46 protein-coding genes and 1 pseudogene (2 of these 47 only partly in view) are annotated in these 57,671 nt (G+C 73.0%); 32 read left to right on the forward strand and 15 right to left on the reverse strand.

Translation table 11 applies throughout. From position 1 onward, the window contains the following. Window positions 1-717: the 5' portion of a molybdopterin oxidoreductase family protein gene (locus tag SA2016_RS07540; RefSeq protein ID WP_084249391.1), read on the reverse strand. The gene continues 1,635 nt to the left of window position 1, outside the view; only the first 717 of its 2,352 coding nucleotides appear in the window; its start codon is at window positions 715-717; its stop codon lies off the left edge, out of view. Beyond that, window positions 714-2,171, reverse strand: coding sequence for an MFS transporter (locus SA2016_RS07545; protein WP_066497049.1), 1,458 nt, complete (start codon window positions 2,169-2,171; stop codon window positions 714-716). Before SA2016_RS07545 ends, SA2016_RS07540 begins: the two co-directional genes overlap by 4 nt. A gap of 290 nt (window positions 2,172-2,461) precedes the next feature. Between SA2016_RS07545 and SA2016_RS07550 the strand changes: the two genes are divergently transcribed. Beyond that, window positions 2,462-3,868, forward strand: a complete 1,407-nt coding sequence (locus SA2016_RS07550; protein WP_066497052.1) for an MFS transporter — start codon at window positions 2,462-2,464, stop codon at window positions 3,866-3,868. A gap of 122 nt (window positions 3,869-3,990) precedes the next feature. On the opposite strand, the gene SA2016_RS07555 is transcribed toward SA2016_RS07550, so the two are convergent. From SA2016_RS07555 to SA2016_RS07590, 8 genes are all read right to left on the reverse strand, one after another. Then, window positions 3,991-5,778, reverse strand: coding sequence for an acetyl/propionyl/methylcrotonyl-CoA carboxylase subunit alpha (locus tag SA2016_RS07555; RefSeq protein ID WP_066497054.1), 1,788 nt, complete (start codon window positions 5,776-5,778; stop codon window positions 3,991-3,993). Window positions 5,779-5,889: 111 nt separating this feature from the next. Continuing rightward, window positions 5,890-6,585 (reverse strand): Maf family protein, encoded by a 696-nt coding sequence (locus SA2016_RS07560; RefSeq protein WP_066497056.1) that lies wholly within the window; start codon window positions 6,583-6,585, stop codon window positions 5,890-5,892. Window positions 6,586-6,686: 101 nt separating this feature from the next. Further along, the gene (locus SA2016_RS07565) at window positions 6,687-9,302 is read right to left on the reverse strand and encodes an MMPL family transporter (RefSeq protein WP_066497058.1); all 2,616 of its coding nucleotides are present in this window, start codon (window positions 9,300-9,302) and stop codon (window positions 6,687-6,689) included. A 72-nt stretch (window positions 9,303-9,374) separates the two neighbouring features. Then, a complete protein-coding gene (locus SA2016_RS07570) occupies window positions 9,375-9,989 on the reverse strand; it encodes a TetR/AcrR family transcriptional regulator (RefSeq protein ID WP_066497060.1) in 615 nt (204 codons plus the stop codon). Window positions 9,990-10,150: 161 nt separating this feature from the next. Next, window positions 10,151-11,554, reverse strand: a complete 1,404-nt coding sequence (locus tag SA2016_RS07575; RefSeq protein WP_066497062.1) for a dicarboxylate/amino acid:cation symporter — start codon at window positions 11,552-11,554, stop codon at window positions 10,151-10,153. Between the two features lie 161 nt (window positions 11,555-11,715). Beyond that, a complete protein-coding gene (locus tag SA2016_RS07580; protein ID WP_066497063.1) occupies window positions 11,716-13,437 on the reverse strand; it encodes a DUF885 domain-containing protein in 1,722 nt (573 codons plus the stop codon). Between the two features lie 287 nt (window positions 13,438-13,724). Further along, window positions 13,725-13,979, reverse strand: a complete 255-nt coding sequence (locus tag SA2016_RS07585; RefSeq protein ID WP_066497065.1) for an acyl-CoA carboxylase subunit epsilon — start codon at window positions 13,977-13,979, stop codon at window positions 13,725-13,727. Continuing rightward, a complete protein-coding gene (locus SA2016_RS07590; RefSeq protein ID WP_066497066.1) occupies window positions 13,976-15,559 on the reverse strand; it encodes an acyl-CoA carboxylase subunit beta in 1,584 nt (527 codons plus the stop codon). Before SA2016_RS07590 ends, SA2016_RS07585 begins: the two co-directional genes overlap by 4 nt. A gap of 206 nt (window positions 15,560-15,765) precedes the next feature. Between SA2016_RS07590 and SA2016_RS07595 the strand changes: the two genes are divergently transcribed. The 14 genes and pseudogenes from SA2016_RS07595 to SA2016_RS07655 all read left to right on the forward strand — a co-directional run bounded on the left by SA2016_RS07595 (window position 15,766) and on the right by SA2016_RS07655 (window position 35,713). Next, window positions 15,766-16,626, forward strand: coding sequence for an SDR family oxidoreductase (locus SA2016_RS07595; protein WP_066497067.1), 861 nt, complete (start codon window positions 15,766-15,768; stop codon window positions 16,624-16,626). 39 nt (window positions 16,627-16,665) lie between these two features. After that, window positions 16,666-17,556 (forward strand): biotin--[acetyl-CoA-carboxylase] ligase, encoded by an 891-nt coding sequence (locus tag SA2016_RS07600; RefSeq protein ID WP_066497068.1) that lies wholly within the window; start codon window positions 16,666-16,668, stop codon window positions 17,554-17,556. Further along, the gene (locus SA2016_RS07605; protein ID WP_084249392.1) at window positions 17,540-18,139 is read left to right on the forward strand and encodes a PH domain-containing protein; all 600 of its coding nucleotides are present in this window, start codon (window positions 17,540-17,542) and stop codon (window positions 18,137-18,139) included. Before SA2016_RS07600 ends, SA2016_RS07605 begins: the two co-directional genes overlap by 17 nt. Further along, window positions 18,139-19,419, forward strand: a complete 1,281-nt coding sequence (locus SA2016_RS07610; protein ID WP_084249393.1) for an adenylate/guanylate cyclase domain-containing protein — start codon at window positions 18,139-18,141, stop codon at window positions 19,417-19,419. The genes SA2016_RS07605 and SA2016_RS07610 overlap by 1 nt, the downstream gene beginning before the upstream one ends. Window positions 19,420-19,594: 175 nt before the next feature. Then, window positions 19,595-20,566, forward strand: coding sequence for an AAA family ATPase (locus SA2016_RS07615; RefSeq protein WP_066497071.1), 972 nt, complete (start codon window positions 19,595-19,597; stop codon window positions 20,564-20,566). Between the two features lie 8 nt (window positions 20,567-20,574). After that, a complete protein-coding gene (locus SA2016_RS07620; RefSeq protein ID WP_084249394.1) occupies window positions 20,575-21,939 on the forward strand; it encodes a DUF58 domain-containing protein in 1,365 nt (454 codons plus the stop codon). Further along, a complete protein-coding gene (locus tag SA2016_RS07625) occupies window positions 21,936-24,473 on the forward strand; it encodes a transglutaminase TgpA family protein (RefSeq protein ID WP_229710856.1) in 2,538 nt (845 codons plus the stop codon). Before SA2016_RS07620 ends, SA2016_RS07625 begins: the two co-directional genes overlap by 4 nt. Continuing rightward, a pseudogene (locus tag SA2016_RS22630) lies at window positions 24,470-24,571 on the forward strand (zinc-ribbon domain-containing protein); the annotation flags it as partial. The gene SA2016_RS07625 and the pseudogene SA2016_RS22630, both read left to right, overlap by 4 nt. Window positions 24,572-24,655: 84 nt before the next feature. Next, on the forward strand, window positions 24,656-25,795 hold the full coding sequence (locus SA2016_RS07630) for an RDD family protein (protein ID WP_066497073.1): 1,140 nt from the start codon (window positions 24,656-24,658) through the stop codon (window positions 25,793-25,795). Continuing rightward, window positions 25,792-26,715, forward strand: a complete 924-nt coding sequence (locus SA2016_RS07635) for a PP2C family protein-serine/threonine phosphatase (RefSeq protein WP_066497075.1) — start codon at window positions 25,792-25,794, stop codon at window positions 26,713-26,715. The genes SA2016_RS07630 and SA2016_RS07635 overlap by 4 nt, the downstream gene beginning before the upstream one ends. After that, entirely contained in the window at window positions 26,702-28,576 is a 1,875-nt protein-coding gene (locus SA2016_RS07640) for an FHA domain-containing protein (protein ID WP_141305554.1), read from the forward strand. Before SA2016_RS07635 ends, SA2016_RS07640 begins: the two co-directional genes overlap by 14 nt. Further along, on the forward strand, window positions 28,573-30,327 hold the full coding sequence (locus SA2016_RS07645; RefSeq protein ID WP_066497077.1) for a serine/threonine-protein kinase: 1,755 nt from the start codon (window positions 28,573-28,575) through the stop codon (window positions 30,325-30,327). Before SA2016_RS07640 ends, SA2016_RS07645 begins: the two co-directional genes overlap by 4 nt. An 88-nt stretch (window positions 30,328-30,415) precedes the next feature. After that, window positions 30,416-31,186: a hypothetical protein gene (locus SA2016_RS07650; RefSeq protein ID WP_066497078.1), complete on the forward strand. Its 771-nt coding sequence runs from the start codon at window positions 30,416-30,418 to the stop codon at window positions 31,184-31,186. Next, on the forward strand, window positions 31,187-35,713 hold the full coding sequence (locus tag SA2016_RS07655) for a type VII secretion EssC family protein (protein WP_066497079.1): 4,527 nt from the start codon (window positions 31,187-31,189) through the stop codon (window positions 35,711-35,713). It begins immediately after the preceding gene. A gap of 26 nt (window positions 35,714-35,739) precedes the next feature. On the opposite strand, the gene SA2016_RS07660 is transcribed toward SA2016_RS07655, so the two are convergent. Next, window positions 35,740-37,632: an HNH endonuclease gene (locus tag SA2016_RS07660; protein WP_084249396.1), complete on the reverse strand. Its 1,893-nt coding sequence runs from the start codon at window positions 37,630-37,632 to the stop codon at window positions 35,740-35,742. 250 nt (window positions 37,633-37,882) lie between these two features. Here SA2016_RS07660 and SA2016_RS07665 point away from each other — a divergent pair, with 250 nt between their 5' ends. From SA2016_RS07665 to SA2016_RS07715, 11 genes are all read left to right on the forward strand, one after another. Further along, window positions 37,883-38,167: a WXG100 family type VII secretion target gene (locus SA2016_RS07665; RefSeq protein WP_066497083.1), complete on the forward strand. Its 285-nt coding sequence runs from the start codon at window positions 37,883-37,885 to the stop codon at window positions 38,165-38,167. Between the two features lie 257 nt (window positions 38,168-38,424). Then, window positions 38,425-40,728, forward strand: a complete 2,304-nt coding sequence (gene ligA / locus SA2016_RS07670) for an NAD-dependent DNA ligase LigA (protein WP_066497085.1) — start codon at window positions 38,425-38,427, stop codon at window positions 40,726-40,728. Beyond that, complete coding sequence (locus tag SA2016_RS07675; RefSeq protein WP_066497087.1) at window positions 40,725-41,615, forward strand: inositol monophosphatase family protein; 891 nt, start codon at window positions 40,725-40,727, stop codon at window positions 41,613-41,615. Before ligA ends, SA2016_RS07675 begins: the two co-directional genes overlap by 4 nt. After that, window positions 41,612-42,109 (forward strand): GNAT family N-acetyltransferase, encoded by a 498-nt coding sequence (locus tag SA2016_RS07680; protein WP_066497088.1) that lies wholly within the window; start codon window positions 41,612-41,614, stop codon window positions 42,107-42,109. Before SA2016_RS07675 ends, SA2016_RS07680 begins: the two co-directional genes overlap by 4 nt. Before the next feature lie 54 nt (window positions 42,110-42,163). Then, entirely contained in the window at window positions 42,164-42,460 is a 297-nt protein-coding gene (gatC, locus tag SA2016_RS07685) for an Asp-tRNA(Asn)/Glu-tRNA(Gln) amidotransferase subunit GatC (RefSeq protein WP_066497089.1), read from the forward strand. A gap of 4 nt (window positions 42,461-42,464) precedes the next feature. Then, window positions 42,465-44,054, forward strand: a complete 1,590-nt coding sequence (gene gatA, locus SA2016_RS07690; protein ID WP_066497090.1) for an Asp-tRNA(Asn)/Glu-tRNA(Gln) amidotransferase subunit GatA — start codon at window positions 42,465-42,467, stop codon at window positions 44,052-44,054. Between the two features lie 2 nt (window positions 44,055-44,056). After that, on the forward strand, window positions 44,057-45,568 hold the full coding sequence (gene gatB, locus SA2016_RS07695) for an Asp-tRNA(Asn)/Glu-tRNA(Gln) amidotransferase subunit GatB (RefSeq protein WP_066497092.1): 1,512 nt from the start codon (window positions 44,057-44,059) through the stop codon (window positions 45,566-45,568). Between the two features lie 124 nt (window positions 45,569-45,692). Then, window positions 45,693-46,043: a VOC family protein gene (locus SA2016_RS07700; protein WP_066497094.1), complete on the forward strand. Its 351-nt coding sequence runs from the start codon at window positions 45,693-45,695 to the stop codon at window positions 46,041-46,043. Window positions 46,044-46,052: 9 nt separating this feature from the next. Next, window positions 46,053-46,424 (forward strand): VOC family protein, encoded by a 372-nt coding sequence (locus tag SA2016_RS07705; RefSeq protein ID WP_066497096.1) that lies wholly within the window; start codon window positions 46,053-46,055, stop codon window positions 46,422-46,424. Between the two features lie 113 nt (window positions 46,425-46,537). Then, window positions 46,538-47,182: a DUF5666 domain-containing protein gene (locus tag SA2016_RS07710; protein ID WP_066497099.1), complete on the forward strand. Its 645-nt coding sequence runs from the start codon at window positions 46,538-46,540 to the stop codon at window positions 47,180-47,182. An 88-nt stretch (window positions 47,183-47,270) separates the two neighbouring features. Beyond that, window positions 47,271-47,798: a hypothetical protein gene (locus tag SA2016_RS07715; protein WP_066497101.1), complete on the forward strand. Its 528-nt coding sequence runs from the start codon at window positions 47,271-47,273 to the stop codon at window positions 47,796-47,798. Here the strand turns inward: SA2016_RS07715 and SA2016_RS07720 are convergent. Next, window positions 47,740-48,744 (reverse strand): LysR family transcriptional regulator, encoded by a 1,005-nt coding sequence (locus SA2016_RS07720; RefSeq protein ID WP_066497102.1) that lies wholly within the window; start codon window positions 48,742-48,744, stop codon window positions 47,740-47,742. The genes SA2016_RS07715 and SA2016_RS07720 overlap by 59 nt on opposite strands. Before the next feature lie 71 nt (window positions 48,745-48,815). Between SA2016_RS07720 and tdh the strand changes: the two genes are divergently transcribed. From tdh to SA2016_RS07750, 6 genes are all read left to right on the forward strand, one after another. After that, window positions 48,816-49,862: an L-threonine 3-dehydrogenase gene (tdh, locus tag SA2016_RS07725; RefSeq protein WP_066497104.1), complete on the forward strand. Its 1,047-nt coding sequence runs from the start codon at window positions 48,816-48,818 to the stop codon at window positions 49,860-49,862. A gap of 43 nt (window positions 49,863-49,905) precedes the next feature. Next, complete coding sequence (locus tag SA2016_RS07730) at window positions 49,906-51,126, forward strand: glycine C-acetyltransferase (protein WP_066502172.1); 1,221 nt, start codon at window positions 49,906-49,908, stop codon at window positions 51,124-51,126. Between the two features lie 161 nt (window positions 51,127-51,287). Further along, entirely contained in the window at window positions 51,288-52,274 is a 987-nt protein-coding gene (locus SA2016_RS07735) for an MIP/aquaporin family protein (protein ID WP_066497106.1), read from the forward strand. A gap of 41 nt (window positions 52,275-52,315) precedes the next feature. Further along, complete coding sequence (locus tag SA2016_RS07740) at window positions 52,316-53,443, forward strand: NAD(P)/FAD-dependent oxidoreductase (RefSeq protein WP_066497110.1); 1,128 nt, start codon at window positions 52,316-52,318, stop codon at window positions 53,441-53,443. 10 nt (window positions 53,444-53,453) lie between these two features. Continuing rightward, window positions 53,454-54,695, forward strand: a complete 1,242-nt coding sequence (locus tag SA2016_RS07745) for an amidohydrolase family protein (protein ID WP_066497113.1) — start codon at window positions 53,454-53,456, stop codon at window positions 54,693-54,695. A gap of 31 nt (window positions 54,696-54,726) precedes the next feature. Then, window positions 54,727-55,527, forward strand: coding sequence for a CPBP family intramembrane glutamic endopeptidase (locus SA2016_RS07750; RefSeq protein WP_066497114.1), 801 nt, complete (start codon window positions 54,727-54,729; stop codon window positions 55,525-55,527). Window positions 55,528-55,688: 161 nt separating this feature from the next. Here SA2016_RS07750 and SA2016_RS07755 read toward each other — a convergent pair whose 3' ends face one another. From SA2016_RS07755 to SA2016_RS07765, 3 genes are all read right to left on the reverse strand, one after another. Further along, window positions 55,689-56,327, reverse strand: coding sequence for a VOC family protein (locus SA2016_RS07755; protein WP_066497116.1), 639 nt, complete (start codon window positions 56,325-56,327; stop codon window positions 55,689-55,691). A gap of 89 nt (window positions 56,328-56,416) precedes the next feature. Continuing rightward, the gene (locus tag SA2016_RS07760) at window positions 56,417-57,448 is read right to left on the reverse strand and encodes a sensor histidine kinase (protein WP_066497118.1); all 1,032 of its coding nucleotides are present in this window, start codon (window positions 57,446-57,448) and stop codon (window positions 56,417-56,419) included. After that, on the reverse strand, window positions 57,445-57,671 hold the 3' portion of the coding sequence (locus tag SA2016_RS07765; RefSeq protein ID WP_066497120.1) for a response regulator transcription factor. Its footprint extends 442 nt past the window's final position; only the last 227 of its 669 coding nucleotides appear in the window; its start codon lies beyond the right edge, outside the window; the stop codon is at window positions 57,445-57,447. Before SA2016_RS07765 ends, SA2016_RS07760 begins: the two co-directional genes overlap by 4 nt.

The raw sequence follows: 57,671 nt of genomic DNA on the forward strand, positions 1-57,671 counted from the left end.
CACGTGGGCGAGGCCCAGGAGGAGCACCAGGTCGGTGTGCGGGGCGGGCTGGAGGTGCAGGCCCGCGCCGTCGTCCGTGAGCGCCGCGGTGGCGGAGCGGCGCGGGTCGACGACGATCAGGCCGCCCGCCGCCCGGGCCCCGGCGAGGTGGGCCACGAACGGGGGCATGGTCTCGGCCACGTTCGAGCCGAGCAGGAGCACCGTGTCCGCCCCGGCGAGGTCCGCCACCGGGAAGGGCAGCCCCCGGTCGAGCCCGAAGGCCCGGCTGCCGGCCGCCGCGGCCGAGGACATGCAGAACCGGCCGTTGTAGTCGATCCGTGAGGTTCCGAGGGCGATCCGGGCGAACTTCCCCAGCAGGTAGGCCTTCTCGTTGGTCAGCCCGCCCCCGCCGAAGACGCCCACGGCGTCCTTCCCGTGCCGGGCCTGCGCGCGCCGGACCTCCGCCGCCACCCGCTTGAGGGCGGCGTCCCAGCTGACGGGGCGGAGCCCGCCGTCGTCCGCCCGCATCAGCGGCTCGGTGAGCCGGCCCGGGTGGGCCAGGAGCTCCGCGGAGGTCCACCCCTTCCGACACAGCCCTCCCCGGTTCGTGGGGAAGTCGCGGCCGGCGACCTCCGGGACGGTGGACGCCGTGCCGGGGGTGCTGAGGCTCATCGCGCACTGCAGCGCGCAGTAGGGGCAGTGGGTCGGGACGGCCGGTCCCGCGGTGGCCTGGCTCATGCGCCCGCCTGGGCCACGAGGGACCCGCGGCGGAGGTAGCAGGCCCAGCACACGGCGAGCATGAGCGCGTAGGCCGCAACGAACCCCAGGAAGGCCGGGACGTAGGATCCCGTGGCGGCGCTCGAGGCGCCCAGCAGCTGGGGGATCACGAAGCCGCCGTAGGCGCCGACCGCGGAGATGAGGCCGAGGGCGGCGGAGGCGAGGCGGGCGGTGTGCGACGCCGGCGCGCCGCCTCGGGCGGCCCGGCTCGCCCTGGCGAAGATCACCGGGATCATGCGGTAGGTGGACCCGTTGCCGATGCCGCTCGCAGCGAACAGCACGAGGAACAGGGCGAGGAAGAGCCAGAAGCTCGCCAGCGGGAGCGTCGCGACGAGGGCAATCGTGGCCGCCGCCATCACCGCGAACGAGGCGACGGTGATCCGCGCCCCGCCGAAGCGGTCCGCGAGCCTGCCGCCGTAGGGGCGGGACAGGGAGCCGACGAGGGGGCCCAGGAACGGGAGGGAGAGCGCGGCCGGCACGCCCGCGGCGCTCACGGTGAAGACCGAGTACGCGGGGAAGATGTCGTGGATGAGCTTCGGGAAGACGCCGCTGAAGCCGATGAACGAGCCGAAGGTGCCGATGTAGAGGAGGGCCACGACCCACAGGTGCGGCTCCTTCAGCGCGGCGAGCGAGCCCGCGAGGTCGCCCTTGGCGTTGGCGAGGTTGTCCATCCGCCCCAGCGCCCCGAACGCGGCGACGAGGACGAGCGGAACCCACATGAGCCCCGCGACGGCGAGCGTCGAGCCGGCCTTGCCCGTGGCGGCGGCTCCGCTGGCCACGAAGGCGGCCAGGCTCACCGCCAGCGGGACGGCGAGCTGGGCGATCGCCGCACCGAGGTTGCCGCCGGCCGCATTCAGACCCAGCGCCCAGCCCTTCTCCCGAGCCGGGAAGAAGAAGGTGATGTTCGCCATCGAACTCGCGAAGTTGCCCCCGCCGACCCCGGCCAGCCCCGCCACCGTGAGCATGAGCCAGAAGGGCGTCGCGGGGTTGGACACGCACGCCGCGAGGCCGAGCGTGGGGATGAGGAGCAGGAGCGCGGAGACGACCGTCCAGTTGCGTCCGCCGAAGCGGGACACCGTGAACGTGTAGGGGATGCGGAGCGTGGCGCCGACCAGGCTCGGCATCGAGATGAGCCAGAACGTCTGGGAGGTGTCGAAGCGGAATCCGGCCGCGGGCAGCGAGACCACCACGATGGACCACAGCTGCCAGACGACGAAGCCGAGGAACTCGGCGAGGATGGACCAGCGCAGGTTCCTGCGGGCCACCGCCCGCCCCTCCGACTCCCACTGGGCCGTGTCCTCGGGGTTCCAGTGCTCGATCCAGCGCCCGCGGCGGACGTCGAGCCGGAGGCTCTGGGGTGCCGGGCTCTGGACTCCCGGCGCCGGGGCGGGCGTGGTGGTCGATTCGGTGCTCATGGGTCCTCCTGAGACGGGGGAGTGGGCTTCTCTGGATCGCCTTCCACGCTAGGAACGCGGCGTTTCGGCCAGCATCCAGGGCCGTTAACACGCCGTGACATCTCCCTCTCACCGGTCGCGGCGCCGCCGTGAGTTCGGAAGGGGCCAGGAGGTATCCGGGAACGCGGACTCGGTTCCGTCTCGCGATGCGGACCGCTTGTCCGTTGGGTGGACGGCGCGGGCATAGGATGGCTTGTACTCAATCCCAGGACCGGAAGTCAATCCTCGGTCCAGCATGTGAAAGCGATGCCATGTCCACCACATCTGCGGTGACGGAGCCCTCGGCCGCACAGTCGGCCAACACGAAGGGCCGAGTCATCTTCTCGAGCCTCATCGGCACGACCATCGAGTTCTTCGACTTCTACGCGTACGCGACGGCGTCCGTGCTCGTGTTCCCGAAGCTCTTCTTCCCGAACGCCACCGACATCAACGCCATCCTGTCCTCGTTCGCGATCTTCGGCGTCGCATTCGTCGCGCGCCCGGTCGGCTCGATCGTGTTCGGCCACTTCGGCGACAAGCTCGGGCGCAAGGGCACCCTCGTCGCATCGCTGGTCACGATGGGCCTCGCGACCTTCCTCATCGGCCTCCTCCCGCCGGCGACGACGCCCGGCTGGGTGGTGCTCGCCCCGCTGCTGCTCGTGGTGTTCCGCTTCCTCCAGGGGCTCGCCCTCGGCGGCGAATGGTCCGGGGCGGCGCTCCTGGCCACCGAGAACGCCCCCGCGAACAAGCGCGCCGTGTGGGGAACCTTCCCGCAGCTCGGCGCCCCGATCGGCTTCATCATCGCCAACGTGATGTACGTGGTCATGAACAGCTTCCTCACCGCGAAGCAGTTCGAGGACTTCGGCTGGCGCATCCCCTTCCTGTTCAGCATCATCATGGTCGCGATCGGCCTCTACGTGCGCCTCAAGCTGGTCGAGAGCACCTCGTTCAAGAAGGTTCTCGAGGAGGAGAAGGTCGCCAAGGTTCCGCTCGCGGCGACGTTCCGGCACCACTGGCGCGCGGTCATCGCCGGCACGTTCATCATGCTGGCGACGTACGTGCTCTTCTACCTGACCACGAGCTTCACGCTCACCTACGGCACGGCGACGGACAAGGTCGAGGTGGCCCGCGCCGCCGCCCAGAAGGCCGGCAAGCCGTTCGACGCGTCCGCGTTCGTCCCCGGCCTCGGGATCGACCGCGGCCTGTTCCTGTGGATGCTCATCATCGGCGTCGTGTTCTTCGGCATCTTCACCGTGGTCTCCGGGCCGCTCGCGGAGAAGTACGGCCGCCGCCGGTTCCTGCTCTGGGTCACCGGCCTCATCTTCGCCTTTGGCCTGGCCTGGGGCCTCATGTTCGGGCCCGGCACCGGCGCCGCGATGGTCGGCCTGATCGTGGGCTTCACCCTCATGGGCGCGACGTTCGGGCCGATGGCCGCGATCCTGCCCGAGCTCTTCCCCGCCAACGTCCGCTACACGGGCTCCGCGATCGCGTACAACCTCTCCTCGGTCCTCGGTGCGGCGCCGGCCTCGTTCGTCGCGATCGCCCTGTGGCAGTTCGGCAAGGGCAGCACGGTGTGGGTCGGCGTGTACCTGGCACTCGCCGCCGTCCTGACGTTCGTGGCGCTCCTGCTGACCAAGGAGACCCGCGACGCCGAGTTCGAGGACAACGTCTCGGCCTAGAGACCTGACCCCGGGTCCCACAAGACGTGACCCCGCGTCCAAGAAAAGGTGACCCCGCGTTGGAATTCCAGCGCGGGGTCACCTTTTTGGCGACGCGGGGTCAGGTCTCTCGCGACGCGGGGTCAGTCCTCGATCGTGGCGATGACCGCGCCCGCGCCGACCGTCTGCCCCGGCTCCGCGGTGAGCCCGCGGACGGTGCCGGCCTTGTGCGCGGTGAGCGGCTGCTCCATCTTCATGGCCTCGAGCACGACGACGAGATCGCCTTCCGCGACCACGTCGCCGTCCGCGACGGCCACCTTGACGATCGTGCCCTGCATCGGGGCGGTGAGCGCGTCGCCGCCGGCCGCGGTGGCCGCGGAGCCGCGCGCGGTGCGGGGCTTCTTCTTGGGCTTGGCCGCCCGCCCGGTGCCGAGGGACAGCGAGCCCGGGATCGTCACCTCGAGCCGCTTGCCGCCCACCTCGACGACGACGCTCTGCCGCGCCCCGTCGTCGTCCGCGCCGTCAGCGGCGGCCGGACCACCGGCATACGGCGGGATCGTGTTGTCGAACTCCGTCTCGATCCAGCGGGTGTGGATGGAGAACGGGCCCTCCTCGGGCGCGAACGCGGGATCGCGCACCACGGCGGCGTGGAACGGCACGACCGTGGGCATGCCGGTGATGACCAGCTCGTCGAGGGCCCGGCGCGCCCGCTGGAGCGCCTGGGCGCGGCTGGAGCCGGAGACGATGAGCTTGGCGAGCATGGAGTCGAAGTTGCCGGAGATGACCTCGCCGGCCTCGATGCCCGAGTCGACGCGCACGCCGGGGCCCGTCGGGTAGCGCAGCGTCTCGACGGTCCCGGGGGCCGGCATGAAGCCGCGGCCCGGGTCCTCGCCGTTGATGCGGAACTCGAACGAGTGGCCGCGGACCTCGGGGTCGTCGTAGCCGAGTTCCTCGCCGCGGGCGAGCCGGAACTGCTCGCGCACGAGGTCCAGGCCCGTGACCTCCTCGGACACGCAGTGCTCGACCTGGAGGCGGGTGTTGACCTCGAGGAAGCTGATGGTCCCGTCCTGGCCCACGAGGAACTCGCACGTCCCCGCGCCGAGGTAGCCGGCCTCCTTGAGGATGGCCTTCGAGGACTCGTACAGGCGCTTGGTCTGCTCCTCGCTCAGGAACGGCGCCGGCGCCTCCTCCACGAGCTTCTGGTTGCGGCGCTGCAGCGAGCAGTCGCGGGTCGAGACGACGACCACGTGACCCGTCGAGTCTGCGAGGCACTGCGTCTCGACGTGGCGCGGGGCGTCCAGGAAGCGCTCGATGAAGCACTCGCCGCGGCCGAACGCCGCGGTCGCCTCGCGCACGGCGGACTCGAACAGCTCGGGGATCTCCTCGAGCGTGCGCGCCACCTTGATGCCGCGGCCGCCGCCGCCGTAGGCGGCCTTGATGGCGACGGGCAGGCCGAACTCCCGGGCGAACGCGAGGACCTCGTCCGCGGATTCGACCGGGTCCGCCGTGCCGGGGACCAGCGGGGCGCCGACCTTCTCGGCGATGTGGCGCGCGCGCACCTTGTCGCCGAGCGCGGCGATGGCGTCGGGGGAGGGACCGATCCACGTCAGGCCCGCGTCGATGACGCGCTGGGCGAAGTGGGCGTTCTCCGACAGGAAGCCGTAGCCGGGGTGGACGGCGTCGGCCCCGGAAGCGCGGGCGGCGTCGAGGATCTTGTCCATCACGAGGTAGGACTCGGCCGCGGTGGTGCCGCCCAGCGCGAAGGCCTCGTCCGCGAGGCGCACGTGCAGGGCGTCCCGGTCGGGGTCGGCGTAGACGGCGACCGAGGCGATGCCCTCGTCGCGGGCCGCGCGGATGACGCGGACGGCGATCTCGCCGCGGTTGGCGACGAGCACCTTCGTGATGGGCTTGGTGGCAGCGCTGAGGGACAAGGCAACTCCGTTCTGTACTGCGGGAAGCCTAGCGCCGACTTGGTGGAATCGCCCATATTGGTGGCGGATTCCGTGCGTAGCGGGCCGATCCTTTGTAGGGGACCTACAAAGTCAGCGGTCGACGGCGGCCGCCCACCAATCCGTGAGGCGCACCCCCGCGCTGGCCAGGAGGGCGCGCAGGGTCGAGACGGACAGGCCCACCACGGCGTGCGGGTCGCCGTCCACCCGGGACAGGAACGCGCCACCGAGACCGTCGATCGTGAACGAGCCCGCGCAGTGGAGCGGCTCGCCCGTCGCCACGTAGGCCTCGATCTCCTCGGGGCGCATCTCGGCAAACTCCACGCCCGCCGAGGCGAGCTCGCCGCGCCCGGGCCACGCGCCGCCGTCGTGCGCCCCGGAGTCGCCGCGGGCGGGCGTGTGCTCGGTGCGGCAGTCGATGAGCCAGTGGCCGGTGTGCAGGACGCCCGCGCGGCCGCTCATGGCCGCGAGCCGCTCGCGGGCCACCTCGGCGGTGTAGGGCTTGCCGAGGGCCTGGCCGTCGAGCTCGAAGACCGAGTCGCAGCCGAGCACGAGGGTGCCCGCGGCCGCGGGCAGGGCGGCGACGGCCTCGGCCTTGGCGCGCGCCAGGAGCAGCGCGGTGTCAGCAGGGGTTGCCTCGGGGTGCCCCGCGGCCACGGCGACCTCGTCCACGTCGGAGACGAGGATCCGGTGCGGGACGCCGGCCTCCTCGAGGAGCTTGGTCCGGGCGGGGGACTTGGACGCGAGGATGAGCGTGGGCGGGGCCGGTGGAGCTGTGTGGACGGTCACGACGCACAGCCTATCCCTGCCGCGCGGGCCGCCCGGGCGTCCGGGAACGCAGGACGGCCCCGGCACGGGACGCGTGCAGGGGCCGCCGCGGCCGGGTGCGGTCAGCGGGCCACGGGTTCGGGCTCGCCCTCGTCGCTGCGCTCCGGTGCCGCCACGCGCTCGAGCTTGGCGCCCTCGATGTCCAGGTCCGGCAGGATCCGCGCGAGCCAGCGCGGCAGCCACCAGGCCGCGGTGCCGAGGAGGCGCATGACGGCGGGCACGAGGGTCATGCGGACCACGAACGCGTCCAGCAGCACGCCGAGCGCGAGCCCGAAGCCGAGCGGCCGGACCATCGTCAGGTGGCTGAAGATGAAGCCCGCGAACACGCTGACCATGATGATTGCGGCGGCGGTGATCACCCGTGCGGCGTGGTGGAAGCCGGTCCGGACGGCCAGGTGCGCCTCGACGCCGTGGGCGTAGGACTCGCGGATGCCGGAGGTGATGAAGACCTGGTAGTCCATCGCGAGGCCGAACAGGATGCCGATGAGCAGGATGGGCATGAAGCTCAGGACCGCCCCCGGGTGGGTGACGTCGAAGACCGGGCCGAGCCAGCCCCACTGGTACACGGCGACGACCGCGCCGAACGCGGCGCCGAGCGAGAGCAGGAACCCGCCGGTGGCCAGCAGCGGCACGAGGAGCGAGCGGAACACGAGCAGGAGCAGGATGAAGGACAGCCCCACGACGATCGTCAGGTACGGCGGCAGGGCGTCGGCGAGCTTGGAGGAGACGTCCACGTTGGCCGCCGTCTGCCCCGTGAGGCCGATCGTCACGCCCGTGCTCGCCTGGATGTCGGCGCCCTTGGCGCGCAGGTCGTGGACCACCTGGACGGTGCTCGCGCTCGCCGGCCCCTCCTTCGGGATCACCTGGAAGACCGCGATCCGGCGGTCCGGGCTGACCGTGCCGGGCACGGCCGCGACCACGCCGGGGACCGAGCGGAGCTGGTCGGCGACGTCGTACTCCTTGGCCTGGACGGCGCTCGCGTCGAGGCCGGGCGGGAGGTCGCCGACCACGATGATGGGCCCGGTCATGCCCTCGCCGAAGTACTTCCCCGTGGCGTCGTAGGCCTTGAACGCGGTCGAGTCCACCGGCTCCGAGCCGCCGTCTGGGAGGGCGAGCCGCAGCTGCGCCGCGGGGACCGCGAGGACCGCGAGCAGCACGACAGCGCCCAGCACCGAGACCCACGGGTGCCGGGTGACCCAGGCGCCCCAGCCGCGGTTCGCCTTCTCGAGGTCCGTCCGCGCCTCCTCCTCGGCGTGGCCCGCCTTCGCGTTCTCCGCGAGGGCCTTGGCCCAGCGCCGCCGGGAGATGATCCGCCGGCCCGCGAATCCGAGCACCGCGGGCAGCAGGGTGACCGCGACCAGCACGGCCACGGCCACGGTCGCGGCGGCGGCGAGGCCCATGACCGCGAGGAACGGCAGGCCGGGCACCACGAGCGCCGCGAGCGCGATCACCACGGTGAGGCCGGCGAACACGACGGCGTTGCCGGACGTGCCGATCGAGAGCGCCACGGACTCGCGCGGGTCCATGCCGCCGAGCAGCTGGGTGCGGTGCCGGTTGACGATGAAGAGCGAGTAGTCGATGCCCACGGCCAGGCCGAGCATGAGCCCCAGCATCGGGGTCACCGAGCTCATCGAGACCACGCTCGTGAGGGCGAACGTGCCGCCCACGCCGACGGCCACACCGATGAGGGCCATGAGCAGGGGCAGGCCTGCGGCCACGAACGTGCCGAGCATGACGAACAGCACGATCGCCGCGACGGCCACGCCGATGCCTTCGGACGTGCCGAAGATCTGCGAGATGTCCTGCGTGAGCTCCTTGCTCGGGTACGCGTTGACGCCCGCCACGCTCGAGGCGATGGACTGGACGTCCTGCCGTAGCGCGGGGGTGAGGGCATCGGTGGACTTGGTGAACTGGATCGAGGCGATGGCCGCCTTGCCGTCGCTGGAGACGAAGCGCAGGCCCTCGGCCGCGGTGGCCTGGCGCTGGGCGAGGGCGAGCTGGGCCTTGGCGTCGGCCAGCTTGGCGGCGCCCTCGTCGGCCTGCTTCTTCCCGGCGTCATACTGCGCCTGCCCGGCCGCGAGCTGCTGGCGGCCGGCATTGAGCTGGGCCTGGGCCGAGGCGGTGGCCTGGGCGATCGCCGCGGCCGGGAGGCCCTGCGCGGCGAGGGCCTTCTTCTGGGCGTCGAGCTGGGCCTGCCCGGCGTCGAGCTGGGCCCGGGTGGCGTCCAGCTTGGCCTTGGCGGCCTCGAGCTGCGGCGCGCCGGCGGCCAGCTTCGCCTCGTTCGCCTGGATCTGGGCCTTGCCGTCCGCGATCTTCGCGGCCGCGCCGTCGAGCTGGGCCTGCGTGGTGAACGGGTCCGTGACGTTCTGGACGCCGTCGAGGCCCTTGATCTTCGCCAGCGCAGCGCTGAGGTCCCTCTTCTGGGAGTCGGTGAAGGCCGCGTCCGGGGACGTGAAGACCACGGTCGCGCTCCCGCCTGCGGCGGAGGGCAGCTCCGCCTTGAGCTTGTCCAGCATGCGCTGGGTCTCGGTGCCCGGGATCTGGAAGTTGTTGGTCATGCTGCCGTGGAACGCCGCGGCGGAGCCTCCGACCGCCGCGACGATGACGAGCCAGGCGGCGAGGACGAGCCAGCGGCGGTCGTAGGCGAACCTGCCGAGGCGGTAGAGGAGCGAAGCCATGGGCCTTACCTATTCAGAGCGGAACGGACGGGTCGGTGGTGCGCGCGCCGCGGAGCGGACCGGCGGGCGGGCTCAGGGCGCGGCGAAGCCGGTCTTGAGGTGGGTGATCGCGGAGGAGAGCAGGCTGCGGAGCCGGGTGAGGGACGACGGCGAGAGGTCGCCTCCCGATTCGGTCATCCACGTCTCGAGGGCCGCCTTGCCGCAGGAGATGATGCTCCCCGCGAGGGCGGCCACGTAGAGGTCGTCGCCGAGTTCGGGGTGGCGCTCCCTGATCGCCGTGCCGATCTTGTCGGCGCAGTCGTCGAAGGCCTGCAGCTGGAAGCGCGTGAGGGGGTCGTGGCCGGCGGCCACGAGGAACGACTGGGCCATCGGCTCGATGAGGTCGTTGTCGGCCATGCCCGTGAGGACGTGGAGCGCGGATTCGAGGATGGGCTCGTCCGCCGGGCGCTCGCGGAGCTTGCCGAGCGCACGGTCGAGGAAGCCGAAGGTCGGGGCGGCGATGGCCTCCTCGACGCTGCCGAAGTAGTTGAAGAACGTCCGGCGGGAGACGCCGGCGGCGTCGGCGAGCTCCTCGGCCGTGAAGCCGCCGAGCCCACGCGACAGGGCGAGGGACAGCCCCGCGGCGATGATCGATTCGCGGGTCGCGGCCTTGTTCAGCTCGCGGCGCGACGAGGGTTCAGCGGTCACCCCATGACACTACGTGCAAGTTTGCACCCCGTGCAAGTTCTGAAGGCTTGTTGGGGCCGGCCGGGTTCTGCTGGCGATACGCAGGACGCCCTGTCGCGGAGGGGACGGCCCGAGGGCGTCTCCTCCGCGACAGGGCGTCTGGCGCGGCGGAAGGCGGGAGGTCAGCGCGCGGCGGCCAGCTCGCCGTCGTGCGCCTGCTCCACCGAGGCGGTGGCGGACTCGTCCTTGAGCGGGTCGCCGTGGCGCGGGGCGTTGTAGAGCGCCTCGTCGAGGATGCCCTGGCGCTTGGCGACGAGGGTCGGCACGAGGGCCTGGCCCGCGACGTTGACCGCGGTGCGGCCCATGTCCAGGATCGGGTCGATGGCCAGGAGCAGGCCCACGCCGGCCAGGGGCAGCCCCAGCGTCGAGAGGGTCAGCGTCAGCATCACGACGGCGCCGGTGGTGCCGGCGGTCGCGGCCGAGCCGAGGACCGAGACGAGCACGATCAGCAGGTACTGGCTGACGTCCAGGTTGATGCCGAAGAACTGGGCGACGAAGATCGCGGCGACCGCCGGGTAGATCGCGGCGCAGCCGTCCATCTTCGTGGTGGCGCCGAGCGGCACGGCGAAGGACGCGTAGCCCTGCGGCACCCCGAGGTTGCGCTCGGCGACGCGCTGGGTGAGCGGGAGCGTGCCGATCGAGGAGCGGGAGACGAACCCGAGCTGGACCGCCGGCCACACGCCGGAGAAGTACTGCTTCACGGACAGGCCGTGCGACTTCACGAGGATCGGGTAGACCACGAACAGGACGAGCACGAGGCCGGCGTAGATGGCCACGGCGAACTTGCCGAGGGCGCCGATGGTGTCCCAGCCGTAGACGGCGACGGCGTTGCCGATGAGGCCGATCGTGCCGAGCGGCGCGAGGCGGATGATCCACCAGAGCACCTTCTGGATGATCTCGAGGGCCGAGCGGGTGAAGGTCAGGAACGGCTCGGCCTTGGCGCCGACCTTGAGCGCGGCGATGCCCACGGCGATCGCGATGACGAGGATCTGCAGGACGTTGAACGACACGGTCGTGGTGACGGCCCCGCCGTCGCCCGCGGTCGAGCTCGCGCCGAGCCCGAGGAAGTTGTGCGGGAAGAGGCCGGTGAGGAACGCCCACCAGTCACCGCTCTTGCCGGTGTACTTCGCCTGCTGGGTGATGCCCGTCCCGGCGCCCGGCTGGAAGACGACGCCCAGGGTGATGCCGATCAGGACCGCGATGAAGGCGGTGATCGCGAACCACAGCAGGGTGTTCCACGCGAGCTTGGCCGCATTGGAGACCTGGCGGAGGTTGGCGATCGAGCTCACCACGGCGGTGAAGATGAGGGGGACCACGGCGGTCTGGAGCAGGCTGACGTAGCTGCTGCCGATGGTCGCGAGAGTGGCGCCGAGGGCGTTCGGGCTGGCCTTCGTGCTGCCCGTGTACTTCGCGAGGAGGCCGAGGACGAGGCCGACGACGAGTGCGGCGATGATCTGCGGGCCGAACGACGTGGCCCACGTCGGGAGGCGGCGCGGGGTGCGCGCGGTGCTGGTTGAGGTGCTCACCCGTCCACGCTAGGGGCGCAGCTTGTACCATACGAAGCTTGTGTTTCTTCAGATGACGCCCAGTGTGACGGCGCGGCCGGGGGTCGAACCCCGCTGTGCCGCGCCGCCACGCCGTTTTGTTACGCTATTCCCTCAGCCCTTGTGGGATATGTCACGTCGCTTCAGGCGGTCAGGGCGCGCCGGAGGGTGTCCAGGCCGACCGATCCGAGGTTCAGGGCGCGCGTGTGGAATTCCTTGAGGTCGAACTCGCGGCCCTGGGCGGCGGCCTCCGCCTCGAGCTCGCCGCGGACCTGTTCCCACAGCCGCTGCCCCACCTTGTAGGAGGGGGCCTGTCCCGGCCACCCGAGGTAGCGGTTGAACTCGAAGTCGAGCTGGCCCTCGGACACGTCCAGGTTCTGCTTCAGGAACCCATAGCCCTTCTCGGCCGTCCAGGTTCCCGTGCCCCAGCGCTCCGGGACCTCGAGCCCGAGGTGGACGCCGATGTCGAAGACCACGCGCGCTGCGCGCATGCGCTGCCCATCGAGCATGCCCATGCGGTCGCCGGGGTCCGCGAGGTAGCCGAGCTCGTCCATGAGCCGCTCGGCGTACAGCGCCCAGCCCTCGCCGTGGCCGGAGACCCAGCAGATGTTGCGGCGCCAGTCGTTGAGCAGCTCGCGGCGGTACACGGCGGTGGCGCACTGGAGGTGGTGGCCCGGGACGCCCTCGTGGTAGACGGTGCTGGTCTCGGCCCACGTGGTGAAGGTGTCCTCGCCCTCCGGGACGGACCACCACATGCGCCCGGGCCGGGAGAAGTCGTCGGACGGCGCCGTGTAGTAGATCCCGCCGTCCTGCGTGGGCGCGATCATGCACTCGAGCTGGTGCATGGGCCCCACGATCTCGAAGTGGGTGCCGGCGAGGTTCGCCACGGCCCGGTCCGAGAGGTCCTGCATCCAGGCCCGCAGCGCGTCGGTGCCCTTGAGCTGCCGGGCCGGGTCCGCGTTGAGGGCGGCCTTCGCCTCGGCGATGCCCGCGCCGGGCTTGATCTGCTCGGCCACCGCCTCCTGCTCGGCGATGATGCGGTCCAGCTCGGCGACGCCCCAGGCGTACGTCTCCTCGAGGTCGACCGTCGCGCCGAGGAACCGGCGTGACTCGAGGGCGTACCGCTCGCGGCCCACGGCGTCCTCCTCGGGCGCCTGGGGGAGGAGCTCGCCCTCGAGGAAGTCCGCGAGCCCGCGGTACGCCGCGGCCGCGGCCGTGCAGCCGTCGGCGAGGGCGGAGACGACCTCGTCCGGCAGCGCGGCGCCACCGTCGAGCCTTGCGTCCGTGGCGAGCCTGGCGAAGAAGCCGGTGCCGTCTGCGCCGTACTTGCGGCACTGGCCGACGACGACGCGCACCTGCCGCGCCGCCGAGACCTTGCCGTCCGCCGCGGCGGCCCGGAGCGAGGCGACGTAGCCCTCGATGGCCGCGGGGACGTTGGCGGCGCGCCCGGCGATGTGGCGCCAGTGCTCGGCCGTGTCGGCGGGCATGAGGTCGAAGACCGCGCGGATCGACTGCGCCGGCGACTCGATGTTGTTCAGCGTCGCGGCCACCCAGCCGCTCGCGTGCCGCTCGGCGTCGAGGCCCAGGCGCTCCCGCATCGCATCGAGGGTGACCTCGTCGATCTCGTCCTCGGGCGTTGCGGCGTCGAGGGCGCTGAGCGTGTCCCGCACGAGCGCGCTGTGCGCGGCGAGGCCCGCGGGCGAGTAGTCCGGGTACTCCGTCTCGTGGCCCGGGTAGCCGAGCTCGGTCGCCAGGGCAGGGTCGAGGTCGAGCAGCCTGCGGGTGAACTCGTCCGCGATGGCGTCGAGGGCGCTGGGCGTGCGGGTGCCGGAGCTGTGCTGGTTCTGGTGAGTGTTCTGCGTCACCCTCACGAGCCTAGCGCGAGGCGCCGACACGTGAAAGAACCCGTGCACATCTTCCGCCTGTGCCCTGGGCGAGGAGTCACGTACGCACCGTTCAGGAGCCACCTACGCCCCGTTGCGGAGTCACGTACGCACCGTTGAGGAGTCACGTACGCACCGTTGCCGAGTCACGTACGCACCGTTGAGGAGTCGCGCCCGGCGGATTGACTCCTGGGGAGCGCGCAGGTGACTCCTTGAGGGCACGTAGGTGACTCCTCAGCACGGGTGAGAGTCCGGGCCCGGCAGATGCGTCAGGCGCGGCCGCGGCGCTGGGCGATCATGTGCCGCGGGCGCAGGGTCGCCCGGCGGATCCGCTCGCGGCGCGTCGGTGCTGCCGGCGCGGCCTCGGGCTCGGCGGTGCCGAGCGAGGCGAGCACGGCCGTGAGCGCCGCGACCTCCTCGGCGGTCGGGTTCCCGCGGGTGACCGAGAAGAGCACCGGCGCGGCGGCGACGGCGGGGGAGTCCCCGCCGTCGTGCGTCTGGGGCGTCTGGGGGAGCGCGCTCACAGCGGGATGTTCCCGTGCTTCTTGGCGGGCAGGGACGCGTGCTTGTCGCGCAGCGCGCGCAGGCCGCGCAGGAGCTGCACGCGGGTCTCCGACGGTGCGATCACGGCGTCGATGTACCCCAGCTCGGCGGCCTGGTAGGGGTTGAGGAGCTCCTCCTCGTAGTGCTGGATGAGCTCGGCCCGCTTGGCCTCGACGTCGCCGCCCTCTGCCGACACCGCGGCGAGCTCGCGGCGGTACAGGATGTTCACGGCGCCCTGCGCGCCCATGACGCCGATCTGCGCCGTGGGCCAGGCGAGGTTCAGGTCCGCGCCGAGCTTCTTGGACCCCATGACGATGTACGCGCCGCCGTAGGCCTTGCGGCAGATCACCGTCAGCTTCGGCACCGTGGCCTCGGCGTACGCGTAGAGCAGCTTCGCGCCGCGGCGGATGATGCCCTGGAACTCCTGGTCCTTGCCGGGGAGGAAGCCGGGGACGTCCACGAGCGTGATGATGGGGATGTTGAAGGCGTCGCAGTGGCGCACGAACCGGGCGGCCTTCTCCGAGGCCGCGATGTCCAGCGTTCCCGCGAACTGGATTGGCTGGTTGGCGACGATCCCGACCGTGTGTCCCTCCATGCGGCCGTAGCCGATGATCACGTTCGGCGCGTAGAGCGCCTGCATCTCGAGGAAGTTGCCGTCGTCGAGGATCCCCTCGATCACGGCGCGCATGTCGTAGCCCTGGGTGGGGGAGTCGGGGACGAGCGTGTCGAGGGCGAGGTCCTCGTCGGTCTGCTCGAGCTCCTGGTCCGAGTCGAGGACGGGGGCCTCGACGAGGTTGTTCGAGGGCAGGACGTCGAGGAGCTCGCGGACGAACTCGATCGCGTCGGCCTCGTCGGAGGCGAGGTACGTCGCGGTGCCGGTCGTGGCGTTGTGCTGGCGCGCGCCGCCGAGCGTCTCCATGTCCACTTCCTCGCCCGTGACGGTCTTGATGACGTCGGGCCCGGTGATGAACATGTGGCTCGTCTTGTCCACCATGACCACATAGTCGGTGAGCGCCGGCGAGTAGGCCGCGCCGCCCGCGCAGGGGCCCATGATGAGCGAGATCTGCGGGACCACGCCCGAGGCGGCCACGTTGTTGCGGAAGATGTCCGCGAACATGGCGAGGGAAGCGACGCCCTCCTGGATGCGCGCGCCGCCGCCGTCGTTGATGCCCACCACGGGGCAGCCGTTGCGGAGGGCGAACTCCTGGACCTTGACGATCTTCTCGCCGTTGACCTGGCTCAGGGATCCGCCGTAGACGGAGAAGTCCTGGCTGTAGACCGCCACGAGGCGCCCGTCCACGGTGCCGTAGCCGGAGACGACGCCGTCGCCGAGCGGCTTCTTCTTCTCCATCCCGAACGCGGTGGAGCGGTGCACGCGGAGGGTGTCGAACTCGACGAAGCTGTCCGGGTCGAGCAGCATGTCGATGCGCTCGCGCGCCGTGTTCTTCCCGCGCGCGTGCTGCTTCTCGATCGCCTCCTGGCCCGAGGGCGCGAGCGAGGCCGCCCGCCGGTCGCGGAAGTCCGCGATCTTGCCTGCGGTGGTGGTCAGGTCGTGGGTCACACTCACTCCAGCTCTCGGTCCGTAGCGCACGCGCGGTGGCTCTGTAGGGTCCGCACAAAGGGCGGAGACGTCACCTCAGTCTAGTGAGGCCCTGCGGGGCCGCCTGTGTAGGAACCCTACAAATTCGTGCGCTCGGCCGGCACGGGTCCCCATGGGCGCCGCGATCTTGTTACCGGTCAGTAACATCGTCCCGTACACTGGGGAGCATGACGACCATCACACCGGGCGCCGCCGGCACGCTGGCGGGCCGCACCATCCTCATGAGCGGCGGCAGCCGGGGCATCGGCCTGGCCATCGCGAAGCGCGCCGCCGCCGACGGGGCCAACGTCGCCCTCCTGGCCAAGACCGCCGAGCCGCACGCCAAGCTGTCCGGCACCGTCTACACGGCCGCCGAGGAGATCGAGGAGGCGGGCGGGTCCGCCCTCGCGATCGTCGGCGACGTCCGCAGCGACGAGGACGTGGCACGGGCCGTCGAGGCGACCCGCGAGCGGTTCGGCGGCATCGACGCCGTGGTCAACAACGCCTCCGCGATCGACCTCTCCACGACCGACGCCGTGGACATGAAGCGCTACGACCTCATGGCGGACATCAACGTCCGCGGCACCTTCCTGCTGTCCAAGCTCGCCCTGCCCGCGCTGCGCGCCTCGGCGTCCTCCGCGGCAGGCGCCCACATCCTCACCCTGTCGCCGCCGATCAACCTCGACCCGGCGTGGGCCGGCCGCCACCTCGCCTACACCATGGCCAAATACGGCATGAGCCTGACGACCCTCGGCCTGGCCGAGGAGCTGAAGGGCGAGGGGATCGGCGTGAACTCCCTGTGGCCGGCGACCCTCATCGACACGGCCGCCATCCGCAACATGCCCGGCGGCGACGCCCTCGCCACCGCGGGGCGCCGGCCCGAGATCGTGGCCGACGCCGCGCACGTGCTGCTCACGAGCGACCCCCGCACCACCACGGGAGGGTTCTTCACCGACGAGGAGGTCCTGGCCGCCGCCGGGGTGACCGACCTCGCCCGCTACAGCCTCGGCGCCGCCGAGGACCGCCTCGTGAAGGACATCTTCCTCTGAGATCAGGGGCGGTCGCCGCCCTCTCGATAGGATTCAGGCATGGACGACCACGCGCAGCCAGAGTCCCGCGGGCCCCTCGACGCAACGCTCCTGGGGCCCGGGTTCGTGCGCGAGGCCGGGCTGTCCCGCCTCGAGGTCCTCGATGAGATCGACTCGACGAACGCCGAGCTCCTCCGCCGGGCGGAGGCGGACCCCGACGGGTGGGGGGACCTCTCCGTGCTCGTCGCCGACCACCAGACGGCGGGACGGGGACGCCTCCACCGGCACTGGGAGTCCCCCGTCGGGGTTGCCGTCGCGGTGTCGGTCGTGCTGCGCCCGCACAACGCCGCGGGACGCCCGCTGCCCACGCAGAGCTACTCGTGGTTCTCGCCGCTCGCCGCGCTGGCCCTCCGCGAGGCCCTGGCCGAGACGGCAGGGGTCGAGGCGAGCGTGAAGTGGCCCAACGACGTGGTGGTCGACGGGCTCAAGATCTCCGGGATCCTCGCCCAGCTGGCGCCGGGAGCGCACGGCGCGCCGCCCGCCGTCGTGCTCGGGACCGGCATCAACGTCGGGCAGGCGCAGGACGAGCTGCCCGTGCCCACCGCGACGAGCCTGGCGATCGCCACCGGCCGTGAGCACCGCCGGGAGGACATCCTCGCCGCGTACCTTGCGGCGTTCGCCCGCCGCTACCGGCAGTTCTGCGCGGTCGACGGCGACCCCGACGCGCCGCTCGCGGCCGGCCGCGGGCTCTGGGGCCAGGTCGAGGACGCCACCATCACGCTGGGCAAGCGCGTGCGCGTCGAGCTCCCCGGCGGACAGACCCTCGTGGGGCGCGCGACGGGCCTCGACGCCCACGGCGCCCTGCGGGTCGTCGAAGAGGACGGCACCCGCCACTCGGTCGCGGCGGGCGACGTGGTCCACCTCCGCCCCGCCGATGGCGGCTATGCGTAGGCTCCTCGACCCGGGGGAGCAGCTGATTGTCAGGACGCGGCGCCAGGGCCGCATGCTCGTGCTGCCCGCCGTCGTCCTCATCCTCGTCAGCGGGGCTGCCGCCTTCGCCGCGGGCTGGCTCTCGCGCGGCCGCCTCGAGGCGCTGGCCCCCTGGCTCCCCGCGGAGACGTCATCCTGGTCCCCGCTCGTCCCCACGGCGCTCGCCGTGTGGATCCTGGTGGGGTACTGCCTGCGCGAGCTGCTCGCGTGGCGCTCCGTGAGCTATGTCCTCACGAGCCGGCGCGTGCTCCGCCGCGAACGCGGCCTCACGCGTAGCGACCGCGGCATGCCGCTCTCGCTCGTGCGCGATGTCCACGTCCGTCAGGGATTCATGCAGGGGATGCTCAGGTCCGGGACGATAACCTTGACCTCGGGCCAGTCGGCGCAGCTCACGCTGACCGACGTGCCGGAAGTGCGCCGTTTCAGCCAGTTCATCCTCGACGCCATCGAGGAGCTCCCGCTCCAGGAGCGTCAGCCGGATCCTGGCGACGAGATCACTGACTTCAGCGATGCGTCGCTTCCGTGGGAACTGAGGGAGGACTGATGGACGAGCCGAACGGCGAGGCGCTGTGGGAGGGCCCCGAGGAGCGGCCCGCCGAGCGCCTCGACGCTGCTGCTCCCGAGGCGGTGCGCACGGACGCCGGCGATGCGGACTCCGCCGGTGAAGACGCGGCCGGTGAAGACGCGGCCCGTGAGGTGCGGGCCGGTGAGGATGCAGCCGAGGACGCGTCTGCGGACCCGGCCCGGGCCCAGTCGCACCGTGCGGGCCAGCGGGCCCCGCGGCCGGCCCGGCGGATCACGTCCAAGGACATCGAGGTCCTGCTGCTCGGGGGCGAGCGCACCCTCAAGCGCCGCGAGGTGGCGGCGGCGGCCGGGGTCTCGCTGTACTCGGCCCGCAAGCTCTGGCGCGCCCTGGGCATGCCGAACTTCACCGACGACGACCTCGCCTTCACCCAGGCCGAGCTCGAGCCGCTCAAGGTCATGCCCCGCCTGGTCCGGGAGGGCAAGCTCACGGAGGAGGCGGCGATCTCGGTGGCCCGGGCGATCGGCCAGATGACCGACCGCATGGTCGTCTGGCAGGTCGAGGCCCTCGTCGAGGACATGATCTCGAGCCAGGGGATGACTGACTCCGAGGCACGCGTCGCGCTGCTCGAGCGGCTCCCGGACCTGGTCGGCCCGCTCGAGGAGATGCTCGTCTACTCCTGGCACCGCCAGCTCGCCGCGGGCGTCCAGCGCCTCGTGGTCAGGGCCCAGGCCGGGCTCGACTCGAGCGAGGAAGGACGCGACGGCACGGAGGACGACGCCCCGCTGCCGTTGGCACGCGCCGTCGGCTTCGCCGACCTCGTCTCCTACACGTCCCTCTCGCGCCGGATGAATGAGAGGACCCTCGCCCAGCTCGTCCAGCGGTTCGAGAACCGCTGCTCCGAGATCATCGCCGTGGGCGGCGGACGCCTCGTCAAGACCATCGGTGACGAGGTGCTCTACATCGCCGAGACCCCGGCGGCGGGCGCCCAGATCGCGCTGGCGCTGTCCAAGGAGTTCGCGGAGGACGAGATCCTCCCGCAGTGCCGGGTCGCCATGGTCTGGGGCCGCGTGCTGAGCCGGCTCGGAGACATCTACGGGCCGACGGTGAACCTCGCCGCCCGCCTGACCGCGATCGCCGAGCCCGGGCAGGTCCTCGTGGACGACGTCACCGCGAAGGCCCTCGCAGGGGACGAGCGGTTCGTCCTCGAACACCGCGAGCCCGAGATGGTCCGCGGCTTCGGCGAGATCCATCCGGTGGCGCTGCGCCACGGCACCGGGCCGGGCATCGTCCTCGACTGACCCGCGTCCCCGACTGACGCGGCGCACCCGCCGGCGCGCCGGGTCAGTGTGCGGTGGTGGGGGGAGACCTCCCCATCGCGGGCCCGGACGGCGAGGCACTAGGCTGTGCCGGGGACATCGCCGGGGCTCGGGGCCCGGGCCGGTGGAGAGAGCACACACATTCCAGGGGGAGCGGATGACGCTGACGACAGAGCAGGCCACATGGTTCGCCGAGACCTTCGAGCGCCTCGCAGCGAACGTCGGCCAGGCCGTGCTCGGCAAGGACCACGTGGTCCGGCTCGCGCTCACCGCCATGCTCGCCGAGGGCCACATCCTCCTCGAAGACGCGCCCGGGACCGGCAAGACCTCGCTCGCGCGGGCGCTCGCGGCCACGGTGCAGGGCACCAACTCACGCATCCAGTTCACCCCGGACCTGCTGCCCTCCGACGTCACCGGCGTGACGATCTACGACCAGAAGACCCAGCAGTTCGAGTTCCACAAGGGCCCGATCTTCGCCAACATCGTCCTCGCGGACGAGATCAACCGGGCCTCGCCCAAGACCCAGTCGGCGCTGCTCGAGGTCATGGAGGAGTCCCGGGTCACCGTGGACGGCGTGACCTACGAGGCCGGCAGGCCGTTCATGGTGATGGCCACCCAGAACCCGATCGAGCAGGCTGGCACCTACCGGCTCCCCGAGGCCCAGCTCGACCGGTTCCTCATCAAGACCTCGATCGGCTACCCCGACCACGCCTCCACCGTGCGCCTCCTCGGCGGCGCCTCGGTGAAGGACCGGTCCCGCGAGCTCGCCCCGATCATCACCACCAACGCGGTGGCCGAGATGGCCGAGCTGGGAGCCCAGAACCACGTGGACACGGCAGTCCTCGAGTACGTCTCGCGCCTGTGCGAGGCGACGCGCAACGCCCCCGAGACGCGGCTCGGGGTGAGCGTGCGCGGCGCCATCGCCATGGTCCGGGCCGCCAAGGTCTGGGCCGCGGCGCAGGGGCGCAACTTCGTGCTCCCCGACGACGTCAAGGAGCTGGCGGCGGTCGTCTGGACCCACCGCTTCGTCATGGACCCGGAGGCCGAGTTCGCCGGGGTCACCCCGGACCGGATCCTCGAGCGCGTCCTGGGCGAAGTCGCCGCACCGCAGTCCCGCGCCGGGGTGTGAGCCCGGCGATGCCCACCCGCAACCCGTTCGCGGCGGCGCGGGACGCCGTCGTCCGCCGTCTTCCCGGACGCAGCGGGAGCCGTCCGGCGCCCGAGACCGACGCGTCCTCCCGGCCGCGCCTGCACCCCGCCTCGCTCTGGCTGGAGGCGGCGGGCCTCGGCCGCTCCTACGCGGCGCCGACGCTGGCCCGCGCCGGCGCGGCGTACCGGAGCCGCCTGCACCCGACGCTGTCGGTGGTGAGCCCGCTCGGCTGGGCGGTTGCGCTCGCTGCCGTGCTGCTGGCCCTTGCCGGGGCCGCCTGGGGCTGGCAGGAGGCGACCGCCGCGGCGCTGCTCGCGGCGAGCCTGTTCGTCCTCTCGATTGTGTTCGTGCTGGGCCGCGCCTCGTATGCCGTAGACCTGGACCTCGCCCGCACCCGCGTGGCCGTGGGGGAGAGCGCGGTGGGCGGCATCGAGGTGGTCACCACGTCCTCGCGTCCCGTGGCGCCGTCGCTCCTCGAGCTGCCCGTCGGCGCGGCCACGGCCGTGTTCCACCTTCCGCGCATGCGCCCCGGCGTCCCGCACGAGGACCTGTTCACGATTCCCACCGAGCGGCGCGCCGTGATCGTGGTCGGGCCGGTCCGCTCCGTCCGGGCCGACCCGATCGGGCTCCTGCGCCGCCAGGTGGTCTGGACCGAGCCGCAGGACCTGTACGTGCACCCCCGCACCGCCGTGCTCGGGACCTCGGCGGCCGGCTTCATCCGGGACCTCGAGGGGATGCCGACCAGCGAGCTCGCCACCTCGGACGTGTCCTTCCACGCGCTGCGCGAGTACATCCCCGGTGACGACCGCCGCCACATCCACTGGAAGACGACGGCCCGCACGGGCACGCTCATGGTGCGCCAGTTCGAGGAGACGCGCCGGGCCCACCTCGCGGTGTGCCTGTCCGCGAACCTTGCGGAGTACGGCACCGAGGACGACTTCGAGCTCGCCGTCTCGGTGGCCGGCTCGATCGGCCGGCAGGCCCTCGCGGAGCAGCGCGAGCTGAGCGCCCTCACCCAGCGCGGCCCGCTGCGCACCGAGAGCCCGCGCCACTACCTCGACGACCTGACCCGCCTGCAGGGCGCCGCGATGCGCCCGACGGCGGTCGACGCCGCCCGCTCCACCGCGGACAGCGTGCCCAACGCCTCGGTCGTGTTCCTCGTGGTGGGCACCGGCGTCACCCCCACCCAGCTGCGCGCCGCCGCAGCATCCATCCCGCCCGGCATCCGCACCTTCGCCGTGCGCTGCGAGGCCGGGGCCGCCCCCAGGCGTGCCGGCATCGCGGACCTCACCGTGCTCACGGTGGGTGCCCTCGAGGACCTGGGCCCGGTGCTGCGGAAGGCGGCGGCATGAGCGAGACCACCCGCCTGCGGCCGCGCCGACCCACCCCCGGCGGCGCCGAGAGCGGCGGCGGAAGCGGCCGTCCGCGGAGCGGCGGCGCTGCTGCCCGCTCCCCGCGGCCGGGCTTCTGGGCCGGCCGGAACCCCTGGCTGCACGCGGTCGACGCCGCGGCCATCCTCGTGCTCGCGGCGCTCGGCATCGCCGGCTTCCACCTCGCCTACGGCGGCGACCGGCACTACCTGGTCGCGGGCCTCACCGGGGCAGCCCTCGGCCTCGCGGTCGCATTCGGCTCGTCCGCGCTGCGCCCCGGCTGGCTCGTGAGCACGGCGGGGGCCTTCCTCGCCTACCTCCTGGTGGGCGGCCTCGTGGCGACCCCGGACGAGTCCGCGGGCGGCTTCATTCCCACCCTCGCCTCGCTGCGGACGCTCCTGCTCGGGATCGTCGTCTCCTGGAAGGACAACCTGACCGTCGCGGCCCCGCTCGGCACGGCCTCCGGGATGCTCGTGGTGCCGTATCTGAGCGCGTTCGTGTGCTGCCTCGCCGCGGGGCTGCTCGCGTGGCGGCTGCGCCGGCCCTACTGGCCCCTCGTCCCGGTCACGGTGCTGTTCGTCGTCGGCATCGCCTTCGGCACGCACGAGGCCTTCCTCGCCCTGCCGCGAGGCGTCGCCTTCGCCGTGACCGGGGTCCTGTGGTCCTCGTTCCGCCGGTCGGCGGCCCGCGTCGGGACGGCACGCGTCGTCTCGGGCGAGACGACCGTGGCCGACCCCGGCTCGGCGCGCGCGGCCAGACTCCGCCGCGTGGGCCTCGGCGCCGCCGTGGTGGCGGTGGCCGCCGCGGCGACGCTGGCCCTCGCCCCCGCCGTCACCGCGGGCGCCCAGCGCGACGTGCTCCGGGACCGCGTGGTACCGCCCTTCGACCCGCACAACTACGTGAGCCCCCTCTCGGGGTTCCGCAGCTTCGTCAAGGACCAGCGGGACTCCGTGCTGTTCACCGTCTCAGGGCTGCCCCAGGGCGGCCGGGTGCGGCTCGCGGCCCTGGATGCCTACGACGGCACCGTGGCCAACGTCGACCAGTCCGGCTCGGGCTCCTTCGCCAAGGTCGGCGACGCGTCCTCGATTGCGGCCGCGGATCCGCCCTCCGGGGCGAGCACGCCGTACACGCTCGACGTCACCGTGCGCGACTACCGCGGCTACTTCCTGCCCGGCGGGCGGACGACGACGGGCATCGCCTTCGACGACAAGAACAGCCCGGCGGCGGAAGGCCTCTACTTCAACCCGCTCACGGACACGGCCATCTCCACGGCCGGCGTGGCCGCAGGCGACGAGTATGCGGTCCGCGTCGTCGAGCCCAAGCGGCCCGACGACGCGCTGCTGGCCCAGGCCCAGTTCGCTCCGGTGAGCCTGCCCGCCGTCGACGGCGTCCCGCAGGTGCTCCAGGCCAAGGCCGGGGACATCCTGGGGGACAGCCAGGCGCCGCTCGAGCGGGTGCGGACCCTCGAGTCCTACTTCCAGAAGTTCGGCGCGTTCAGCAACGGGCTCATCGCCGAGGGCCAGGTGCCCAGCCTCTCCGGGCACGGCGCGGGGCGGCTGCGGGCCATGCTCACCGCCAAGCAGATGGTCGGCGACGACGAGCAGTACTCGGTGACGATGGCGCTCATGGCGCGCCAGCTCGGCATCCCTGCCCGCGTCGTCATGGGCTTCTACCCCGAGAAGCCCCAGCCGGCCGGGACGAAGATCGACATCAAGGGCAAGGACGTCCACGCGTGGGTCGAGGTGGCGTTCGAGGGCTACGGCTGGGTCGCCTTCGACCCGACGCCGCCGAAGAACAACGTCCCGATCCCGCCCGACCCGCAGGCCCAGTCGAAGCCGCGCCCGCAGGTGCTCCAGCCCCCGCCGCCGCCCCAGGCGCCGGTCGAGCTGCCACCGGACTCGCGGCCCGACGTGCTGGACCAGGAGCAGAAGAAGGACAACTTCTGGCTGATCTTGGGCCCCATCCTCGCCGCCGTGGGCATCGGGCTCATCCCGATCGCGGTCCTCGCGCTGCCCCTCGTGCTCGTCGCGTGGCTGAAGCTGCGCCGCCGCCGGCGGCGGCTGGCCGCGGAGCATCCGGCGGAGCGGGTGAGCGGCGGCTGGCGCGAGTACACGAACTTCGCGACCGACCTCGGCGCGAGCCTCGACGCCCGTTCGACCCGGCGCGAGACCGCGGCGGTCCTCGGGGAGGCGTTCCCGGACTCGGCGGGCACGACGACGATGCTCGCCCGCCGCGCGGACGCCGCCGTCTTCGGCGCGGGCCGTCCGAGCGAGAACGAGGTCGACGCCTACTGGGCCGACGTGGACAGCTCCATCGAGGCGATGCGCGGCTCGCTCGGGTTCTGGCGGCGCCAACGCGCCAGGTTCTCGCCGCGCTCGCTCCTGCTCGAGGCGCGGGCGGCGCTGGCCGCCCGCGGCTCCGGAGCGCGCGGCGCAGACCGCGCACCGGCTCTGCGGCGCCTGTGGGGCCGGCGCGGCACGGCAGCCAAGGGCAGGACCAGGGGAGGGACTGAATGACGGCCTCGGTGCCGCCCCGCGCGCAGCCCGAAGCGGTGTGCCCGGCGTGTGGCAGTATGGTCCGGCAAGGAGCGCTGTTCTGCCCCGTCTGCGGGGCGCCAGCGGGCCACACTGGAGGCCACGGGCCGTCCGGCCGCACGCCTGCAGGCCGCACTGGGGGATACGAGGGGAACACGGGGACCATGGTGAATCTCGAGCTGGTCAATGCCTCCACGGGCAAGCGCGCCGGCGCCAAGCTCATCGACCTCGGCCTCGCCTGGATCCTCCAGCTCCTGCCCTACCTCCTCGCCCTCGCCTCCCTCTCGACGCTCTCGGGGAGCGCGTACCCCACGAGCTCGGACGAGCAGGCCCTGCTGGCCGCCGCCGTCTGGTGGGTGACCGGCACCGTGCTCGGGATCGCCCTGTGGATCTTCTGCTGGGCCTGGGAGGCCCGCACCGGCAAGACGCCGGGGCAGGCCATGCTGGGGCTGCGCACGAGCGGCCCCGAGGGCCTCGCGCCCGGCTGGGGCGCGGTGTTCGTGCGGAACTTCGTCTTCGGGCTCATCTGCCTGATCCCCGTGGCCGGCGTGGTCCTTGCCCTCATCTCGAACATGTTCGATCCGAACAGCAAGCGGCAGGGCTGGCACGACAAGGCGGCCAGGACATTCGTCTTCGACGTCCGCGCCGGCCGGGACCCGCTCACCACCGGCGGGATCAACGGCCCCGCCTCGTTCGCGCCCCGTGCGGACCTCCCCTCCGTCCAGGAGGTCGCCTCCCCGATGGCGTCGCCGGCCGCCAAGCCCCAGGTGCCGGCGCGCCCGGCCACCGCTCCGGCCGCCCCGCCCGCGGGTGCGGTGCCCCCGGCCGCGGCTCCCGCGCCCGCCGGCGCCGTCCCCGCCCCCGCCCCTGCGCCGCATGCCGCCGACCCGGACGCCGACCTCGGGGCCACCCGGTTCGCCCCGTCCCGGCAGACCGGTGCGCCGGCAGCGGGCGGCGCCCCCTCGGCGTCGGACGTGGTGCTGACCTTCAACGACGGCCGCCGGATCGCGCTGCGCGGGCCCGTCCTCATCGGCCGCAACCCCGCCGGCTACGACGACGAGACCGTGCAGGAGTTCCTCGCGGTGGACGATCCGGGCAAGAGCGTCTCCAAGACGCACCTGGCGGTGTGGAGCGACCCGAGCGGCGTGTGGGTCCAGGACCGCAAGTCGACCAACGGCACCCGCGTGGTCCGCGCCGACGGTGCGACCGCCGAGGCTCCCGCCGGCCAGCCCGTCCTCGTCGATGCGGGCGACGTGGTCCGCTTCGGCGACTGCTTCTTCTCGATCGGAAGGGGACACGCGTGACCGACACGCACGCGCCCGATCTTGATCCGCGCCTGCGGCTCACGGTCGGCTTCGGCACGGACCGCGGGCTTCGCCGCGAACTCAACGAGGACTCGTTCCTCGCCCAGGATCCGGTGTTCATGGTCGCGGACGGCATGGGCGGCCACGAGGCGGGCGAGGTGGCCAGCCAGCTGTGCGTGCAGACGCTGCGCGAGGCCGCCATGCTGGCCCCGGGAACCCACGCCGCGACCGCCCAGGACATCCAGCACGTGATCCAGGACGCCGACTGGCGCATCCGCGATGCCACGGGCGCCCGCGCGGGGACCACCCTCTCCGGAGCGGTGCTCATCGAGATCTCCTCGGTGCCGTACTGGCTCGTGGCCAACGTGGGCGATTCGCGCACGTACCGGCTCTCCCAGGACGGCCGGTTCGCCCAGATCAGCGTGGACCACTCCGAGGTCCGCGAGCTCGTGGACGCGGGCCAGATCACGGCCGAGGAGGCGCTCACGCATCCGCGCCGCCACGTGGTCACGCGGGCCCTCGGCACGGGCGAGGACGCCGAGGCGGACTTCTGGCTCCTGCCCGTCGAGGACGGGGACCGGCTGCTCGTCTGCTCCGACGGGCTGACCTCGGAGCTGCGCGACAGCGAGATCCTGCGCCTGCTCACGAGCCGCGTCCATCCCCAGGACGCGGTGGAGGCGCTCATCGACGCAGCCATCCACGCCGGCGGGCGCGACAACATCACGGTCATCGTCGTCGATGCCCAGGACGCCGCCGACGAACTCGGCCTGCGCGAGACCGCACCGCGGCTCGCGCCCGAGGAGGACACGCTGGACCGCGACCGTGCCGAGCGGCCTGCCGACGATGAACCGGCCGGCGACGATGCCGCCGGAGCCCCAAGCCCCGAGGCGGAGCCGGGCGGTGACCGTGACGAGGCGTGAGTACCGGCCCGGGAGCGGCTGGACCCTGCTGGCGCGCGGCGAGCTGACCGTCCTCGTCCCCGCCGCCCAGTCGGACGAGTTCCTCGGTCGCCTCTGGGACGCGCTCGGCGCCGACGGGGCGGACCTCTATGCGCTCCTCGACGTCTTCGCGTCGGCCTTCGGCCTGGCCCGGATGCCGGCGTTCGCCCTGGCGGAGCACGGCGACCGGCTGCGCCTCCTCGTGCGCGGGGCCGTGCGCGCCACCGTGACGACGGCCTCGGGGGACGAGGCGCTCAGCGGCAGCGAGGTCGGGACCTGGCTCGAGCGCGCGTTCGAGGCGTGGGACGCGGTCGAGGTCTCCGGTGCGCCCGCCGGCGCCGTCGCAGGCGAGGAACCCCGCGGCGCCCTGCCGCTCCTCGGCGGGGTCGTCGCTGCGGACACCCTGCTCGTGGCCGCGGACCGAGGGATGCCCGCCGCAGAGGCGGACGACGCCGCGTCGGCGGCTCGCGCCGTCAGCTCGCCGGCCGCCGTGGTCCCGCCGGACGCCGTCGCGCCGGTGACCGCGCCGGTGACTGCGGCTGTCCCGGCGGCCGCGAGCGAGGAGACCCTCCTGCCCGAATCGACCGTGGGGGGCTCCACGCTGGCAGGCCCCGCGACGGACGATCCGGCTCAGGCGCATGAGGCGCCGGCCGATGAAGCACAGCCCGACGAGGCGGCCGCGGGGCCGGCCCCCGTGGTGGCGGAGGAGGCCTCCGAGGCCACCACCTCCACGAGCGACTACGACCACCTCTGGGGCACCACGGTGCTCCGTTCCGTCGAGGACGCGGCCGTGAGGACCGACGGCGAGGAGGACGAGGAGCCCAGCGCCCTCGAACCCAGCGCCCTCGAACCGAGTGCCCCCGAACCGAGTGCCCCCGAACCGAGTGCCCCCGAACCGGGCGCCCAGGAATCCAGCGCCGGCGAATCCAGCGCCACCGAACCCGACGCCAGTGCACCCGACGCCCGGGAACTGGGCGCCCGGGGCCCCGAGGCGGACGCCGCCGGCGGCCACGCGCTGTCGGACACCGGGAACGGCCGCGGACCGGCGGCATGGAGTCCGCCGAGCCTCCTCATCGACGCGGTGCCGTGGGCGAAGCCGCAGCAGGCGCCCCCCGCCCACGCCTCGGCGCACGAGCCGGGGGAGCAGCATCAGCCGCGGCCCAGGCCGCGCGCGCAGAGCGAGATGCACTACCCCGACGCGCCCCGGGACGGCGCCGGACCCGGCACCGGGCCGCAGGGCCGATCCATCACGTCCGAGCTGTACGGCGACCATGACGGGGAGACGGTCATGCGCAGCGAGCTCGACCCGGCCTCGCTGGGCGCGGAACCCGACCAGGGACCCGCCGCCTCCGGCGCGCCGGGCGCGGCCCGCGAGGCGGCCGCCGCCCTGCTGGTGCTCGGCCGCCGGTGCCCGCAGGGGCATGCGAGCCCGCCCTCGTACCCCCAGTGCGCTGTCTGCGGGGAGCACCTCGACGGCGAGACGGTGCAGGTTCCGCGTCCCGCCCTGGGCCGCGTCGTCTTCTCCACCGGGGAGGTCATCGACCTGGTCCAGCCGCTCGTGGTGGGCCGCCAGCCCTCGGTCTCGCGCGTGCCCAGCGGCGGAATGCCGCGGCTCGTCTCGGTCACGAGCCCCTCGGGGGACATCTCGCGCAACCACCTCGAGGTCCGCCTCGAGGGTTGGCACGTCATGGTCCGCGACCTCAAGGCGACCAACGGCACGGTCCTCGCCCGGGCCGGCCAGGCGCCGCGCAGGCTCGCCCAGGGCGAGATGACGATCGTGCTCGACGGCGACGTCGCGGACCTCGGAGACGGCGTGAGCCTGCGCTTCGAGGCGGTGCCGTGAGCTCGAAGCGTCCCCCGGCCCCGCCCCCGGAGCTCAAGGGCTTCAGGTACCTGAGCCTGCTCGGCTCGGGCGGCTTCTCCGACGTCTACCTGTACGAGCAGGACAGGCCGCGCCGCAAGGTCGCCGTGAAGGTGCTGCTCTCCGACCTGCGCACCGAGAGCGCGCGGCGCCAGTTCGAGACCGAGGCCAACCTGATGGCCCAGCTCTCCTCGCATCCGTACATCGTGACGATCTACCAGGCGGAGATCACCGACAGCGGCCACTCCTACCTCGCGATGGAGTACTGCTCGCGCCCGAGCCTGGACATCCGCTACCGCCGCGAGCGGCTCAGCGTGGACGAGGTCCTCGCGGTCGGCATCCAGGTCGCCTCCGCGGTCGAGACCGCCCACCGGGCCGGGATCGCGCACCGGGACATCAAGCCGGCCAACATCCTCGTCACCGACTACAACCGGCCGGCCCTGACGGACTTCGGCATCTCGGGCACCGTGGAGGGCGGCGGGGACGCGGACATGGGCATGTCGATCCCGTGGTCGCCCCCGGAGTCGTTCCGCGGCAGCGTGGCCGACGGCGTGGCCCTGGACGTGTGGGCCCTCGGCGCGACCCTGTACACGCTCCTCGCGGGCCGCTCGCCGTTCGTCGTCCCCGGCGGGGACAACTCGCAGCGGGCGCTCGTCCAGCGGATCCACTCCTCGCCGGTCCCGCCGCTGGGCCGCGCTGACGTGCCCGAGTCGCTCGAGCTCGTGCTCGCCACCGCGATGTCCAAGGCACCCGAGAGCCGCTACTCCTCGGCCCACACGTTCGCCCTCGCGCTGCAGCGGATCCAGAACGAGCTCAGCCTCTCGGTGACGCCCTTCGAGGTGCTCGAGGAGCCCTCGGACGAGGACGACCCCGACTCGTCCTACGAGGAGACCCGCGTGCGGGGCGTCGTGGCGATCAACCCCCACGCCCCCCGCGCGGGCACGGGGACGGCACCGGGCCGGACCGTGCCCGGCCGGACGGTGCCGGGCACCCCCGGACGCACGACGCCGTTCACCGCCCCGGGCGCGGGCCTCGCCGGGGCACCGGGCGAGGCAGCGCCGGGCGAGACCACCACGGGACGGGACGACACCGTCCTGCGCGGGCGGACCGGCACGGCGCCCGGCCGGGAATCCCTCCACGGCCCGGGGGCAGGCGCCGAGCCGGAGGGCGACTCGACCGTGCTGCGCGGCGACGCGACGGTCCTGCGGGGACGCCCCCTGCCGGCGGGGCAGCCGGCGGGGCAGGGGCCCGAGGACGGCGGCCGGGACGACGCCGACGGCGAGGGACGCGCCGCCGCGGTGCGCCGCCGTCGTGCGCTGCTGGCCTCGTCAGCGGCGGGCGTGGTCCTCGTCGCCGCGGTGGGTGCCGGGATCGTGCTCGCGCCGGGCCTGGCCAACCGGCCCGCGCCCAACCAGACCACCTACAGCGCGCCGCCGGTCGACGCCGTGGACTCCGGCGCCGTGCCCAACGTCACCGACCTGAAGGGCACGGCGGACGCCTCGGGGGTGACGTTCACCTGGAAGAACCCGCAGCCCAAGCCCGGCGACGCGTACCTCGTCACCGTGCTGCGCCTGATGGGCCAGCAGCCGCCCACCACGGTCACCGCCACGAAGGCCACCGTGCCCAAGGAGGCCTCGGGGCAGACCTGCGTGCGCGTCGTGGTGCGGCGCAGCGACGGCGCGGCGGGGCCGATGGACGACTCCGCGCCGAGCGCGTGCGTGAGCACCAAGTGACCGTGAGCACCAAGTGATACTGCCCGGCGCCGCGGTGCGGCACGGGAGCCATGTGAATGTCCGAACTGGGGAGACGGAGCACACACGAATGGACCAGGGAACACCAGGGGCCGGCGACCTCGTCGTCGACTTCTGCGGAGAGCTGTACCGGCCCGATCCGGGCGGCGTGTTCGGGATCGGCAGGGAGGGCGACCTCGAGGTCGACGACAATCCCTACCTGCACCGGCGCTTCCTCGAGATCTCGCACGTGGACGGCATCTGGTGGCTCTCCAACGTCGGGTCGCTGCTCTCGGCAACAGTCGCGGACGTCAGCGGCGGGCTCCAGGCCTGGGTGGTGCCCGGCGCGCGGATCCCGCTCGTCTTCGGGCACACCAACGTCATCTTCACTGCAGGGTCCACGACCTATGAGTTCGCCGTGCACGTGCGCACCCCCGCGTTCCGGCAGCACGCGAGCCCCGAGGAGGACGGCGGCGCCGCGGGGGAGACCACCATCGGCCCCATCACCTTCACCGACTCGCAGAAGGCCGTGATCGTGGCGCTCGCAGAGCCCATGCTGCGGCGCGACGGGACGGGGCTGAGCTCGATCCCCACCTCCGCGGCGGCGGCCCGGCGGCTCGGGTGGGCGCTGACCAAGTTCAACCGGAAGCTGGACAACGTGTGCGACAAGCTCGACCGCGTGGGCGTGGTGGGCCTCCGCGCCGGCGGCGGGAAGCTTGCCACCAACCGCCGGGCGCGGCTCGTCGAGCACGCCGTGAGCTCCCACCTCGTCACCGCCGAGGACCTCGTGCTCCTGAAGACACAGGCCGAGACGCCCCGGGGCCCGGCGGCGTCCGGGCAGGACGGGCCGGAGGGGGACTAGGTGCGGATCAGACTCACGCTGCGGCGCGACCCCGAGCCCGCGGTGGACCTGGCCGTGACCGTGGACGGCCTCGCCTCGGTCGGCGACGTGGCCCGGGAGCTGTGGCTCGCCGATCCGGCGCGGGCCGCCGAGCACACGGGTGCGGGTCCGGCCCGGGCGGAGGCGGGCGCCCTGGCCGGCCTGACCCTCAGGGTCGAGGAGTCGGTCCTCGCCGGCGGGATGACTGGCCGCGTGCTCGACCCCGAGGGGACCTTCCTCGAATCGGGCCTCCGGCAGGGCTCGACCGTCTCGCTCTCACGGGTGGCCCCGCGCGGGGCTGCCCACGGCGCGGCCGGCGCCGACAGCGGCGCCGGAGCGCCCGCCGTCGACCGCGGACCGGCGGCGGCGACCCTGCGCGTGGTGTCCGGCCCGGACGCCGGCAGGGAATTCTCCCTCCCGGTCGGCGCGAGCCTGATCGGCCGCGGCGCCGGTGCCGACGTGGTCCTCACCGACCCGCTCGTGTCCAAGCGGCACGCGCGGATCACGGTGGGCGAGACGATCGAGATCGCGGACCTGAACTCCTCCAACGGGCTCGTCATGGACGGGCTCACCGTCTCCAAGGCCGTGCTGGCCTCCTCGGACGCCGTGACCCTCGGGGACTCCACCGTGTCCGTGGTGGGCCTCGGGCACAGCGCCGGGCGCACCCAGACCTCCCCGCTCGTGCCGTTCAACCGCTCCCCGCGGGTCGTGCCGCGGTTCCCGCCGCAGGCCCGCGAGCTGCCGGAAGGGCCGCAGCGGCCCACCACCCAGCCGTTCCCGATCGTCATGCTGTTCGTGCCGATCCTCATGGGCGCCGTGATGTTCGCGGTCCTGCAGAGCGTCGTCTCCATCGTGTTCATGGCGATGATGCCGCTGTTCGCGGTGGGCATGTGGTTCGAGTACCGGCGCCACGCCAGGCGCGAGCTCCGCGAGGAGACCCGGCTCTTCGAGGAGCGGCTCGCGGAATTCGCGCGCCAGATCACCGAGCTGCAGACGGTCGAGCGGGCCGTGCGGCTCCAGGAGGCACCCTCGGTGGCGGAGACCGTGGAGTCGATCTACCGCCTCGGGCCCCTGCTGTGGACCCACGCCCCCGAGCACCGCGAGTTCCTCACCGTGCGGCTGGGGCTGGGCACCGTGCCCAGCCGCGTGAGCGTCACCGTCCCGCCCGAGGGCAGGACGCTGCCCGAGTTCACCCGCCGCCTCCACGAGGCGCAGGGCCGCTTCGCGGTGCTCGACGCCGTGCCGGTCACGGCGAGCCTGCGCCAGGGCGGCGGCCTCGGCGTCGCCGGCCCCCGGGGCCTCGTCGAGAACGTGGCCCGGGGCATCCTGCTGCAGATCGCCGGACTGCACTCGCCCGCGGAGGTGGTGATCGCGGGGCTGGCCTCGCACGAGTCCAAGGAGCGGTGGGAGTGGCTCCAGTGGCTCCCGCACGTGGGCTCCTCCCACTCGCCCCTGGCCGGCGACCACCTCGCCGCAGGATCGGCGGCGGGGATGCTCCTGCTCACCCGGCTCGAGGACCTGCTCGCCGTCCGCACCGCCGGCCCGGATGGGCAGGCCAGCCCCTCGGGCGGTCCCGCCGGTCGGCGCGGGGCAGTGCGGGAGGAGCACGACGGGACGTCCGAGCCGATCGTGCCGACCGTCGTCGTCCTCGTCGAGGACGACGCCCCGGTGGACCGCGGCCGCCTGACGCGCATCGCCGAACTCGGCCCCGACGTGGGCATCCACGTCGTGTGGGTGGCGGCCGGCGCCGAGCAGCTGCCGCAGTGCTGCCGCGACTTCATCGTGGTCGACGGCGAGCACGGGGCCACGAGCGGCCAGGTCCGCCTCGGGCGGCACACCTACCCGGTCAGCTGCGAGAGCGTCGACGAGGCGCTCGCCGTCCAGCTCGGCAGGATGCTCACCCCGATCGTGGACGTCGGCAAGCCGGTCGACGACGACTCCGACCTCCCGCGCAGCGTCTCCTACGTGACGCTGGCCGGGGCGGAGATCGCGGACGACGCCGGCACGGTCGCCGAGCGCTGGCAGCAGTCCAACTCGGTGCGCGCCTCGGCCGTGGCCAATCCGAAGGCGAAGGGCACCCTGCGCGCGCTCGTGGGCTCGAAGGGCGTGGAGCAGTTCTTCCTCGACCTGAAGAACGAGGGCCCGCACGCCCTGGTGGGCGGCACGACGGGCGCGGGCAAGTCCGAGTTCCTGCAGTCGTGGGTGCTCGGCATGGCCAACGCCTACAGCCCCGACCGCGTGACGTTCCTGTTCGTGGACTACAAGGGCGGCGCCGCCTTCGCCGACTGCGTCAGCCTGCCCCACACGGTGGGGCTCGTGACCGACCTCTCGCCCCACCTCGTGCGCCGCGCGCTCACCTCGCTGCGCGCCGAGCTGCACTACCGCGAGCACCTGTTCAACCGGAAGAAGGCCAAGGACCTCCTCGCGATGGAGCGCGCCGCGGACCCGGACACCCCGCCGTACCTCGTGATCGTGGTGGACGAGTTCGCCGCGCTCGCCACCGAGGTCCCCGAGTTCGTCGACGGGGTCGTGGACGTCGCCGCCCGCGGCCGGTCCCTCGGGCTGCACCTGATCCTCGCGACGCAGCGGCCCGCCGGCGTCATCAAGGACAGCCTGCGCGCCAACACGAACCTGCGCATCGCGCTGCGGATGGCGGACGAGGCCGACTCCGAGGACATCCTGGGGGAGAAGACCGCGGCCTACTTCGACCCGGGCATCCCCGGCCGCGGCGCCGCCAAGACCGGCCCCGGGCGCATCCAGGGCTTCCAGACCGGGTACGCCTCCGGATGGACCACGGAGCGGCCCGCGCTGCCCCGCATCGACATCGCCGAGATGGACTTCGGCACCGGCGCGGCCTGGGAGCGGCCCGCGGACCTCGTGGACGCCGAGCCCGAGGCCGAGGGGCCCAACGACATCGCGCGCATGGTGCGCACCATCTCGACCGCGGCAGACCGGATCGGGCTCGAGATGCCGCGCAAGCCGTGGCTCGCCGAGCTGCCCCAGACCTACGATGTGGCGCGGCTGCCCAATCCGCGCACGGACGAGCGGCTCCTGCTCGGTGTCGTGGACGATCCCGCGCACCAGAGCCAGCCGACCTTCTTCTACGAGCCGGACCGGGACGGGAACATGGCCGTCTACGGCACCGGAGGGTCGGGGAAGTCCGCCGCGCTGCGCACGGTCGCGGTCGCCGCGGCCATCACGATGCGCGGCGGCCCCGTGCAGGTCTACGGCATCGATGCGGGCTCGCGCGGCCTGCACATGCTCGAGGCGCTCCCGCACGTGGGCGCCGTGATCGACGCGGACGACGCCGAGCGCATCGGCCGGCTCATGCGCCACCTGTCAGGACTCGTCGACGAGCGTTCCGAGCGGTACGCCGCCGCCCGGGCCGGCAGCATCGGCGAGTACCGGCGCCTCGCCGGCCGCCCCGACGAGCCCCGCATCATCGTCCTCATCGACGGGATGGGGGCGTTCCGCGAGCAGTACGAGTACAGCTCCGAGAGCGCGGTATTTGACCTGCTCACGCAGCTCGCCTCCGACGGGCGCGCGGTCGGCGTGCACCTCGTCATGACCGGGGACCGGACCAACTCGATTCCCGCCTCGATCGCCTCGAGCGTGCAGAAGCGCATCATCCTGCGCATGACGGGCGAGGACGACTACATGATGTTCGGCCAGCCCAAGGACGTGGTCACGCCGCAGTCGCCGCCTGGACGCGGCGTGGTGGACGGCCTCGAGGTGCAGCTCGGGGTGCTCGGCGGGAACGCGAACGTGGCGCTGCAGGCGCGCGAGATCACCCGGCTCGCCGAGGCGATGCGGCGCCAGGGCGTCCCCGAGGCCCCGCCCGTGCGCACGCTGCCGGACCTCGTCACCGGGCAGGCGCTGCCGACCGACTCCGGACGGGTGGCGCTCGGCCTCGAGGACTCGACCCTCGAGCCGCTCTACGTCGACCCGTCGGGGGCCTTCATGCTCACCGGGCCGCCCGGATCCGGGCGCACGACGGCGCTCGCGGCCCTCGCCGCCGGGCTGCGGCGGGCGCGGCCCGGCGTCCGCAGGGTCTACCTCGGTGCCCGGAGGTCTGCCCTGGCGAACCTTCCGCTGTGGGACGCGAGCTTCACGGGAGAGGACGCCGTGGCGGCCGCCGTCGACGAGCTCCAGCTCGACGTGGGGGTGCGGGAATTCGCGCTCTTCGTCGAGGGCCTGCCCGACTTCGACTCGACTCTTGCCGAGAGCGGGCTCTCGGGCCTCATCACGGCCATGGACCGCGAGGGCCTGTGGATCGTGGGGGAGTCGGAGACCGCGGGCTGGGGCTCGGCCTGGAGCCTGTCCCAGCCGTTCAAGAACGGCCGCCGCGGCCTGCTGCTCAATCCCGCGGAGATGGACGGCGACTCGCTGCTGAACACGTCCCTGGGGCGCATCCGCAATCCCCGGTACGTGCCCGGACGGGGCTTCTACGTGGCGCGGGGACGGGCGTACAAGGTGCAGGCCGCCTTCGAGGACCTCGCCGCCGGCTGAGTGCTCCAGGACATCAGTCCCAGACGTCAGCCCTGCGTCGTCCAGCCCTGCCCTTTCCTAGAAGGGCGGGGCGGGTCGTGGTGGGGGTAGGTGGTGTAGGCCAGTCCCGCTGGTGAGGTCCAGTGGAGGGTGCCCGGCGGTGTGAAGGCTCCCGGTGGGCTGGTTACCGGTGGATTGGGTGCCGTGGGTTCGGGTGCCGTGGGGCTCGGTGCCGGTGGGCTGGGTGGGGCGTTGCGGCTCTGGGTGGGCGGGATGGGCTGGGTGGTGGCCGCTTGGCGGAGGGTCCAGTGGCCGCGGGTCTTGAGACGGTGGTGTTCGCGGCAGAGAAGGGCGAGGTTGTCTGCAGCGGTGTGGCCACCGGCGTGCCACTCGGTGGTGTGGTCGGCCTCGGTGGTGGGGGCGGGGCGGTCGCAGCCGGGAAAGCGGCAGGTGGCATCGCGGGCGCCGAGGTAGCGGCGCATCGCGGCGGTCGGGGTGTAACGGGCGCGGCCGATGGCCAGGGGCGCGCCCGTGGCGGGGTCGGCCCACAGCCTCGTCCAGGTGGCGGCCTCGGAGGCGAGGAGCCGGGCCGCTGCGGGGTCGACGGGGCCGTAGCCGAGGAGTTCGGCCGGGGTCTCGGAGGTCCCGGCTGCGGTCGCGGCGGGCAGGACGAGGACGACCTCGCACCGCACCCCGGACCCCGCAGGGCCAGCGGGCCTGACTGACCCGGCCGACGTGGCTGACCCGGCTGACTTGGCTGACCCGGCTGACTTGGCTGACGCGCCGGGGATGGCCGGCTCCGCCGCCGTGGCGGCCCTCGGGCGCCCGGCGGCGGGTGCCGTGTCGCCGGCGCCAGTGGTCCCGCCTGGGACCGCGGTGCCGGCCGGGACCGCGGTGCCGGCCGGGACCGCGGTGCCGGTCGGGACCGTGGTGCTGGCGGTCAGGAGGTCGGCGAAGGCGTCGGCGCGCAGCTGTGCGAGGGTGCGGGCCTCGTCGGGGGCCTGGAGGGAGCGGGCGATGGCCTCGAGGCGGGTGTCGATCGCGGCCCCGTGTTCGAGGGGCAGGTACGCGGTGAGCCAGCACATCCCGTCGGGGGCCGGGTCGAGGTCGACGCGGCGGCCGGCGGCGGCGTGGGCCTTGCGAGCGGTCAGCGGCTCGTCAGCGTGGTCCTCGACGAGGCGGCGCAGCCGACGGGTGAGGGCGGCCGGGGACGGTATCCGGTCGGGGTCGGAGGGGCAGGCGGCCTCGACGGCGGCGGCCAGGAATGCCGGCAGGCGTTCCGGGGGCACGGGGACGGCCGCGTCCAGGACCGCCTTGGCCCGGCGGCGGGAGAGCCGCCCGCCGGCGAGCGCCGCCAGGATGGGGGCCGCGGCCGGGTCGGTCAGGGACAGGGCCTCGGCGACAAGGCCTTTGGCGGTGCGGGCGGAGACTTTCAGGGCCGCCGAGACCTCCGAGGCCGCGATCGAGGCCGCCTCCGCCGTTCGGAAGGGATCGGTGCCGTCACCGGCGCAGAGGTCGACGAGGGCGCCAAGAACCGCGGCCTGCTCGGCCAGGCGTGCGGCCTCGACCTGTTCGAGGCGGACCAGGCGGCGTACGAGCCCGGCAGCGGCCACCTCGCGCAGTTCTGCCCGCACCACCGGGGCGGGGAAGACCTCGAGCTCTTCCGGGTCCGCGAACAGTCCCGCATCCACAGAAGCGAACAGTGCCGCGTCCACCCCTCCCCGTACGGACACGGCGAGGTCCTTGTCCGGGACGCGCCGGAACGCTGCCGAGAGCACTGGCCCGAGCCCGGCCGGGTCAACCCCCTGCGGCCGCGCCAGATCGTTCAGCTCCCACTCCAGCCGCAACCACTCCGGCGGCTCGGACGGGAACCCGACGGACGACACGGCGTCGTCGGGAGGCACCGCTGCCTCCGACTCCGACCGGCCATCTCGCTCCATATATCAAGAATAGAACATATATTCGATTAATAGAAGAGGGCAGAGCCTATCATGGGAATGTCGCTTCACCTCTCGCTCCGGACCGCATCGGAGCAACAGGCGCCGCGTGGGGAGGAGTCCCCATCGTGGCCCTGGCGGCAGGCGGATAGGTTGGTCTATGAACGCAATGGCCGCCTCTGGACGAGGGATCCGAGGGTGGGTCGTGGGCGGGATTCCTGGACACGCCGGGGACGTATCGAAAGGAAAGATCATGGCTATTCAGCAGGGCGCCAACGTTGCCGAGCTCCGCGGTGTCGCGAAGCAGTTCGATGCGAAGGCCAACGAGGTGGACCAGATCAAGAACAACCTCAATGCGCTGATCAACAACAACATCCCGGCCAACTGGGCCGGCCGCGACGCCGAGCAGTTCAAGGGCGAGTGGCAGGCCACGGGCATGAAGTCCCTGGCCAAGCTCGTCGAGCAGCTGCGCGACGCCTCGCGCACCATGAACACCAACGCCACGGCCCAGGAGCAGACCTCCAGCAGCCTGCACTAGCAGCCCACCGCGGCCCCCGTGCCGCCGCGCTCACCGGGCGCTGACCGGGCGCCGACCGGGCGCTGACCGGGGGAGGCCCCACGGCACCAGCCGTGGGGCCTCTCCTGCGTCTCCCCCCGGCTGACCGTTTCGGGTACGCATCTCGTCGCCCTTTTCGCGTTTCGGGTACAGGCGCTCGTACCCGGAAGGCCCCAGAGCCGTCGAGATGCGTACCCGAAACCGGGGGCGGGTCGGGGCCATGGGGCAAGATAGACAGCGTGAGCCCAGAAGCAGCGAGCACCCAGACAGCGAGCACCGAAGAAGCGGTCGGCGAAGCGATCGTCCCGTCCGAGTCGCTGCGCGAGGAGTACGACGCCCTCGCGGACGAGGTCCGGCACCACCGCGCCCTCTACTACAACCAGGACGCGCCGGAGATCTCGGACGCCGAGTACGACGCGCTCTACCGTCGGCTCGAGGAGTTCGAGGCGCTCCACCCTGAGCTCATCGCGAACGACTCGCCCACCCAGGAGGTCGGCGGGGAGGTCACGGCGGCCTTCGCCCCCGTAGAGCACCTGGCCCGCATGTACAGCCTCGAGGACGTCTTCTCCCTCGACGAGCTCGAGGCGTGGGTCCGGCGTGCCGAGGCCAGCGTCGCGGCGGCGGGCTTCCCCGCGGCGGCATGGCTCACGGAGCTCAAGATCGACGGCCTGGCCGTCAACCTCCTCTACCGCAACGGCGAGCTGGTCCGGGCCGCGACCCGCGGCGACGGCCGCACGGGCGAGGACGTCACGCACAACGTCCTGACTATCAAGGACATCCCCACCCGGCTCGAGGGCGAGGGGCACCCCGAAGAGGTCGAGATCCGCGGCGAGGTCTACATCCCCACCAAGGCCTTCAACGAGTTCAACGAGGCGCTCATCGCCGAGGGCAAGGCCCCGCTCGCCAACCCGCGCAACGCGGCCGCCGGGTCGCTGCGCCAGAAGGACCCCGCCGAGACCGCCAAGCGGCCGCTGAGCATGTTCGTCCACGGCATCGGCGCCCGCGCGGGCCTGAGCACGGCCAGCCAGTCCGAGACCTACGACCTGCTCAAGGCCTGGGGGCTGCCCACGAGCCCGTACTACGAGGTCCTGGACACCTACGAGGAGGTCCTGGCCTTCATCGAGCGGTTCGGCGAGAAGCGGCACAGCCTCATCCACGAGATCGACGGCATCGTGGTCAAGGTCGACGACTTCGCCACCCAGCGGGCCCTCGGCCACACCTCGCGCGTGCCGCGCTGGGCCGTGGCATTCAAGTACCCGCCGGAGGAGGTCCACACCCAGCTCCTCGACATCCAGGTGAACGTGGGCCGCACCGGACGCGTCACCCCCTACGGGGTCATGGAGCCCGTGAAGGTCGCGGGCTCCACGGTGTCGATGGCGACCCTGCACAACCAGGACGTGGTGCGCGCCAAGGGCGTCAAGATCGGCGACACCGTGGTGCTGCGCAAGGCCGGGGACGTCATCCCCGAGATCGTCGGCCCCGTGCTGGCCCTGCGGGACGAGGCGGCGGTGCGCGACTTCGTCATGCCCACCACGTGCCCCTCGTGCGGGACCCCGCTCGCGCCCGGCAAGGAGGGCGACGTCGACATCCGCTGCCCCAATGCCCGCTCGTGCCCCTCGCAGCTCCGTGAGCGCGTGTTCCACCTCGCCGGCCGCGGGGCCTTTGACATCGAGGCCCTTGGGTGGGAGGCGGCCATCGCGCTCACCCAGCCCGCCGAGCCCGAGGTGCCGCCCCTGGAGAATGAGGCCGGCATCTTCGAGCTCACCGCCGAGGACCTCCGCGACGTGAGGATCCGCCGGGAGAAGCGCTCCAAGGGCGTGGGCACGGGGGAGTGGGAGCTCGTCCCGTACTTCTACACGAAGCCGACCGCGAAGACTCCCTCCAAGCCCACCGCCACGACCGAGAAGCTGTTCCGCGAACTCGAGAAGGCCAAGACCCAGCCGCTGTGGCGCGTCCTCGTGGCGCTCTCGATCCGGCACGTGGGCCCCACGGCCTCCCGGGCCCTCGCCACCCGGTACGGGTCGATGGCGGCCCTGCGGGCCGTCCTCGCCCAGGATGACGCGCGCGAGCAGCTCGCAGACGTCGACGGGGTGGGCCCCATCATCGCGGACGCGCTCATCGAGTGGTTCGCCGAGGACTGGCACCGCGAGATCGTCGACCGGTGGGCCGCGGCCGGCGTGAAGATGGAGGACGAGCAGGACGCCTCGGTGGGCCGCACGCTCGAGGGGCTGACCGTCGTCGTGACCGGAAGCCTCGAGGGCTTCAGCCGCGACGAGGCCAAGGAGGCCATCATCATCCGGGGCGGCAAGGCCTCCGGCAGCGTCTCCAAGAAGACCGACTACGTGGTGGCCGGCGAGAGCGCCGGGACGAAGCTCGACAAGGCCGAGCAGCTCGGCGTGCCGGTCCTCGACGAGGACGGCTTCCGCACGCTCCTCGCCGAGGGCGCCGCAGGGCTGGGCGCCCCGGCGGGGGCCGAGGACGGGGGCGGCGCGGACGCGGGCACCCCGGAACAGGTCATGCGGGCCGAGGAGGACGACGAGTGACGCACGCCCACACGCCCGAGTTCCTCGAGCGCCTCCTGACCGTGGCCCGGAGCGCCGCCGCCGCCGGCGCCGCCGTCCTCGCAGGCCGCGCAGACGGCGTGCTCACCTCCGCCGAGGGCGCCGCCGAGACGAAGAGCTCCGGCAGTGACTGGGTCACCGAATTCGACCTCGCCGCGGAGAAGGCCGTGCGCTCGGTCCTCGCGGCCGAGCGTCCGAACGACATCGTGACCGGGGAGGAGCAGGGAACGAGCCGGGTGGCGGAGCCCAGCGGCTTCCGCTGGTCGATCGACCCGCTCGACGGCACCACCAACTTCATCCGCGACATCGTGTACTACGCCACGAGCGTGGCCGTGGCCGACGAGGACGGCCACTGGCTCGCCGGGGTCGTCAACGCCCCCGCGCTCGGGCGCGAGTACTGGGCCGTCCGCGGAGGCGGCGCCTGGCGGCTCGACGCCGCCCCCGGACGCGCCGGCGACGAGGGCCACCGCGACGGGCGGCCCCGCCGCCTCGACGGACCCGCCCCGGGCAGGGCCGACGACGGGTCGGCGATCCTCGCCACGGGCTTCTCCTACGAGCCCGCGATCCGGGCTGAGCAGGCCGCGGCCCTCACCGGGCTCATGGACGGCTTCGGCGACATGCGCCGGCTGGGCTCGGCCGCCCTGGACCTCTGCCTCGTCGCGGATGGGACCCACGACGCCTACGGCGAGCGGGGCCTCAACGAGCACGACTTCGCCGCCGGGGCGCTCATCGCCGAGGAGGCCGGCTGCTGGGTGCGCCGTCCCGTCCTGACGAGCCCGCTGCTCGGCGGCCCGGACGACGACGAGCGGCTCGCCGCCTGGACCTGCGCCGGGAGCATCGAATTCTCCGGCCGCTTCCCGATCGGATGACGGGCCTCATTGTCCGCGAGGCGACCCCGGCGGACTACGCGGAGATCGCCAGGATCGCCGAGGCCGCCTACCTCGGCCCGGGCTACTTCGAGAGCGCCGAGCACCCGTACATGCAGCACATCGCGGACGTGGCCTACCGCGCCTCACGGGGCACGGTCCTCGTCGCGGAGCGGGACAAGCGGATCGTCGGATCCGTGACCGTCATGGCGCACGGCGACGGCTTCGACCAGATCGCCCGGCCCGGGGAGTTCGAGTTCCGCCTCCTCGTGGTGGACCCCGCCGTGCAGCGGTCCGGGGCGGGCACGGCCCTGGTGCGCGAGGTCGAGGTGAGGGCCCGGCGGGCGGACGCGACCGCCGTCGTGCTCACCACGGGGGAGGGCTGGGAGGCGCCGAACGCGCTCTACCCCCGGCTGGGCTACGAGCGCGCGCCCGAGCGGGACTGGCCGGTCACGGGGACCGACATCATGCTCCCGGTCTACATCAAGCGCCTCTGACCACCGCGACTAGACTGGATCGCGAACCTTCTAACCACCTTCACAGGGAGATCCATGGCTGAGATCACTCGCGACGACGTTGCGCACCTCGCGCAGCTCGCGCGGATCGAGATGAGCGAGGCGGAGCTGGACAAGATGGCGGGCGAACTGGCCCACATCGTGGACGCCGTCAAGAGCGTGAGCGAGGCCGCGGGCCCCGACGTCCCGGCGACGAGCCACCCGATCCCGCTGCAGAACGTCTTCCGCGAGGACGTCGTGGGGCACGTCCTCACCCCGGCCGAGGCGCTCTCCGGCGCCCCCGACGCAGACCAGGACCGCTTCAAGGTCCCGGCCATCCTGGACGAGGAGTAAGCCCATGGGCACCAACGACAGTCGGCTCAGCGACCTGATCACGTCGAGCGCCTCGGCCCTCGCCGGGAAGCTCGCCGCCAAGGAGGTCTCCTCCGAGGAGGTCACCCAGGCGCACCTCGACCGCATTGCCGAGGTCGACGGCGGGGAGCGCGGCATCCACGCCTTCCTGCACGTCAACACCGAGGAGGCGCTCGGCGTCGCCCGTGAGGTCGACGCGATCCGCGCCGCCGGAGGGGACGACGCTGCCGCCCTCCACCCGCTCGCGGGCGTCCCGATCGCGATCAAGGACCTCATCGTCACGAAGGGCCAGCCCACCACCGCGGGCTCGCGCATCCTCGAGGGCTGGATGAGCCCCTACGATGCGACGGTCATCAAGAAGATCCGGGCCGCGAGGCTCCCGATCCTCGGCAAGACCAACCTCGACGAGTTCGCCATGGGCTCCTCCACCGAGCACTCCGCGTTCGGCCCCACCCGCAACCCGTGGGACCTGGACCGTATCCCCGGCGGTTCCGGCGGCGGCTCCGCCGCGGCCGTCGCGGCCTTCGAGGCCCCCCTCGCCCTCGGCACCGACACGGGCGGCTCGATCCGCCAGCCCGGCGCCGTGACCGGCACGGTGGGCGTCAAGCCCACCTACGGCGCGGTGTCCCGGTACGGTGCGATCGCCATGGCCTCGAGCCTGGACCAGATCGGCCCGGTCTCCCGCACGGTCCTCGACGCGGCCCTGCTCCAGGAGCTCGTCGGCGGCCACGACCCGTTCGACTCGACCTCCCTCACCGACTCCTTCGACACCCTGGCCGCCGCGGCGCGCGCCGGCGCCGCCGACGGAAGCCTCCAGGGGCTGCGCATCGGCGTGGTCAAGGAGCTCGGCGGCGAGGGCTACCAGGCCGGGGTGGAGGCCCGCTTCCGCGAGTCGCTCGAGCTGCTCAAGGGCGCCGGGGCGCAGGTCGTCGAGGTCTCCTGCCCCAACTTCAAGTACGCGCTCGGCGCCTACTACCTGATCATGCCGAGCGAGGTCTCGAGCAACCTCGCGAAGTTCGACGGCGTCCGGTACGGCCTGCGCGTCCTGCCCCAGGACGGCCCGATGACCATCGAGCGCGTCATGGCCGCCACCCGCGCCGCCGGGTTCGGCGACGAGGCGAAGCGCCGCATCATCCTCGGCACCTACGCCCTCTCGGCCGGGTACTACGACGCCTACTACGGCTCGGCCCAGAAGGTGCGCACCCTCATCCAGCGCGACTTCGACGCCGCGTTCGCCCAGGCGGACGTGCTCATCTCCCCGACGGCGCCGACCACGGCGTTCCCCCTCGGGGAGAAGCTCGACGACCCGCTGGCGATGTACCTCAACGACGTCGCGACCATCCCCGCCAACCTCGCCGGCGTCCCCGGCCTGTCCCTCCCGAGCGGCCTCGCCGACGAGGACGGCCTCCCCGCCGGCCTCCAGATCCTCGCCCCGGCCCGCGAGGACGCCCGCCTCTACCGGGTCGGCGCCGCCCTCGAGGCGCTGCTCGAGGCCCAGTGGGGCGGCCCGCTGCTCGCGAAGGCCCCGGCCCTCGGGACCGGGCAGTCCGCCGAGACCAACGCAGGAGTGAAGTAGAGATGGCAGCCACGCAGACCGTCCTGTCCTTCGAGACGGCCATGGAGAAGTTCGACCCGGTCCTCGGCTTCGAGGTCCACGTCGAGCTCAACACCAAGACGAAGATGTTCTCCTCGGCCCCGAACGTGTTCGGCGACGAGCCGAACACGGACGTCAACGAGGTCGACCTCGGCATGCCGGGCGTCCTGCCCGTCGTGAACCGGGCCGCCGTCGAGTCGAGCATCAAGATCGGCCTCGCGCTCAACTGCGAGATCGCCGAGTCCTGCCGGTTCGCCCGGAAGAACTACTTCTACCCGGACACGCCCAAGAACTTCCAGACCTCCCAGTACGACGAGCCGATCGCGCACGACGGCTGGATCGACATCGAGCTTGAGGACGGGACCGTCTTCCGGGTCGAGATCGAGCGCGCGCACATGGAGGAGGACGCCGGCAAGCTCACCCACATGGGCGGTGCGACCGGCCGCATCCACGGCGCCGAGTACTCCCTCGTGGACTACAACCGCGCCGGCGTGCCGCTGGTCGAGATCGTCACGAAGCCGATCGTGGGCGCGGGCAGCCGCGCCCCCGAGCTGGCCCGGGCCTACGTCGCCGCCATCCGCGAGATCGTGAAGAACCTCGGCGTCTCGGATGCCCGCATGGAGCGCGGCAACGTCCGCTGCGACGCGAACGTCTCGCTCATGCCCAAGGGCGCCACCCAGTTCGGCACCCGCTCGGAGACCAAGAACGTCAACTCGCTGCGCTCGGTCGAGCACGCGGTACGGTTCGAGATCCAGCGCCACGCCGCGGTGCTCTCGGCGGGGGAGAAGGTCACCCAGGAGACCCGCCACTGGCACGAGGACACGCGGACGACGACGGCGGGCCGGCCCAAGAGCGACGCCGACGACTACCGCTACTTCCCCGAACCGGATCTCGTGCCCGTGGTCCCGAGCCGGGAGTGGGTCGAGGAGATCCGGGCCTCCCTGCCGGAGCCTCCGGCAGAGCGGCGCAAGCGCCTCAAGGAGGCCTGGGGCTACGCCGACGCCGAGTTCCGCGACGTGGTCAACGCCGGCGTCCTGGACTCCGTCGAGGAGACCATCACCGCGGGTGCGACCCCGCAGGCGGCCCGCAAGTGGTGGATGGGCGAGATCGTGGGCCGCGCCAAGGCCGCCGACGTGGACCCGGCGGAGCTCGGCGTGAGCCCCGCGGCCATCGTCGAGCTCAACGGCCTCGTCGAGGGCGGCAGGCTCAACAACAAGATGGCCGGCCAGGTGCTCGACGGCGTCATCGCCGGGGAGGGTACCCCGACCGAGGTCATGGAGGCCCGCGGCCTCGTCCTCGTCTCCGACGACGGCCCCCTCCTCGAGGCGATCGACGCCGCCCTCGCCGCGCAGCCCGGCGTCGCGGACAAGATCCGCGGCGGCAAGGTCCAGGCCGCCGGCGCGATCGTCGGGGCGGTCATGAAGGCCACGCGCGGCCAGGCCGACGCCGGCCGGGTCAAGGAGCTCATCCTCGAGCGGCTCGGCGTCCAGGCCTAGCCGCACCGCGTCCAGGGCGGGCCCTCCTCGCAAGAAGGGGAGAGCCCGCCCTTTGCCGTGCGGGCGCACGGGCGCACCATGGGAGGCGGTCCGGACGGGACCGGCCACGCTCAGGGAGGATGCGATGACGGCGAACGTGAACTACTTCGAGATCGGCACCGAGGACCCGGAAGGGTCGCGGGCGTTCTACGGCGGCCTGTTCGGCTGGGGCTTCGGAGAGCCGTCCCCGGTCGGCTACCGGATGGTCGAGACGGACGCAGGAGGCCTCTGGGACACCGGCGCCGTGGGCGGGGGCCGCTGGGCGGTGTTCTACGTCCAGGTGGACGACGTCGCGGCATCGCTCGCCGAGGCGCAGCGGCTCGGCGCGAGCATCGCCATCCCCCTGACCAACAACGGGGCCATCGAGTTCGCGCACCTGGTCGACCCCGAGGGGAACCGCTTCGGGATCTGGCGGCCCCTCGGGGCCGCTGCATAGGGTGGGCCCATGGCGCCTCTGATCCAGTACCACGCGACGGTCCTCGGAAGCCCGGACCCGCAGACCGCGGCCCGCTTCTACGCCAACCTCCTCGGCTGGGAGCTGGGCGACGACGAGCGCGAATGGGCCACCGTCCTCGACCCGGCCGGCGGGCGGCAGCTCTCCTTCCAGCTCGAGGAGGACTTCGAGCGTCCGGTCTGGCCGGAGAAGCCCGGCCAGCAGCAGATGATGATGCACCTGGACCTGCTGGTGACGGACCTGGCGAAGGCCGCGGAGCATGCCGCCGAGTGCGGGGCCGAGCGCGCGCCGCACCAGCCTCAGGACGACGTCGTCGTCTTCTTCGACCCCGACGGCCACCCCTTCTGCCTGTTCGAGAACTAGAGCGCCACGCTCCCTCGCGCCGCCGCCGGGCCTTCCTGTGAGCCACCTTTCGGTTGGCCCCCAGTTCGCCCGCGTCCCGCCCGCCAGCCCGCCGCGGGCGGGATGATGGATCCATGAGTTCCACCGCAACACAGCGCACACGCCGTGCACTCGTCATCGGCGCCCTCGGCGTCGCCCTCGTGGGCGGCGGGGGCGCCGCAGTCTGGGCCGCCTCGACGCCGTCGCCCTCACCCTCGGCCCCCTCCCAGGGCAGCCACCCCTCGCCCCTGAAGGGCGCGCACGGACAGGGGCTGATGGCCCGCGGCGGACTCCACGGGGAGGTCACGGTCAAGCGTGCGGACGGCACGTACGTGACCCTCGTGGGCCAGCGCGGCACGGTGACCGAGGTGACGGGCACCAAGCTCACGGTCAAGAGCGAGGACGGCTACACGCATTCCTACGTGCTGGACGGCAGCACGAAGTTCCGCTCCGCCTCCGACCCGAAGGGGCCGGCCCTTAAGTCCAGCGACCTCAAGGTCGGCGACGAGGTCGCGGTCCGGGCCCAGCGCAACGGCAGCGACGACACGGCCACCGCCGTGGTGAAGGGGCCCTTCCCGGTCCGCACCTCCCAGGGTCAAGGAAGCCAGAACCAAGGGGGCCGGGGGCACCAGGGCCATGGCGGCAGGATGCACCGCCAGTCGGGCACGCCGGGCGGCCAGCAGCCCTCGCCCAGCCCCTCCGGGAGCCCGTCGGTGCGCGGGTCGGTCTCCCAGTCCTGACGGGCCGGACTCCTCCGGGGCTTTCTTAGAGCGCCCTTAGAGGCGCGCCCCTACGCTGGTTCTGCCCGACCAGCCAGGAGGAGACCCCGTGTCCGTGCCCCCGCGCCCCAGCACCCCCGCCTTCCGCAGCCCCGCGCTCGAGCGCGCAGCCCGCGCGCTGGACCTCGACTTCCCGCGGGGCAGCAGGCAGCCGTCGCTGGTCCGCTTCATCGTTGCCAGCGCCGTCGCCGTCATCGGATCGGTGCTCGCCTGCGGCGCGCTCGCGGCCGCGGCGATCGCCGCCATGCCCGACCTCGCCGGCTACGAGCACTTCCAGTTCATGGAGTACACCAAGCTGACCGTCATCGGCGTGGTCCTCGCGTGCCTCGCCTGGCCGGTGACGGCGTGGCTCTCGTCGAGGGCCTGGAAGCCGTTCCTGTGGCTGGCCCTCGCCGTCACCGTGGTGGGGCTGGCCCCCGACGCCTGGATCCTGCTCAAGGGCCAGCCGGCGGCGGGCGTGGGCGTGCTCGTGCTCATGCACTTCGCCCTGGCCCTCATCACCTACCCGGCGCTCGTCCTCATCGCGCCGCAGCCTCGTGGACGAGATCGAGCATCAGGGCGCGCAGCGCGTCGGTGACCCGCTGGACGGAGCGCCGCCGCGCGTTCTCGGGCCGGATCAGGAGGTCGATGCTGCGCTGGGTGCCGATGCCCGCGAGCGGGCGGAGCACCACCCCGGCCGGCAGCCCGATCGTGGCCGTGTACCGCGGCAGGAGCCCGAGCCCGCCGCCCCCGGCGACGACGGCCGCGACCGTCGAGTAGTCGTTGATGCGGTGCCCCACCTCGGGTGAGACGCTCGCCACGGCGCCGATGGCGGAGAGCACGTCCGCGGGGGAGTAGCCGATCCGGCTCGAGACCCACCGCTCGCCGGCCACGTCCTCCGGGGAGAGCTCGCCGCGGGCCGCCAGCGGGTGCCCGGCAGGCAGGGCCACGTCGAAGGGCTCCCGCACGAGCGGGATGGCCACGAGCCGGTCCTCGGGCCAGGACTCGGTGTGCGCGAGGCGGTGGGCGAGCACGATGTCGTACCGCGCCGTCAGCGCCGGGAAGCCGTGCTGGGGCACGTCCTCGTCCGCGAGCCGCAGCCGCGGCACCGGTGCAGCGGCGCCGCCAGGCTCCGCCGCCCCGCTCGGCGTTGCGGTGCCCGCGTCCGCCGGGGACGCGCCGTCGTGCGTCCCGGGACCGGCCGCGAGCCGCCGGGTGAGCCGGCCGAACAGGGCCTGCGCGGCGGAGTGGAACGCGCACACGCTCACGGTCCCCGCCGGGTCCTCGTGGTACGCGCCGATCGCGGCGCGGGCGTCCGCCATGGCCCGCACGACGGCGCCCCCCGCCTCCGCGAGGACCCTCCCCGCGTCGGTGAGGACGAGGGTGCGGCCCTCCTTGCGGGTCAGCTGGGTGCCGGCGCTCCGGGCGAGCAGGGCGAGCTGCTGGGAGACGGCGGAGGGGGTGACCATGAGCTCCTCTGCCACGGCCTTGACGCTCCCGAGCTCCCCGAGCTCCCGCAGGATCTGTAGCTGGCGCACATCCATAAGCCGATCCTAAAGCGTCTGTTGAGAAACCTGCTGTTGTTCTAAGCTTTCCGCTGGCCTTGAATGGGCTCATGAAGGCCCTCTACAAGCCCGGCCCGCAGGCCGGCCTCGAGCTCACCGAGCGCCCCGAGCCGCAGGCCGGCCCCGCGGACGTCAAGATCCGCGTCTACACCACCGGCATCTGCGGCACGGACCTGCACATCGAGTCCTGGGACGCGAGCGCGCAGTCCATGATCACCGCCCCGCTCGTGCCCGGCCACGAGTTCTACGGCGAGGTCGTCGAGGTGGGCGAGGACGTCCAGGTCGTCAAGGTCGGCGACCGCGTCTCCGGCGAGGGCCACATCGTGTGCGGCATGTGCCGCAACTGCCGGGCCGGCCGGCGGCAGATGTGCATCAACGTGGTGAGCGTCGGGGTCCAGCGCGACGGCGCGTTCGCCGAGTACGTGGTCATCCCCGAGGCTAACGTCTGGGTCCACCACGACCCCTCCGTCACCCCCGAGCTCGGCGCCATCTTCGACCCGTTCGGCAACGCCGTCCACACCGCCCTCAGCTTCCCCGTGGTCGGCGAGGACGTGCTCATCACGGGCGCGGGGCCGATCGGGCTCATGGCCATCGCCGTGGCGCGGCACGCGGGCGCCCGGAAGATCGCCATCACGGACGTCTCGTCGCGCCGCCTCGAGCTCGCCCGCCAGATGGGCGCCGACCTCGCCGTCGACGTCTCGACCATGAGCGTGCGCGAGGCCCAGCGCGAGCTCGGCATGCTCGAGGGCTTCGACGTGGGCTTCGAGATGTCCGGGCGGCCGGCCGCGCTCGCGGGGATGATCGAGAACATGAACCACGGAGGCCGCATCGCCCTGCTCGGCCTGCCCTCGGAGGCCGCGGAGCTCGACTGGACCAAGGTGGTCACCCACATGCTCACCCTCAAGGGCATCTACGGCCGCGAGATGTTCGAGACGTGGTACGCGATGAGCGCCATGCTCTCCTCCAACCCGGTGCTCCGGAAGAACGTGGCCGCCGTGGTGACCGACATCCTGCCGGCCGAGCGCTGGGAGGAGGGGTTCGCCGTCGCCCGCTCTGGCAGCGGCGGAAAAGTGGTGCTGGACTGGCAGGGCGTCTGAGGGCCGGCCCCGGCGGATGCAGCAGGACGAGGAGAGGAAGACGATGTTCACAGGTGTCAGGGACCAGCTCGCCGCGGAGCTGGAGGAGATCCGCGCGGCCGGCACGTTCAAGGAGGAGCGGCACATCGACTCGCCGCAGTCGGCGCACATCCTGGCCGGCCCGCTCGGACGGCCGGCGGGGGAGGTGCTCAACTTCTGCGCCAACAACTACCTCGGGCTGGCCGACCACCCGGACCTCATCAAGGCGGCGAAGAGGGCGCTCGACGAGCGCGGCTTCGGCATGGCCTCCGTGCGCTTCATCTGCGGCACCCAGGACGCGCACCTGGCGCTCGAGCGGCGCGTCTCGGAGTTCCTCGGCACCGAGGACACGATCCTCTTCTCGAGCTGCTTCGACGCCAACGGGGGCGTGTTCGAGGCGATCCTCGGCCCCGAGGACGCCGTGATCTCCGATGCCCTCAACCACGCCTCGATCATCGACGGCATCCGCCTGTGCAAGGCCGCCCGGCTGCGCTACGCCAACCGCGACATGGGCGAGCTCGAGGCCCGCCTGGCGGAGGCGAAGGCGATGAACGACGGCGCCGGGGCACGGCGGGTGCTCATCGTCACCGACGGCGTCTTCTCGATGGACGGCTACCTCGCCCCGCTGCGCGAGATCTGCGACCTCGCCGAGCGGTACGGCGCGATGGTCATGGTCGACGACTCGCACGCCGTGGGCTTCATGGGCGCCACCGGCGCCGGCACCCCCGAGCACGCGGGCGTCTCCGACCGGGTGGACATCTGCACCGGCACCTTCGGCAAGGCCCTCGGCGGCGCCTCCGGCGGCTACGTCTCCGGCCGGGCCGAGATCGTCGCGACCCTGCGGCAGAAGGCCCGGCCCTACCTGTTCTCGAATTCCGTCGCGCCCATGATCGTCGCGGCCACGCTCACCGCGCTCGACCTCGTGGCCGGCTCGGGCGAGCTGCGCGAGCGCCTCTTCGCCAACGCCGCCCTGTTCCGCCGCCGCATGGGCGAGGAAGGCTTCGAGCTGCTGCCGGGCGAGCACGCGATCGTGCCCGTCATGTTCGGCGACGCGGCCCTCGCCGGGCGGATCGCGGCCGAGATGCTCGCGCACGGCGTGTACGTCACGGCCTTCTCCTATCCCGTGGTGCCCCAGGGCCTGGCCCGCATCCGCGTGCAGCTCTCCGCCGCGCACACCGAGGACGACGTCGAGACCGCCGTCCGCGCGTTCGCCGCCGCACGGGAGGCCGTCGCGAGCCGAGCATGATGTGATGTAAATCACATGGGCGGGGGGTCGCTCGGCCCTGTCCCGGTCCTCCGCGGCGCTCCTACCGTGGAAGCTGCGCGGCACGGCGAGCGACGTCCCTGCCGCCCTCCGCGCCGCGCGGCGGCCACGTCCGTGGCCGCCGGGCAATCAGGAGGCATGTCATGAGCGATGTGACGCCTATCAGGAGCAGCGTGCGCACGGGAGGCTCCGGCCTCAAGAATGTGGGCGGGCTCTGGGGCGAGCTCCTCGCAGAATTCCTCGGGACGTTCGTCCTCATCGCGTTCGGCGACGGCGTCGTCGCGATGGCCGTCGCCGCGCTCCCGGGATCGGGCCGCGCACAGACGCCCACCACGATCTTCCTCGCGAGCGGCGACTGGCTGCTCATCACCTGGGGGTGGGCGCTCGCGGTGACGATGGCCGTGTACGTGGCCGGCGGCGTCAGCGGCGCGCACATCAACCCCGCGGTCACGCTCGCGTTCGCCGTGCGCCGGAAGTTCCCGTGGTCCAAGGTGGGGCCCTACATGGTGGCACAGGTGGCGGGCGCCTTCGTCGGGGCCGCCCTCGTGCTGCTGAACTACTTCCCGGCCATCGACGCCTACAACAAGGCGGTCGGCGTGGGGCGCGGAGACCCCAAGAGCAATGCGACGTTCTCGATCTTCGCGACCTTCCCTGCGCCGTTCTACAACGGCAACCCGGTCGGTCCGCTGATCGACCAGATCATCGGCACCATGTTCCTCGTCATGCTCATCGCGGCGATCATCGACCTGCGCAACACGGCCGTGCAGGCGAACCTGGGACCCGTCGTGGTGGGCTTCGCGGTGGCCGCCATCGGCATGTCCTTCGGGGCCAACGCCGGGTACGCCATCAACCCCGCCCGCGACCTCGGCCCGCGCCTGCTGGCGTGGCTCGGAGGGTGGGGACAGGTTGCGATGCCGGGAACGGTGGACGGGGCCTTCAGCTGGTACTTCTGGGTGCCGATCGTGGGGCCGCTGATCGGCGGAGTGATCGGGGTGCTCGTCTACGACTGGTTCATCGGCGACGTCCTGCACGCCCGCGACCGCCTCGCCCGGCCCGCACCGGAGCCGGGGCGCACGCGTGAACCGGGGCAGCCCGAGCCTGGCCGCGCCGGAAGCGAGGCCGCCGGCTGAGGACCCTGTGGGCCGCGCCGGCGCCGGGCTACAGTGAGGCCATGACGGCCACCACCAACAGTGCCCAGGATGTCGACGTCCTCATCGTCGGAGGCGGGATCGCCGGCCTCTCGCTCGCCTCGGAGCTGGCCGGCCGATGCCGGGTGGCCCTGGTCGAGGCCGAGCCCTCGCTCGCCTACCACACCTCCTCCCGGTCCGCGCAGCAGCTCATCCCGAGCTACGGGCCCCCGCCCGTGCAGGAGCTCACGCGCCGGACCCTGGAGGTGCTGGCAGACGCCGCGGACGGCGCGGGGCGCCGGCTCGTGTGGCCGAGCCGCTTCATGCTCGTCGGCAGCCGGGCCGATGTCGAGGCGGAGTCGCACGAGGGCATGCGGGCGCTCACGCGCGAGGAGGCCACCCGGCTCGTGCCGGCGCTGCGGCCTGGCGCGTTCGAGGCTGCCGCCCTGGACACCGACTCCGTCCGCGTCGATGCCCCGGCCCTGCTGGCGTTCCACGAGGAGCGGGCACGGGCCCACGGGGTCGGGCTCCACGTGGGCGCCCCGGTGCACAGCGCCCAGCGCGTGGGGGAGGGGTGGCTCGTGGGCGCGGGCGCCGAGGGCTTCCACGCGGCCAACGTGGTCAACGCCGCCGGTGCGTGGGCCGACGACGTGGCGGTCCTGTTCGGCGTCGAGCGCCTCGGCCTGCAGCCCTACCGGCGGACCGCGGCCCTCGTCTCCCTCGCCGCCCCGCTCGACCCCGACACGCCCATGGTCGCCGCGGCGGACGACACCTGGTACTTCCGGCCGGATCCGGCCGGCGCCCTCGTCTCGCCCTCGGAGTCCGAGCCCTCCCGCGCGGAGGACGCCGTCCCGCGGCCCGGCGATGTCGAGGCGGCCCTCGCCCTCATCCGCGCCGTCGCCGACCTCGAGGTCACCGGGATCGTGCGGGCCTGGACCGGGCTGCGGACCTCGCCCCAGGACGGCCTGCCCGTCCTGGGCTTCGACCCCGAGGGGCCCGGCTTCTTCTGGCTCGCCGGGCAGGGCGGCTACGGCTTCCAGACCTCGACGGCGCTGGCCGAGGCGGCCGCCGCCCAGCTCCTGGCCGGCCCCGAGGCCCTCCGCACCGGCGCGAGTCCGGTATCCGGGACACAGCGGGCCCTGGATCCGCACCGGCTGTCCGTGCGGAGCTGAAGATGGAGGCATGAGCCTCCTCATCGACGCCATCGGCGAACTCTCCACCCAGCACCTCACCGGCGAGGCGAGCCCCGCCTCGGGCGAGGGGGCCGGCGTGCTGCGGGACGCCGCCGTCGTCCTCGACGGGGAGCGGATCGCGTGGGTGGGCCGCTCGGCGGACGCCCCGGCCGCCGACGAGCGCTTCGACGCCCAGGGCCGCGCCGTCCTGCCGGGCTGGGTGGACTCACACTCGCACCTCGTGTTCGCCGGCGACCGCACCGCCGAGTTCGAGGCCCGCATGGCCGGGCAGGCCTACGCCGCCGGGGGGATCGGGGTGACCACCGCCGCCACCCGCGCCGCGTCCGACGGCGAGCTCCGCCGCCTCCTCGCGGCGCGCGTCGCCGAGGCGGTGGCCGGGGGCACCACGTATCTGGAGACCAAGACCGGCTACGGCCTCGAGGTCGGGCACGAGGCGCGCAGCGCCGTCCTCGCCGCCGAGGCCGTCGACGAGGTCACCTACCTCGGGGCCCACCTCGTCCCCGCCGGCGCCGACCCCGAGGCGTACACCGATCTCGTGTGCGGCCCGATGCTCGACGCCGTGCGCCCGCACGTGCGCTGGGCCGATGTGTTCTGCGAGGCGGGCGCGTTCACCGAGGAGCAGTCCCGCCGCGTCCTTGCGGCCTGCCGCGACGCGGGGCTCGGCCTCCGCGTCCACGGCAACCAGCTCGGCCCGGGCGCAGGGGTCCGGCTCGCCGTCGAGTTCGGCGCCGCGAGCGTGGACCACGTGAACTTCCTCGACGAGGGGGACATCGCCGCGCTCGCGGACAGCTGGGCGGCCTGGGCCGACGGCGGCGCGGCCGGCGCCCCGGGGACCGTCGCGACCGTGCTGCCCGCGTGCGACCTCTCGACCCGAGCCCCGCTCGCGCCGGCACGGGCCCTGCTCGACGCCGGGGTGCAGGTCGCGATCGCCTCCAACTGCAATCCCGGCACGAGCTACACGAGCTCGGTCTCCTTCTGCGTCACGACGGCGGTGCTGCAGATGGGCCTGACGGTCCAGGAGGCGGTCCGGGCCGCGACATTCGGCGGGGCGCTGGCGCTGCGCCGCCATGTCGGGGCGGACGCCGACGGGCAGCGCGCGGTGGGGTCGATCGCCGTCGGCCACCGCGCCGACCTCCACCTCCTCGACGCGCCCAGCGCCACCCACCTCGCCTACCGGCCGGGCATGCCCCTCACCCATGCCGTGTGGCGGGCCGGGACGCGGGTGCGCTGAGCGAGGCGCCCGGACGGGGCAAGATAGACGCATGCCGCAAGCACGCGCCGTCGTCCGTCCTGCCTCCCGCGTCCGGTGGCGCGCCCAGCTGGCGATCGTCCTCGGGCTCTCCCTGGGCCAGTCGGCGGTCTACTCCGTCGTCCAGCTGCTCGACAAGGCCACCCGGGCGCCCCTCTCGCAGGGGACGAGCACCCTCAACCGGTCGCTGAGCACGCGCGAGTACTTCGACCTCGTCTATCAGCTGCTGGACATCGTGTTCTCGCTCGTGCCGGTGGCGCTCGTGCTGTACTTCGTGTGGGACGCGGCCGCCCGGCGCAGCTCCGCGGCGCTGCCGTGGACGACGCCGTTCCGCCGCCTCGGGTTCGACCTCGCCCGGCCCGGGCGGGACTGGCTGTGGGGCGTGGGGCTGTTCCTCGCGATCGGGATTCCCTCGCTCGGGCTCTACTGGGCCGGGCGCGCGCTGGGGATCACCACGGCGATCATCCCCAGCGGCCTCGACGCCCACTGGTGGACCGTTCCCGTGCTCATCCTCTCCGCGATGCGCCACGCCGTCCTCGAGGAGGTCATCGTGGTCGGGTTCATGCTCGGCTGGCTGCGCCGGCTCGGGTGGCGCGCCCCCGCGGCCATCGCGGCGAGCTCGCTGCTGCGGGGCAGCTACCACCTGTACCAGGGGATCGGCCCGTTCGTCGGCAACGCCGTGATGGGCGTCGTGTTCACCCTGGTCTACCGCCGGTACGGGCGGGTCATGCCGCTCGTGATCGCCCACGCCCTGCTCGACATCACCGCGTTCGTGGGCTTCAGCCTCGTCGGGAAGGCGATGGGGCTGGGCTGACCCCTGAACGTGGCGTACGTGACTCCTGAACCTGACGCACCTGACCCCTGAACGTGGCGTACCTGACTCCTGGACCTGACGCAGCTGACTCCCCACCGGGCTGGGCCCGTTGGGGAGTCAGGTGCGCGCAGTTGGAGAGTCAGGTACGCGTGGTCGAGGGGTCAGATCGTGACGGCGCCGCTGGCGGTGTCGAAGGTCACGGACATGATGCCCGGGGTCCCCTTCGGCGAGACCCATTCGACCGCGACGTCCTCGAGCGGCCGCTCGACGGGCTCGCCGAGCCACTCGGTCACGCGCTCGGCCGAGCCCGCGATGGTGAGCCGGCTCATCCGCACGGTTCCGGGGTAGGCGTTCGACGGATGCAGCGAGGGGTCGCCCTCCCACTTGAGCATGTACGGCACCTGGGGGTCCGCAATGAGCCCCAGGATGCCGATCTGCTTCCAGACGAGCTCGCGGCCGTCCGGGAACTTGCGGTTGCCCGGGACGGCCTGGCGGCCGAGGCGCTGCTCGAAGGGCGCGAGGTCGTCGACCTCCACGCACCAGCCCATCCACCCGCCGCCCGCGGCGCTGCGGGCGCGGACGGCCTGGCCGAAGGGCGCCTTGCCCGAGGCCGGGTGGTCCAGGACCTCGACGACCTCGAGGTAGTGGTGGTCCGTGAGCGGGATGATCATGTTGCGGGTTCCGAAGCGCGGGTGGACCCCGCCCTTGACTGCCTCGACCCCGAGCGCGCTGGCGATCCGCTCCGTCGTGGCCAGAAGGCCGTCGGCTTCGCAGGCATAAGAAACGTGGTCCATACGCATGGAAGTCATGGTGCCACTTTGTGATGGACGCCTCAGCTTAGGGTTGCCTTACTAGCAGGGGATGCCCGTCCGAGGGCCGCGCATCGGCGTCAGCGTGCGAGGGGGAGGGAGACCTCCATGGTGGTGCCCTCCGCGCCGGTCTCCGCGATCCGGACGGAGCCGCCGTTGCGGACGGCGATGTCGCGGACGAGCGCCAGGCCGATCCCGAAGCTCCGGCGCCCGGCCGGCGAGGCCGTACCGCCCCCGGCGTAGCGTTCGAAGACCCGCTCGGGCGCCGGCCCGGCGATCCCGGGGCCCGTGTCCGCGACCGTGAGCAGCGCGGCCGTGCCCTGGCCCCTCCCGCCGTCGGAGACCCGCACGCCGACGGTGACCCGGCCGCCGTCGGGCGTGTATTTGACCGCATTGTCGGCGAGCGCCACGATCACGCGCCGCAGCGGGGCCGGGGCGACGGCGACGGGCACCTGCTGGCCGGGCGTGTCCGCCGCGACGACGATGCCCCGCTCGCCGGCGAGCACGGCGACATCGGCCGCGACATCGCGCGCGAGCCCGGCGAGGTCCGTCGGCGTCTCCGGGACGTCGGGTCCGCCGGAGACGCTGTGCAGGAGGTCCTCGATGACGGCGGCGAGCTTGGCCGAGTCGGTGCGCAGCTCGGCGAGGACCCCGGCCGCCTCGCTGTCGTGCCCCAGGCGCCGCTGCGCGAGCTGGATGCGCGTGTTCAGGACCGTCAGCGGCGTGCGCAGCTCGTGGCTCGCGTCCTGGACGAAGCTGCGCTGGAGGGCGAGCGACTCGCCCAGCGGCTTGACGGCCTGCCGCGCCACGAGCGCGCCGACGACGCCGGCGAGCACGATCCCGAACACCCCGCCGGCGACCAGGGCGCCGAAGACGTCCACCGTGTCCAGCAGGAGCTGCTGCCCGCTGCGGGCCGCGTGCGCGGCGATCTCGGAGGGCTGGGACTTGACCCAGATGAAGACGGCGGCGGCGGCCAGGAGGAGCACGACGACGACGGCGACGGCCGCCGCGATCTGCAGGCCCACCTTCAGGGCGGCGCGCCGCAGCGCCGCCTCGTCCGAGTTCGCCGGGCGGCGCCGGGGGAGGCGCGGGCTGCGGGCCGGCGCCGTCATTCGAGGCCGCCGAGCTGGTAGCCGACGCCGTGCACGGTCCTGATCACGGTCCTGTCCGTCTTCTTCCTGAGGTAGTGGACGTAGGTGTCGACGACGCCGGGGGTGTCGCCGGCGTCGAACACCGAGGCGAGGAGCTCGGCGCGCGAATGGACCCGGTCCGGCTCGGCCGCGAGGCGCGCGAGCAGCGATGCCTCGGCCGCCGAGAGCTCGACCCGGTGCCCGT

Source organism: Sinomonas atrocyanea (genome assembly GCF_001577305.1).
GTDB classification, from domain to species: Bacteria; Actinomycetota; Actinomycetes; order Actinomycetales; family Micrococcaceae; genus Sinomonas; species Sinomonas atrocyanea.

What these genes read in the sequence shown, in the direction of transcription:
- SA2016_RS07680 (WP_066497088.1), top strand. Translation starts at nt 41,612, where the DNA reads ATGACGGGCCTCATTGTCCGCGAGGCGACCCCGGCGGACTACGCGGAG.
- SA2016_RS07730 (WP_066502172.1), top strand. Translation starts at nt 49,906, where the DNA reads ATGTTCACAGGTGTCAGGGACCAGCTCGCCGCGGAGCTGGAGGAGATC.
- SA2016_RS07660 (WP_084249396.1), bottom strand. Translation starts at nt 37,632, where the DNA reads ATGGAGCGAGATGGCCGGTCGGAGTCGGAGGCAGCGGTGCCTCCCGAC.
- SA2016_RS07750 (WP_066497114.1), top strand. Translation starts at nt 54,727, where the DNA reads ATGCCGCAAGCACGCGCCGTCGTCCGTCCTGCCTCCCGCGTCCGGTGG.
- SA2016_RS07545 (WP_066497049.1), bottom strand. Translation starts at nt 2,171, where the DNA reads ATGAGCACCGAATCGACCACCACGCCCGCCCCGGCGCCGGGAGTCCAG.
- SA2016_RS07760 (WP_066497118.1), bottom strand. Translation starts at nt 57,448, where the DNA reads ATGACGGCGCCGGCCCGCAGCCCGCGCCTCCCCCGGCGCCGCCCGGCG.
- SA2016_RS07705 (WP_066497096.1), top strand. Translation starts at nt 46,053, where the DNA reads ATGGCGCCTCTGATCCAGTACCACGCGACGGTCCTCGGAAGCCCGGAC.
- SA2016_RS07615 (WP_066497071.1), top strand. Translation starts at nt 19,595, where the DNA reads ATGACGCTGACGACAGAGCAGGCCACATGGTTCGCCGAGACCTTCGAG.
- SA2016_RS07550 (WP_066497052.1), top strand. Translation starts at nt 2,462, where the DNA reads ATGTCCACCACATCTGCGGTGACGGAGCCCTCGGCCGCACAGTCGGCC.
- SA2016_RS07740 (WP_066497110.1), top strand. Translation starts at nt 52,316, where the DNA reads ATGACGGCCACCACCAACAGTGCCCAGGATGTCGACGTCCTCATCGTC.
- gatA (WP_066497090.1), top strand. Translation starts at nt 42,465, where the DNA reads ATGGGCACCAACGACAGTCGGCTCAGCGACCTGATCACGTCGAGCGCC.
- SA2016_RS07745 (WP_066497113.1), top strand. Translation starts at nt 53,454, where the DNA reads ATGAGCCTCCTCATCGACGCCATCGGCGAACTCTCCACCCAGCACCTC.
- SA2016_RS07650 (WP_066497078.1), top strand. Translation starts at nt 30,416, where the DNA reads ATGGACCAGGGAACACCAGGGGCCGGCGACCTCGTCGTCGACTTCTGC.
- SA2016_RS07710 (WP_066497099.1), top strand. Translation starts at nt 46,538, where the DNA reads ATGAGTTCCACCGCAACACAGCGCACACGCCGTGCACTCGTCATCGGC.
- SA2016_RS07605 (WP_084249392.1), top strand. Translation starts at nt 17,540, where the DNA reads ATGGCGGCTATGCGTAGGCTCCTCGACCCGGGGGAGCAGCTGATTGTC.
- SA2016_RS07610 (WP_084249393.1), top strand. Translation starts at nt 18,139, where the DNA reads ATGGACGAGCCGAACGGCGAGGCGCTGTGGGAGGGCCCCGAGGAGCGG.
- tdh (WP_066497104.1), top strand. Translation starts at nt 48,816, where the DNA reads ATGAAGGCCCTCTACAAGCCCGGCCCGCAGGCCGGCCTCGAGCTCACC.
- SA2016_RS07630 (WP_066497073.1), top strand. Translation starts at nt 24,656, where the DNA reads ATGGTGAATCTCGAGCTGGTCAATGCCTCCACGGGCAAGCGCGCCGGC.
- SA2016_RS07665 (WP_066497083.1), top strand. Translation starts at nt 37,883, where the DNA reads ATGGCTATTCAGCAGGGCGCCAACGTTGCCGAGCTCCGCGGTGTCGCG.
- SA2016_RS07755 (WP_066497116.1), bottom strand. Translation starts at nt 56,327, where the DNA reads ATGCGTATGGACCACGTTTCTTATGCCTGCGAAGCCGACGGCCTTCTG.
- SA2016_RS07565 (WP_066497058.1), bottom strand. Translation starts at nt 9,302, where the DNA reads ATGGCTTCGCTCCTCTACCGCCTCGGCAGGTTCGCCTACGACCGCCGC.
- gatC (WP_066497089.1), top strand. Translation starts at nt 42,164, where the DNA reads ATGGCTGAGATCACTCGCGACGACGTTGCGCACCTCGCGCAGCTCGCG.
- gatB (WP_066497092.1), top strand. Translation starts at nt 44,057, where the DNA reads ATGGCAGCCACGCAGACCGTCCTGTCCTTCGAGACGGCCATGGAGAAG.
- SA2016_RS07735 (WP_066497106.1), top strand. Translation starts at nt 51,288, where the DNA reads ATGAGCGATGTGACGCCTATCAGGAGCAGCGTGCGCACGGGAGGCTCC.
- SA2016_RS07700 (WP_066497094.1), top strand. Translation starts at nt 45,693, where the DNA reads ATGACGGCGAACGTGAACTACTTCGAGATCGGCACCGAGGACCCGGAA.
- SA2016_RS07620 (WP_084249394.1), top strand. Translation starts at nt 20,575, where the DNA reads ATGCCCACCCGCAACCCGTTCGCGGCGGCGCGGGACGCCGTCGTCCGC.
- SA2016_RS07595 (WP_066497067.1), top strand. Translation starts at nt 15,766, where the DNA reads ATGACGACCATCACACCGGGCGCCGCCGGCACGCTGGCGGGCCGCACC.
- SA2016_RS07720 (WP_066497102.1), bottom strand. Translation starts at nt 48,744, where the DNA reads ATGGATGTGCGCCAGCTACAGATCCTGCGGGAGCTCGGGGAGCTCGGG.
- SA2016_RS07625 (WP_229710856.1), top strand. Translation starts at nt 21,936, where the DNA reads ATGAGCGAGACCACCCGCCTGCGGCCGCGCCGACCCACCCCCGGCGGC.
- SA2016_RS07600 (WP_066497068.1), top strand. Translation starts at nt 16,666, where the DNA reads ATGGACGACCACGCGCAGCCAGAGTCCCGCGGGCCCCTCGACGCAACG.